This window comes from Larkinella fluvii (genome assembly GCF_051857545.1).
Taxonomy (GTDB): domain Bacteria; phylum Bacteroidota; class Bacteroidia; order Cytophagales; family Spirosomataceae; genus Larkinella.
The window spans coordinates 574,551-632,221 of record NZ_JBPZHB010000002.1; the positions used below are offsets into that span (position 1 = coordinate 574,551).

Annotated in this window: 38 protein-coding genes (2 of these 38 cut by a window edge); 26 read left to right on the forward strand and 12 right to left on the reverse strand. The window is 53.9% G+C overall.

What is annotated here, in order from left to right; genetic code table 11:
• Positions 1-267: the beginning of a Crp/Fnr family transcriptional regulator gene (locus tag ACS5NO_RS06420; protein WP_439414357.1), read on the reverse strand. 312 nt of this gene lie to the left of the window's left edge; 267 of the gene's 579 nt are visible here — the first part of the coding sequence; the start codon lies at positions 265-267; the stop codon falls past the left edge of the window.
• A gap of 454 nt (positions 268-721) precedes the next feature.
• Between ACS5NO_RS06420 and ACS5NO_RS06425 the strand changes: the two genes are divergently transcribed.
• From ACS5NO_RS06425 to ACS5NO_RS06445, 5 genes are all read left to right on the forward strand, one after another.
• The gene (locus tag ACS5NO_RS06425; RefSeq protein WP_439414358.1) at positions 722-1,327 is read left to right on the forward strand and encodes an RNA polymerase sigma factor; all 606 of its coding nucleotides are present in this window, start codon (positions 722-724) and stop codon (positions 1,325-1,327) included.
• A 5-nt stretch (positions 1,328-1,332) separates the two neighbouring features.
• A complete protein-coding gene (locus ACS5NO_RS06430; RefSeq protein WP_439414359.1) occupies positions 1,333-1,668 on the forward strand; it encodes a hypothetical protein in 336 nt (111 codons plus the stop codon).
• Positions 1,661-2,170: a Spy/CpxP family protein refolding chaperone gene (locus ACS5NO_RS06435; RefSeq protein ID WP_439414360.1), complete on the forward strand. Its 510-nt coding sequence runs from the start codon at positions 1,661-1,663 to the stop codon at positions 2,168-2,170. The genes ACS5NO_RS06430 and ACS5NO_RS06435 overlap by 8 nt, the downstream gene beginning before the upstream one ends.
• 76 nt (positions 2,171-2,246) lie before the next feature.
• Complete coding sequence (locus ACS5NO_RS06440; protein WP_114405631.1) at positions 2,247-2,567, forward strand: hypothetical protein; 321 nt, start codon at positions 2,247-2,249, stop codon at positions 2,565-2,567.
• A gap of 160 nt (positions 2,568-2,727) precedes the next feature.
• The gene (locus ACS5NO_RS06445; RefSeq protein ID WP_439414361.1) at positions 2,728-5,733 is read left to right on the forward strand and encodes an outer membrane beta-barrel protein; all 3,006 of its coding nucleotides are present in this window, start codon (positions 2,728-2,730) and stop codon (positions 5,731-5,733) included.
• Here the strand turns inward: ACS5NO_RS06445 and ACS5NO_RS06450 are convergent, their stop codons facing one another.
• On the reverse strand, positions 5,734-6,750 hold the full coding sequence (locus ACS5NO_RS06450) for a LacI family DNA-binding transcriptional regulator (RefSeq protein WP_439414362.1): 1,017 nt from the start codon (positions 6,748-6,750) through the stop codon (positions 5,734-5,736).
• Positions 6,751-7,048: 298 nt separating this feature from the next.
• On the opposite strand from ACS5NO_RS06450, the gene fbp reads away from it, so the two are divergent.
• The 4 genes from fbp (at position 7,049) to ACS5NO_RS06470 (ending at position 12,148) form a co-directional block, all read left to right on the forward strand.
• Positions 7,049-8,050: a class 1 fructose-bisphosphatase gene (gene fbp / locus ACS5NO_RS06455; protein ID WP_439414574.1), complete on the forward strand. Its 1,002-nt coding sequence runs from the start codon at positions 7,049-7,051 to the stop codon at positions 8,048-8,050.
• 117 nt (positions 8,051-8,167) lie between these two features.
• Positions 8,168-8,968 carry a 2Fe-2S iron-sulfur cluster-binding protein gene (locus ACS5NO_RS06460; protein WP_439414363.1) on the forward strand — a complete coding sequence of 267 codons (801 nt, stop codon included), beginning with the start codon at positions 8,168-8,170 and terminating at the stop codon, positions 8,966-8,968.
• 19 nt (positions 8,969-8,987) lie between these two features.
• The gene (locus ACS5NO_RS06465; protein ID WP_439414364.1) at positions 8,988-10,001 is read left to right on the forward strand and encodes an FAD binding domain-containing protein; all 1,014 of its coding nucleotides are present in this window, start codon (positions 8,988-8,990) and stop codon (positions 9,999-10,001) included.
• Between the two features lie 20 nt (positions 10,002-10,021).
• Positions 10,022-12,148: a xanthine dehydrogenase family protein molybdopterin-binding subunit gene (locus ACS5NO_RS06470; RefSeq protein ID WP_439414365.1), complete on the forward strand. Its 2,127-nt coding sequence runs from the start codon at positions 10,022-10,024 to the stop codon at positions 12,146-12,148.
• A gap of 28 nt (positions 12,149-12,176) precedes the next feature.
• Here the strand turns inward: ACS5NO_RS06470 and ACS5NO_RS06475 are convergent, their stop codons facing one another.
• A complete protein-coding gene (locus ACS5NO_RS06475) occupies positions 12,177-13,538 on the reverse strand; it encodes a sensor histidine kinase (protein ID WP_439414366.1) in 1,362 nt (453 codons plus the stop codon).
• A gap of 323 nt (positions 13,539-13,861) precedes the next feature.
• Here ACS5NO_RS06475 and ACS5NO_RS06480 point away from each other — a divergent pair, with 323 nt between their 5' ends.
• The 11 genes from ACS5NO_RS06480 to ACS5NO_RS06530 all read left to right on the forward strand — a co-directional run bounded on the left by ACS5NO_RS06480 (position 13,862) and on the right by ACS5NO_RS06530 (position 30,964).
• Positions 13,862-15,505: a pectate lyase family protein gene (locus ACS5NO_RS06480; RefSeq protein WP_439414367.1), complete on the forward strand. Its 1,644-nt coding sequence runs from the start codon at positions 13,862-13,864 to the stop codon at positions 15,503-15,505.
• An 87-nt stretch (positions 15,506-15,592) separates the two neighbouring features.
• Positions 15,593-18,745 carry a DUF6298 domain-containing protein gene (locus ACS5NO_RS06485; RefSeq protein WP_439414368.1) on the forward strand — a complete coding sequence of 1,051 codons (3,153 nt, stop codon included), beginning with the start codon at positions 15,593-15,595 and terminating at the stop codon, positions 18,743-18,745.
• Positions 18,742-20,646 carry a six-hairpin glycosidase gene (locus tag ACS5NO_RS06490; RefSeq protein ID WP_439414369.1) on the forward strand — a complete coding sequence of 635 codons (1,905 nt, stop codon included), beginning with the start codon at positions 18,742-18,744 and terminating at the stop codon, positions 20,644-20,646. The genes ACS5NO_RS06485 and ACS5NO_RS06490 overlap by 4 nt, the downstream gene beginning before the upstream one ends.
• A gap of 54 nt (positions 20,647-20,700) precedes the next feature.
• Complete coding sequence (locus ACS5NO_RS06495) at positions 20,701-21,396, forward strand: DUF3826 domain-containing protein (RefSeq protein WP_439414370.1); 696 nt, start codon at positions 20,701-20,703, stop codon at positions 21,394-21,396.
• 74 nt (positions 21,397-21,470) lie between these two features.
• Positions 21,471-22,604 carry a sialidase family protein gene (locus ACS5NO_RS06500; RefSeq protein ID WP_439414371.1) on the forward strand — a complete coding sequence of 378 codons (1,134 nt, stop codon included), beginning with the start codon at positions 21,471-21,473 and terminating at the stop codon, positions 22,602-22,604.
• 13 nt (positions 22,605-22,617) lie between these two features.
• Positions 22,618-23,766 (forward strand): iron-containing alcohol dehydrogenase, encoded by a 1,149-nt coding sequence (locus ACS5NO_RS06505; RefSeq protein ID WP_439414372.1) that lies wholly within the window; start codon positions 22,618-22,620, stop codon positions 23,764-23,766.
• A gap of 8 nt (positions 23,767-23,774) precedes the next feature.
• The gene (locus ACS5NO_RS06510) at positions 23,775-24,689 is read left to right on the forward strand and encodes a dihydrodipicolinate synthase family protein (RefSeq protein ID WP_439414373.1); all 915 of its coding nucleotides are present in this window, start codon (positions 23,775-23,777) and stop codon (positions 24,687-24,689) included.
• 137 nt (positions 24,690-24,826) lie between these two features.
• Positions 24,827-25,885 carry a 4-hydroxythreonine-4-phosphate dehydrogenase PdxA gene (gene pdxA, locus ACS5NO_RS06515; protein WP_439414374.1) on the forward strand — a complete coding sequence of 353 codons (1,059 nt, stop codon included), beginning with the start codon at positions 24,827-24,829 and terminating at the stop codon, positions 25,883-25,885.
• A gap of 90 nt (positions 25,886-25,975) precedes the next feature.
• Positions 25,976-27,121, forward strand: a complete 1,146-nt coding sequence (locus ACS5NO_RS06520) for a four-carbon acid sugar kinase family protein (protein ID WP_439414375.1) — start codon at positions 25,976-25,978, stop codon at positions 27,119-27,121.
• A 16-nt stretch (positions 27,122-27,137) separates the two neighbouring features.
• The gene (locus tag ACS5NO_RS06525) at positions 27,138-28,727 is read left to right on the forward strand and encodes a sodium:solute symporter family protein (protein ID WP_439414376.1); all 1,590 of its coding nucleotides are present in this window, start codon (positions 27,138-27,140) and stop codon (positions 28,725-28,727) included.
• Between the two features lie 206 nt (positions 28,728-28,933).
• Complete coding sequence (locus ACS5NO_RS06530; protein ID WP_439414377.1) at positions 28,934-30,964, forward strand: aceric acid hydrolase; 2,031 nt, start codon at positions 28,934-28,936, stop codon at positions 30,962-30,964.
• A 2-nt stretch (positions 30,965-30,966) separates the two neighbouring features.
• On the opposite strand, the gene ACS5NO_RS06535 is transcribed toward ACS5NO_RS06530, so the two are convergent.
• Positions 30,967-33,294, reverse strand: a complete 2,328-nt coding sequence (locus ACS5NO_RS06535; protein WP_439414378.1) for a DUF5703 domain-containing protein — start codon at positions 33,292-33,294, stop codon at positions 30,967-30,969.
• 118 nt (positions 33,295-33,412) lie between these two features.
• Here ACS5NO_RS06535 and ACS5NO_RS06540 point away from each other — a divergent pair, with 118 nt between their 5' ends.
• The gene (locus tag ACS5NO_RS06540) at positions 33,413-34,963 is read left to right on the forward strand and encodes an MGH1-like glycoside hydrolase domain-containing protein (protein WP_439414379.1); all 1,551 of its coding nucleotides are present in this window, start codon (positions 33,413-33,415) and stop codon (positions 34,961-34,963) included.
• A gap of 139 nt (positions 34,964-35,102) precedes the next feature.
• Here ACS5NO_RS06540 and ACS5NO_RS06545 read toward each other — a convergent pair whose 3' ends face one another.
• Complete coding sequence (locus tag ACS5NO_RS06545; protein WP_114405647.1) at positions 35,103-36,005, reverse strand: AraC family transcriptional regulator; 903 nt, start codon at positions 36,003-36,005, stop codon at positions 35,103-35,105.
• A gap of 460 nt (positions 36,006-36,465) precedes the next feature.
• Here ACS5NO_RS06545 and ACS5NO_RS06550 point away from each other — a divergent pair, with 460 nt between their 5' ends.
• From ACS5NO_RS06550 to ACS5NO_RS06565, 4 genes are all read left to right on the forward strand, one after another.
• Positions 36,466-37,146: a DUF3826 domain-containing protein gene (locus ACS5NO_RS06550; RefSeq protein ID WP_439414380.1), complete on the forward strand. Its 681-nt coding sequence runs from the start codon at positions 36,466-36,468 to the stop codon at positions 37,144-37,146.
• 61 nt (positions 37,147-37,207) lie between these two features.
• Positions 37,208-40,423, forward strand: a complete 3,216-nt coding sequence (locus ACS5NO_RS06555; protein WP_439414381.1) for a SusC/RagA family TonB-linked outer membrane protein — start codon at positions 37,208-37,210, stop codon at positions 40,421-40,423.
• A gap of 11 nt (positions 40,424-40,434) precedes the next feature.
• Positions 40,435-42,210, forward strand: coding sequence for a RagB/SusD family nutrient uptake outer membrane protein (locus ACS5NO_RS06560; protein WP_439414382.1), 1,776 nt, complete (start codon positions 40,435-40,437; stop codon positions 42,208-42,210).
• A 73-nt stretch (positions 42,211-42,283) separates the two neighbouring features.
• Positions 42,284-43,846, forward strand: coding sequence for a glycoside hydrolase family 28 protein (locus ACS5NO_RS06565; RefSeq protein WP_439414383.1), 1,563 nt, complete (start codon positions 42,284-42,286; stop codon positions 43,844-43,846).
• Between the two features lie 226 nt (positions 43,847-44,072).
• Here the strand turns inward: ACS5NO_RS06565 and ACS5NO_RS06570 are convergent, their stop codons facing one another.
• The gene (locus tag ACS5NO_RS06570) at positions 44,073-46,913 is read right to left on the reverse strand and encodes a glycoside hydrolase family 95 protein (protein ID WP_439414384.1); all 2,841 of its coding nucleotides are present in this window, start codon (positions 46,911-46,913) and stop codon (positions 44,073-44,075) included.
• An 18-nt stretch (positions 46,914-46,931) separates the two neighbouring features.
• Entirely contained in the window at positions 46,932-48,509 is a 1,578-nt protein-coding gene (locus tag ACS5NO_RS06575; RefSeq protein WP_439414385.1) for a sodium:solute symporter family transporter, read from the reverse strand.
• A 78-nt stretch (positions 48,510-48,587) separates the two neighbouring features.
• Between ACS5NO_RS06575 and ACS5NO_RS06580 the strand changes: the two genes are divergently transcribed.
• Positions 48,588-49,112 (forward strand): hypothetical protein, encoded by a 525-nt coding sequence (locus ACS5NO_RS06580; RefSeq protein WP_439414386.1) that lies wholly within the window; start codon positions 48,588-48,590, stop codon positions 49,110-49,112.
• A gap of 184 nt (positions 49,113-49,296) precedes the next feature.
• Here the strand turns inward: ACS5NO_RS06580 and ACS5NO_RS06585 are convergent, their stop codons facing one another.
• The 5 genes from ACS5NO_RS06585 to ACS5NO_RS06605 all read right to left on the reverse strand — a co-directional run.
• A complete protein-coding gene (locus tag ACS5NO_RS06585) occupies positions 49,297-50,358 on the reverse strand; it encodes a Gfo/Idh/MocA family protein (RefSeq protein ID WP_439414387.1) in 1,062 nt (353 codons plus the stop codon).
• 3 nt (positions 50,359-50,361) lie between these two features.
• On the reverse strand, positions 50,362-52,869 hold the full coding sequence (locus ACS5NO_RS06590; protein WP_439414388.1) for an L-rhamnose mutarotase: 2,508 nt from the start codon (positions 52,867-52,869) through the stop codon (positions 50,362-50,364).
• A 95-nt stretch (positions 52,870-52,964) separates the two neighbouring features.
• Positions 52,965-55,748 (reverse strand): glycoside hydrolase family 2 TIM barrel-domain containing protein, encoded by a 2,784-nt coding sequence (locus ACS5NO_RS06595; RefSeq protein ID WP_439414389.1) that lies wholly within the window; start codon positions 55,746-55,748, stop codon positions 52,965-52,967.
• 17 nt (positions 55,749-55,765) lie between these two features.
• Entirely contained in the window at positions 55,766-56,674 is a 909-nt protein-coding gene (locus ACS5NO_RS06600; RefSeq protein WP_439414390.1) for a glycoside hydrolase family 43 protein, read from the reverse strand.
• Between the two features lie 237 nt (positions 56,675-56,911).
• Positions 56,912-57,671, reverse strand: the 3' portion of a protein-coding gene (locus tag ACS5NO_RS06605) for a RagB/SusD family nutrient uptake outer membrane protein (protein WP_439414391.1). Its footprint extends 656 nt past the window's final position; only the last 760 of its 1,416 coding nucleotides appear in the window; its start codon lies off the right edge, out of view — the gene reads right to left on this strand; its stop codon occupies positions 56,912-56,914.

The window sequence follows — 57,671 nt, forward strand, 5'->3', positions numbered from 1 at the left end:
GGACGGCGTTTTACTTATTACACAATGGGGTGTCAAAGCTTCCATTTCTGTGTAGAAAGCGGTTGTTTTTTCGTCACCATCTATGATATAGTATTTCCGTATGCATCCTTTCAAAACAAAATAGAAATCTTGCGATTTCTGTCCTTCTTTGAGTAAAGTAGTTCCTTTCTTTACCGAGCGAAATAAGTCTAACGAAAGCAGCGCGTTTTTCTCGTCTTCTGTCAGAGAAACGTATTTTGATATAAAGTCAAATAGTATGTCTTTCATTGTTTTTATAGGTTGTTATGTTATTGCCTCCCGTTATACTTGCCACCAACTCGCCGATTGACGCACTTTCAATACCAAATACGCAATGCGTACTTGGTATTGGTGTAGAGCAAGCCTATTGAAAAATATACCCATACAGCCTACTTGGTCATCTCACCAATCACCCGTTTACTGAGACGACACCAATAGCCAGCGAGATCGGTTAAATATTGACTGAAAATCTCTCAAATTGACCTTTCACAAATCTAGGTTTTATCACCGTATTTTTGCCTGAGTTGGTGAGACAAATTAGGCTGATTGACTGCGTCCGCGTATCAACGCCAGACCAAAACGTACATCTGCAACGGGACGACCTTAAAAAAGCCGAGTGCCCCGGCGTGGTGGTATTTTGGGGTTAGCTAAAAAAAATACCGCATTCCCGCAGGTTTTTCCAATCTTTCGTACCTAATGCCATGTGTTCACTTTTAACGATACCGCCCGTTTGCAGGAGTCCGAACTGATTGCTGAGCTGAAAGCAGGCCGTGCGTCGGCTTTTCGGATGCTGGTCGAACGGCATCAGGACAAGGTCTACAACCTGGCGCTGGCGATCGTGCAGCATCCCGAAGAAGCGGAGGATATTGCCCAGGACGTATTTATTGAAGTGTACCAAACCATTCAGCATTTTCGGGAAGAGGCCAAACTGACGACCTGGCTGTATCGCATCACCACCACCAAAGCCCTGGCGCACCACCGGAAACGGAAGGCACAAAAGCGGTTTTCGGTCCTGACCAGTTTGTTTGGGCTGAACAACGAAGTGCTGCACGATCCGCCGGATTTCCACCATCCAGGGGTTTCGATGGAGCAGCAGGAGGAGATGCGCACCCTGTTTAAAGCCATTGACCAACTGGCTGATACGCAAAAAGTTGCCTTTATTTTGCATTACATCGACGAACAAAGCCACCGCGAAATTGCGGAGGTGATGCAGGTCAGTGTGTCGGCGGTCGAGTCGCTGCTGCACCGGGCCAAACAGAATCTTCGTAAACTGTTAGGCCCGTATTACAAAGAAAGAAATAACCCGTGACAATCATGAACACGAACGAAGAAGAGCAACAGTGGGAAGACCGGTTTCGGAAGTTGGGCCAGCTAAAGCCCGCCCAGCCCCGGCCTTTCTTTTATACCCGGCTGGAGGCCCGGCTGAAAAACCGAATGGACCAGTTGGAAGGATCGGTCCGTCTGCCGTGGTGGTTGCAACGCCCGGCCTACGCCTTCGGAACGCTCGGCATGCTGGTGGCACTCAACGTGTTGGTGGCACTCTGGCAGACCAGCTCCAGCCCACCCACGCCGGAACCCGATGCCGGAACCTACGAAGCGTTTGTACAGGATTATCAACTGGATCACCAAACCGTGTACGCCGATGAATGACCGGAATCGAGTTCGAATGCTGATCGGCATCATCATCGCGCTGGTGCTGCTCAACGCCGGTTTGCTGACCTGGATGTGGCTGGGTTCGCAGCGGCACCACCGGGAGGGCGACGGCCGGTCGTATCTTTCCAAAACCCTCGGTTTTTCGGAAGAGCAACGCACGAAATACCGGGCCATGCGGCAAAACCATTTCAAAACCATCCGGCCGTTGCTGGATTCGATGCGGCAGGAACGCCAGCGGTTTTTCCGGCAGGTCAACGATTCGACGCAGACCGATGCGCAGTTGACGCAACAGGCCCGGCAACTGGAAGAATACAGCGTTCGGCTGGACGTGCTGACCTTGCGGCATTTTCAGCAGGTGAGCGCCCTGTGTACGCCCGAACAACGGCAGAAATTACAGAAAGTCCTGGCCGATCGACCCGGTTTTGGCTCCTTCAGCGGATCGGGCTGGTCGGGAAAACACCGCTCGGATTCCAGCCGCCGGGACCGTTCCGAAAAATAAATTCTTTTTTGGTCCGCAGCCCGCAGGGTTTCCGGCCCATTGACATCTAAGCACTACAACTAAACAGCAATCGATCATGAAAAAAGGAATGTTCATTGCCCTGCTGCTGGCCGGGATGACGGTTTTCGAAAGTAACGCGCAGAACGGACAGGGGGGCGGACGCGGTCAGATGCAGGGAATGACGCAGGTGGAAGAAAGCGCACTACCCGCTCCGGTGATGGCGTATGTGAAAGATAAATACCCCGGCATGACGGTTCGGCGGATCATGAAAGACAAAGAAGACAACTATAATGTGGTCGTGGCGGCCGATACCACCCGGAAAATTGTGGTCTTCGACGCCAAGGGAACGTTCAAGGAAGAACGGGCCATGCGCGGTCGTCGGGGTGGAAACCGGTAAAATTCAAACAAACAGGCACAACAATGTGTCGTTGTCGTAATCCGGTTTCAGGATTACACTTCATCAAATTTTCAGTTCAGTCGTTCGCAGCGTTTGTCACCGCCCCGGGATTCCCGTGTGGTGACAAACCTGTGAAAATCCGCACTTACGCACTTGCACCATGAAGGTAAATTCTTTACGTTTTTTTCGTTTGCTTCCGGTTTTGGCTCTTTTGCTGATTTCGGGAACGTCGCTGTTCGCCCAGACCAACCAGTTGACCGGAAAATTTGCCGATGTCAACAACGGGGTTCTGATCGGTGTGCCGGTTATTCTGACGTCGCAGCAGGATACGACCCAGAAACAATATACCGTAACCGATACGAGTGGCGTCTTTACCTTCATGAACCTCAATCCGGCAGCCTATCGGCTGAAAGCCACCTACCTGGGGTTTACGGATTATGATAAAGTGATTACGGTTACTGAGTCTATCCAGAATCTGGGCACCATCACGCTGACCGAGGACGCCAAAACGCTCAAGGAAGTCGTGATCAAAGGGCAAATACCGCCCGCGCAGCAAAAAGGCGACACGCTTCAGTTGAATGCCGAAGCGTTTAAAGTCACCCGCGATGCCACCACGGAAGACCTGATCAAGAAAATGCCGGGGATTACGGTGGAAAACGGAACTGTAAAAGCCCAGGGCGAGGATGTGCAGCAGGTGCTGGTGGATGGCAAAATCTTTTTTGGCGACGATCCGAGCATTGCCCTCCGCAACCTCCCGGCCGAAGTAGTCGATAAAATCGAAATTTTCGACCGCATGAGCGACCAGTCGCAGTTTACCGGTTTTAACGACGGTCAAACGTCGAAAACCATCAACATCGTGACGCGGGGTGACCGGCAGAACGGCGTATTTGGTCGGGTGTATGCTGGCTACGGAACGGACGATACGTATTCGGCGGGCGGAAATGTCAACTTCTTCAACGGTGCCCGGCGGTTTTCCATCGTTGGGCTGAGCAACAACATCAACCAGCAAAACTTCTCCTCGCAGGATTTGACCGGCGTCGCCAGCAGCAACAGTGGAGGAGGTGGTGGCGGTGGCCGGGGTGGAAACCGGGGCGGTGGTGGAAACCGCGGTGGCGGAGGAGGAGGTGGTGGCAACGACAGCTTCCTGGTGGGTCAGCAGAGCGGGATCAACAAAACGAACTCCATCGGGCTCAATTTTTCCGACGACTGGGGCAAGCACGTCACCATTCGGGGAAGTTATTTTTTCAACAACAGCAACAATGCCAACTCCCAGACGGTTTTTCGCCGGTATACGCTGACCGAAAATGCCAGCCAGAATTACCTGGAAAACAGCAATACCCGCAGCGAAAACTATAACCACCGGCTGGATTTTCGGCTCGAATACACGATCAATTCCAACAACTCGCTGCTGATTACGCCCCGGCTGCGGTGGCAAAATAACAGTTCGTCGAGCAGCACGCAGGGGATTACGTACCTGGCTGGCGACAGCACCTCCCAAAACCAGACGCTGGGCAACAACTTCAACCCGGTTTTGCCCCCCGACAGCCTGTTGCTGAACCGGAGCAATACCGACAACATTAGCCGAACCAGGGCGTTCAACTTCAGCAACAACATTCTGTTCCGGCACCGGTTTGCCAAACGCGGACGGTCGCTGTCCCTGAATTTTGGCACCCAGATCAGCACGCAGGACCGGGACAATTCGCAGTTGTCGCTGAATGAATATTTTACGGGAGCAACGCCGGATCAGCGCATTGATCAGTTAACGACTAACCATACACCGAGTTATCAAAATTCGCTCAATGCGGCTTTTACGGAACCGCTGAGCAAGCTGAGTCAGTTGCAGATCAATTATACGACGACCTACCGCTATAGCGACGCGACCCGACGGACCAACCGCTACAATCCGGCCACGCAACGCTACGACCAGTTGGATTCGCTGTTGTCGAACACGTTTCAGAACGATTATTTTACGAACCAGGCGGGCGTGGGCTACAATTACCGGTCACCGAAAATGGGGCTGAACGTCAACCTGAACTACCAGCGGGCGGACCTGCTCAGCGACCAGACATTCCCGATCAACAACGACGTTCGGGCGCATTTCAACAACCTGCTGCCATCGGCGATGCTGGATCTGAAACTGTCGACCGACAGCCGCGTCCGGTTATTTTACCGCACCAACACGCAGGCACCGGGGGTCACGCAGCTCCAGAATGTGCTCGATAACTCCAATCCGCTGTTTCTGACCACCGGAAATCCGGATTTGAAGCAGTCGTATAGCCACAACGTGTCGGTTCGGTATCAACTCACCAAACCGGTCAAAGGCCGCAGCCTGTTTGTGTTTGTTAACATGGGTTCGACCAACGACTACATCGGAACATCCACCGTCATCAGCAACGGAGCCGCCACCTTGCCCGACGGCACGACGCTGGGGCAGGGCGTTCAGTTGACCCGCCCGGTTAACCTGAGCGGTTTGTGGAACCTTCGCACGTTTGTTACCTACAGCACCCCGCTCAAATTCATCAAGAGTAACATCAGCATCAACGCCGGAAACAGCTACGGAACGTCGCCGAGTCTGATCAACAACCAGATCAACAACGCTAGTACGACCACCTGGTCGCAGGGTGTCAATCTGAGCAGCAACATCAGCCAGAAGCTGGACTTTTCGTTTTCGTATTCGGGTAACTTCAACGATGTGAAATATTCGCTTCAGGAACAGAACAACAACAAATATTATTTTCAGGTGCTGAGTGGGCGCATCAACTGGATATTCGGGCCGGGTCTGGTGTTGCAGTCCGACATTTCGAATCAGAAGTACACCGGTTTCAACGGCAGTGTCAATCAGCAGTATACGCTCTGGAATGCCGCCGTTGGCAAGAAATTCCTGAAAGACCAGCGGGGCGAACTCCGGTTGTCGGTTTTCGACTTGCTGAAGCAGAACAATAGTTTGAATGTAACGCAAACCGATACGTATGTGGAAAACAGCCGGGCGCAGGTGTTGCAACGGTATTTTATGCTGACGTTCACCTACAACCTGCGCCAGTTTAAAGCTTCAGCCTCTCCGGCGCGCGGCACCGACCGGCCCGACGGCCAGAACTGGCGCAATGGTGGCGGAGGAGGGGGACGGTTCCCCGGCGGTGGCCGTCCGGGTGGTCCGGGGAATAATTGATTAGTTTGCCCCCGCTTTCGTTGACGCCCGGATCACCAGCCGGGTGGGAATTTTCACGGAGTCGGCCGTGAGGTGATGGGGTTTTCCTTCGATCAGGTCGATCAGTCGCCCGGCGGCCACCTGACCAATTTCCAGGGCCGGTTGCTCAACGGTTGTCATGGGCGGGTCCAGCAAATCGGCTACGGTGATGTTGGTAAAACCGATCAAGGCTATTTCTTTGGGAATCAGGATGCTTCGTGTCTTCAGAGCTGTCAGACAGCCGATGGCGAGCCGGTCACTGGCCGCAAAAAACGCGTCCGGTTTTTGATGCAGCAGATCATCGACAATCGGTTCTACCTCGTTCGGGCCGAAACCGGCGTGTCGCACCAGCTTCTCTTCATACGGAATGCCGTAGTGTTCCAGTGCCGCCCGATACCCCGCCAGCCGTTCCTGCGCAATGGAGATCGTGGCCGGAATGGCGACGTGCGCAATCCGCCGACGTCCCGACTGGATCAGGTGTTCCGTGGCGGCATAGGCTCCCGCAAAATTATCCGCCGTTACACTCGGCACCTCCAGGTCTTTCGACACGCGGTCGAACAACACAATGGGTAGTTTTTTCTCCTGAAGCTGACGCAGATAGGCGACGTTGCAGGTGTTGCTCGAGAGCGAAATGAGAAGGCCGTCGGCCTTGCGGGCCACCACCTGCTGCACCGTGGCCAGCTCCCGTTCGTAGGATTCGTGACTTTGAAAAATGCTAACGTGATAGCCCCGGTTGTAGGCAATGGCTTCGATGCCGTTGATGACCTGCGAGAAAAAGAGGTTGGCAATCTGGGGAACCACGACGCCGATGACCCGGCTGCGGTTTTCTTTCAGGCTCAGCGCAATGGGATTGGGGCGGTACTGAAGCCGCTCGGCATACTCGACAACCAGCCGCTTGGTTTCGGCGTTGATTTCGTAGCTGTCCCGCAGCGCCCGCGATACCGTCGAGGTCGAGAGATTCAAGGCGCGGGCAATATCTTTGATGGTTATGGTGTCCAAGGTAATTATTGGTAAAATTCAAAAAAACAACCCAGCACTTTTTCAAAGAAACCAACTTCCGGCAACGTTCCCGGTAACGATTGCGTGAATAAATATGCGGTAAAATTTTAAAATAAAAAACATCCTGCCTAACCTTAGTGTAATAATCCAACTATTCCGGCTATTTCCCCGTTTGCTTCCATTCTGCGAAAAAGCTAATTTTTAATAGTACGCTGGCTGCATCGGCCATCCGATTGATTTTCTCTGTAAACAAGCAATTCACCTATAACGATTCTCGACGATTATGAATGTTCAGCAGATGGAAATAACGGCCTCGCATCCCTTGGCGTTGCCCGTTGGCGTAACCCTGGATCGGTACATCATGCACCGGCAAACGGCGTTCCCGTACGCAACCGGTGAACTCTCGCAATTATTACGCGACATTGCGCTGGCGGGCAAAATCATTCATCGAGAAGTCAACCGGGCGGGTTTGATCGACCTCACCGGCGGTATGGGCATTCAGAACGTGCAGGGCGAAAGCCAGCAGAAACTCGACATGATTGCCAACATCCGGTTCAGCCGCGCCTTGAAAAACGGGGGTGAAGCCTGCGCGATCATTTCGGAAGAAGAGGAAGAAATTATTTATACCGGAAACAACCACGCCAAATACGTCGTGGCCATGGACCCCCTCGACGGCTCCTCCAACATCGACGTCAACGTGTCCATCGGCACCATCTTTTCCATTTACCGGCGCGTAACGCCCATCGGCACGCAGCCCACGATGGCGGATTTTTTGCAGGGCGGTCGCCGGCAGGTGGCGGCCGGCTACATTCTCTACGGTTCTTCAACAATTCTGGTCTACAGCACCGGACATAACGCCAACGGATTCACCTACGACGCGTCGCTGGGTGAGTTTATTCTGTCCCATCCCGACATACAAAGTCCGGCCGATGGGCAGATTTATTCCTGCAACGACGGCAATCTGGACGACTACGAATCGGGTGTGCAAGGCTATCTGACCGCGTGCCGCCGGAAAAAATACACCGCCCGCTACATCGGTTCGCTCGTCGCCGACTTCCACCGGAATCTGCTCAAAGGCGGTATTTACCTGTATCCGCCGACCCAAAAGAACCCCGATGGCAAACTTCGGCTGTTGTATGAAGCTTTCCCGCTGGCTTTTCTGGCCGAAATGACGGGCTGCGTCGCCACCACCGGCCAGCAATCCATTCTCGATATTAAACCGGATAGTTTTCACCAGCGTACCCCGCTCTACATCGGGTCGCCGGTGATGGTGGAAAATCTGGTCGGATTTCTGGCATAAACCGCTCCTGCCCGGCTGGTTTGGAACGTTCAGCGTTTTCCGGGATTCCCTATAAACTTTCAACCGGATTCCGGGTTAGGAGTGTATAGGGACTCTTTATTTCCAGAACGTTGCATGATGGAAGACCACAACTCCTCTGAATTGACCGAGGACGAAAAGAAACTGTTCGAAGATCTGATGCCGGAAGATCTGGACGAAATCCTCGATACGGGCGTCAACCGGCGTCATTTTTTGAAATTGATGGGGCTGGCCGGTGGCGGCATTCTGGCCTGGCAGTCTGCCGCTGCCGAGCAGGTTTTTACCCGATCTCCGAGCGGGCCACTGTCGGATGAACTTTCGTCGGTAACCATCGAAAACGGCGTTGCGGTCTCGTTCAAAGTCAACGGGACGGCCCGAAAGCTGACGGTTGATTCCCGCATGACGTTGCTCGATACGCTCCGCGAACGACTGGAACTCACCGGGTCTAAAAAAGGCTGTGACCACGGCCAATGCGGTGCCTGCACGGTTATCGTGGACGGACGCCGGGTGTTGTCCTGCCTGACCCTGGCCGCAACCTGCGAAGGCCGGTCGGTTCAAACCATCGAAGGCCTGGCCAGCGGAAACCCCGGAGTGCCGGATCGTCTCCACCCGATGCAGACTGCTTTTCTCAAACACGACGGTTTTCAGTGCGGTTTCTGTACGCCCGGGCAGATTTGCTCGGCGGTGGCCCTGCTCGATGAAGCCAAAAAGGGAGACGCCAGTTACGTCACGGAATCGATTCGCTCCAAACCGGAGCCGGTTCAGCTTTCCAACGAAGAAATCCGGGAGCGGATGTCGGGGAATCTGTGCCGCTGTGGGGCGTACCCCAACATTGTGGCTGCGATTCAGGAAGTGCACAGCGGAAAACCGGTGGAACAAACCTGGCAGTTGATCGGCTAATCGGACAAACCCCGCACCCATGAGACCTTTTAAATTTACGACCGTTTCTGATATTTCTTCGGCAACCAAAAGTGTGGCCGGAAAACCCAACGCCCGGTTTCTGGCGGGTGGAACCAACCTGCTGGACCTGATGAAGGAAGATGTGGAGCGGCCCGAAGAGCTGATCGACATCACCCGGCTCAACCTTACCCAGATCAAACCGCTCACCGATGGCGCCAATAAAGGCGGTGTTTCCATCGGGGCGTTGGGGAAAAATACCGACGCAGCCAATCATCCGCTGATCCGTCAACACTATCCGCTGCTCGCACAGGCGATTCTGGCGGGGGCGTCCGGGCAGATTCGGAACATGGCCACCAACGGCGGCAATCTTCTGCAACGAACCCGTTGTCCATATTTCTACGATGTGGCCATGCCCTGCAACAAACGCGAACCGGGCGAACAGCCAGGGTGTGGTGCCCTTGAAGGCATCAACCGGATGCACGCCATCTTCGGCTGGTCCGAAAAATGCGTTGCCGTTCATCCATCGGATATGGCCGTTGCGCTGGCGGCACTGGATGCCGTGGTTAAAGTTCGGAGTGCCAGCGGACCGGAGCGGATCATTGCGTTGGCGGATTTTCACCGCCTGCCGGAAGACCGCCCCGAGATCGACACGAACCTCCGGCCGGGCGAGCTGATCACGGCCATTGAACTGCCCAAAAACCGTTTTGCCGAAAAATCCTACTACCTGAAAGTCCGCGACCGGTCTTCGTATGCCTTCGCCCTGATTTCAGTCGCGGCCGCACTGGAACTGGACGGCAACCGGATCGTGCAGGCCCGGATCGCCCTGGGCGGGGTGGCCCACAAGCCCTGGCGGGCGTTGAAAGCCGAACAACTCCTGGTGGGTCAGGAAGCTACTGAAGCGAATTTTAAACGGGCCGCCGATGCCGAAATGGCGGATGCCAAACCGCTGGAACACAATGCGTTTAAGGTGGAACTCGGCAAGCGGAGTATGGTCCGGGCGTTGCAAGTGGCCTTCACCGGAAACCGGTCCTGATCGTATACTGAATTAATTTCATGCAGGAGAAAAACAAAGTGACCGGTACGCCGGTCAGTCGCATCGACGGAATTCTGAAAGTGACGGGAAAAGCCGCCTATGCGACTGATTATCCGGTGAAGAACATCGCCTACGCCGTCCTTTTTAAAAGCACGATTGCTGCCGGAACAATTCGCTCGCTCGACACCGGCCCGGCGGAAAAGTCGCCCGGTGTGTTGGCAGTGATTACCCATAAAAATGCGCCGAAACTCAAAACCGATGGCGGTATTCGGGGCGGAGCGTTACTGCAAAGCCCGAAAATCGAGTTTCATGGACAGCACATCGGACTGGTGGTGGCGGAAACCTACGAACAGGCCCGGCACGCGGCCCGTCTGGTAAAGGTGGAGTACGACAAAAGCGAAGCAAAGGTTGATTTTGAGAAGCTTTCGAAGGAAGCCGTGTTGCCAAAAGACAAAGAGAAGGCCGACGCGAAGCGGGGCGACGCCAAAGCGGCTTTGCAGAACGCGGAATTCAAAGTGGAAGCGGTCTATGGAACGCCCATCGAACACCACCACCCGCTGGAACCCCATTCCACCATTGCCGAATGGCAGGGTGAGAACGTGGTTCTCTACAACAGTTCGCAGATCGTAAACGGCGCGCAAATGGCGGCTGCGGCTACCCTCAACATCAAACCGGAAAATGTCCGAATCGTTTCGCCGTACATCGGCGGGGGTTTTGGGTCGAAGGGCGGCCAATGGGCCAATCTGGTGCTGACGGCGGTGGCGGCCAAAGTGGTAAACCGTCCGGTCAAACTCGCGCTGACCCGCCAGCAGATGGTGAACTCGGTGGGCTTGCGGCAACAAAACCACCAGAAAGTAAGTCTGGCGGCCACCAAAGACGGGAAGCTGACGGCACTCGCCCACGAAACCACCACCCATTGCGCCATCGAAAACGAATTTGTGGAACCGTGTGGCGACTGCTCGAAAATCATGTACGAGGTTCCCAACTCGCTGATTACCTACCGGGTGGTTCCGATGAATCTGATTCTGCCGACCTATACGCGCGGTCCGGGGAAATCCACGGGTAGTTTTGCGTTGGAGTCGGCCATGGACGAACTGGCGTATCAGCTCAAAATGGACCCCATTGAATTTCGGCTGAAAAACGAGCCGACGCGCGATCCATCCAATGGCAAGCCCTGGTCGTCGCGCACGACGGTGCAGTGTTTGCAGGAAGGAGCCAAAGCGTTTGGCTGGGAAAAACGCAAGGCCGAACCGCGTCAGAATCAGCAGGGTAATTTTCTCATCGGACACGGCGTCGCCTGCGGAACCTACCCGGCCCACCAACGGCCGAGTTCGGCGCGGGTATCACTCAACCGCAAAGGCAATGCCATCATGGCCCGCGTTGAACTGGCCGCTGCGGATCTGGGAACGGGAACGCATACGATTCTGGCCCAAACGGCGGCCGATGCGCTGGGTCTGCCGCTGAATCAAATTACCGTAAAGCTGGGCGACTCGGATTTGCCGCCTGCCGCCGGTTCGGTGGGCTCGGTGGGCGCGTCCAGTTATGCCAATGCCGTGCATGATGCCTGCGTAAAACTAACGGACGAACTGATGGCCAAATCCGGGAAACAGTTTTTGGTCCGCCCGACGGCTGCGCAATTGATGGTGTCTGAAAACGTAGCTGATTATCAGACCCGGGTCGATGCCAAACCGCCCGCCAATGCCGATCAATACTCGTCCCACAGCTTCAATGCCAATTTTGCCGAAGTGCGGGTCGACATTGCCACCGGCATGGTGCGGGTGACGCGTTTTCTGGCCGTAACCGGTGCCGGTAAAATCCTGAATCCCAAAACCGCCCGCTCCCAGATCATTGGCGGCAATGTCTGGGGCATCGGGATGGCATTAACCGAAGAGTCGGTGGTCGATCCACGCTGGGGGAATTTTGTCACCCGCTCGTTCGGGGATTATCACGTTCCGGCTAACCTGGATATCGGAGCGATGGAAGCGATCTTTATCCGGGAAGACGACCGGGCTTCCAATGCACTGGGCGTGAAGGGAATTGGCGAGGTCGGTATTGTTGGCGTGGCTGCGGCCGTGGCCAATGCGGTTTTCAACGCTACTGGTAAGCGCGTCCGGGAACTGCCGATTACGCCGGATAAACTCCTGTAAACTTCGTTGTTTCCAGAAACCGCGAAGCTCAGGGCCTAACCGGCTGAACGGGTTCCGTAATGGGGTTAATCAGGGGAATCCGAACGGTAAATGTGTTTTCGGCGTCACTGACCTCCGGCGTAGGCTGGTTGAGTTTCTGGTACTGCGCCAGAATGGTCGAAAGGCCGACCCCGTTGGAAAGAACCGACGTCCGTTTGCGTTGGAGGTTGTTTTTCAGCACCAGATACCCCGACTCATCCGTGAGAATGTCGATTCGCAACGGTTTCGTGACCAGAATCACGTTGTGCTTGACGGCGTTTTCGACCAGCAACTGAAGCGTCAGCGAGGGCAGCAGCCACGAGGAGTAGGCCGGATCAATCTGCACAGCTACCGTCAAGCCCGCGCCGTACCGGGTTTTGAGCAAGTGGGCATACGACTGAATGAAACCGAGTTCACTTTCCAGCGTCGTCAGGGATTGCTCATTGGCTTTCAGCAGATACCGGTACACCTGACTCAACTGGTCGACAAACTGGCTGGCCCGCTGCGGTTGCTCGTCGATAAGCGACGACAGCGAGTTGAGGCTGTTGAACAGAAAATGGGGATTTACCTGCGCCTGCAACGCCCGAAGCTGAACGTCAGTTTTTTCCTGCTCCAGTCGCCGAACGGCCAGTTCAGTTTCCAGCCTTTGCTGAATCAGTTGCTCCGCCCGGCGCGTTTGTTCAACGGCTTCGGCTACGGCAAGCTGCCGCTGGCGAAATACGAGACACAGCGAAAAGCAAAGCAGTTGCAGGATGCGGCTGGCCCCCAGAATCCGGATGTGGACCTGAACATCGGCGGGATCGGTTGACAGCGGCAAGGGATAACCGGTGTAATAAAACAGGTTGTTGCCCTCATTGACCAGCAGCAACACACTACCAAAGACGAAAAGACCGCCTACCGCATCGCGCCGGCGAGACGCAATCCAGGCACCCACCAGGCTGGTGCTCATTAGCAACCCAAAGTAAATGATCGTCATAAACCGCCCCGGTGGCGACATGTGCCAGTGTTCCTTCAGCAGCATCATACCGACTTCCGCCACCAGAAATAACCCCAGCCCGAATTGTGCCCACCGCAGCCAGCGTGTTAGCCGGAGCGGAGCCTGCGCCAAATTGAAAAGACCATACACCAGCCCCAGATAAAGGATGCGGCTCAGGCCATACTCGGCTACATAAACCGCCATGTTTTGCGATTCGCTCAGGGGAATGTCCTCGCCGGAGAGTCGGTTAAAGACCGAATGGGAGAACCAGATCAGGGTTTGCAGGGTAAACAAACCGTAGACCCAGTCCCGGAAAAAACTCCACTGAACGGCATTCAGGACCAGGATGGACCCCACCGAGCCCAGATAAATAAACAGCACTGCCTCGCCGGACATACAAAAACGAAGACGGAATGACGCTCGTCGTCACGAAGATACGGATTGATTCAACTCAACCGAACGTTCACGGATTGTTTCCAAACGGGTCGAGTAGGGGTGAGACCGGTTTTATTTGGATTCAATGGCGGTACTGATAAGGAGCCGTCCGGTCTTTTTGGGGAATGATAATATCCTATACATTGCCGAGAAAATGATATAGGGATGGCTGGTTTTTTTAGCCTTATTTTGAGATTAGGTATAGCATATAGCCATAGTGTACTCAAATTTCAGTCAATGTTCTGTTTTTGAATACGATAACGACCTGAAAGAAACCCTTTTCCATGAAAAAGCGACTGATTCCGGTATTTGTTTTAGGGGCTCTGTTTTTCGGACAGCCACTGGTTTTTGCCCAATATCCCACCATTCCGGCGGATGTTCAAAAGCAAAGTGACGAATTACTCAGGGAAGCCAACCGGCAATCCAACATCGCCTGGCAAAAAGCCCTGCCGATTATTGAGAAAGAAGCCAAAGAGGGAAAACCGTACATTCCCTGGGCCGCCCGACCCGTCGATTTGCCCCAGGCCAGCATCCCGGCTTTTCCGGGTGCCGAGGGCGGAGGAGCTTTCACGTTTGGTGGACGGGGCGGCAAGGTGTATGTGGTGACCAGTTTGGAAGATCAGGGGCCCGGCACGCTGCGGGACGCCTGTGAGCAGGGGGGGGCGCGAACCATCGTTTTCAACGTTGCCGGAATTATTAAACTGAAAACACCCCTGATTATCAGGGCACCGTATATTACGATTGCGGGCCAGACGGCACCGGGCGACGGGATTTGCGTGGCCGGCGAATCGGTCTGGATCAACACGCACGATGTCGTGATTCGGTACATGCGCTTCCGGCGGGGCGAAACCTACGTGGGGCGTCGCGACGATTCCATTGGCGGCAACCCGATTGGCAACATCATGATTGACCACGTTTCGGCGAGCTGGGGGCTGGACGAAAACATGTCTATGTACCGCCATATGTACAACGACAGCACCGGGAAGGCGGCCGAAGACAAGTTGCCGACGGTCAACATCACCATTCAGAACTCGATTTTCTCCGAAGCACTGGACACCTGGAACCACTCGTTTGGCAGCACGCTCGGGGGCGAAAATTGTACGTTCATGCGCAACCTCTGGGCCGATAATGCGGGGCGGAATCCGTCGATTGGCTGGTATGGAATCTTCAACTTTGCCAACAACGTGATCTTCAACTGGGTGCATCGGTCCACCGACGGGGGCGACTACCGCGCGATGTACAACATGATCAACAACTACTACAAACCCGGTCCGCAAACGCCGAAGGATTCGCCCATTGCCCACCGGATTTTGAAACCCGAAGCGGGGCGGAGCAAGCTGGGGTATCTGACCTTTGGCCGGGCGTATGTCAACGGGAACATTGTGGAAGGAAACGACAAAGTCACGAAAGACAACTGGGACGGCGGGGTTCAGGTGGAAGATCTGGCGAATGCCGGAAAATACACGGCCAGTATGAAATGGGACAAACCGCTTCCCATGCCCGAAATCACCCTGTTGCCGACGGCGAAAGCCTATGACTACGTGCTGGCCAACGCCGGAGCAACGCTGCCCAAACGCGACCCCGTCGATGTTCGGGTGGTGGAACAGGTCAGAACCGGCAAAATTACGTACAAAGAAGGCGTGAAACTGCCCGAAACGCAGTTCAAACACCGGCGTCTGCCCATCGATTCCTACAAAAATGGTATCATTACCGACATCAGCCAAGTGGGCGGTTATCCCGAATACACCGGAAAACCGTACCTTGATACGGATAAAGACGGTATGCCGGACGAGTGGGAAACCAAAAACGGCCTGAACCCGAAAGACGCGTCGGATGCCAGCCTGGACAAAAACAAGGATGGCTACACGAGCATCGAAGACTATTTGAATAGCGTCGTTCCGGTGCAGCAGGTACGGCCAAGAACGTAAAGAATGCCCCCAACCCCCTAAAGGGGGCTTTGAGAATCCGGATTTATATAGCCCCCTTTAGGGGGTTGGGGGCAAAATTCCAATACCGTGTATAAACCCAGCCTTTTCATCGCTCTTTTTTCCCTTCTCTTCGCCTTTGGGCGAATCGGAGCGGTGTGCGCGCAGGGGTCGAAACCGGTTAAAAAACAGCCGGTTTCACTGGGACCACAAGGGCGGTTGGTTTACGAGGCTGACGAACGCGGAAACCGCCTTCCTGATTTTTCGTATTGCGGATATCAGGCTGGTGAACAGGCTATTCCAAACGTTGAAACAAAAGTCGTCGTACCGTTCCGAAAAGACGATGCCACCCGGCGAATCCAGGCTGCCATTGATTATGTAAGCAGATTGCCGGTCAATGCGACCGGTTTTCGCGGGGCGGTTTTGCTCGAAAAAGGCGTCCATGAAGTGTCGGGCCATTTGAAAATAACCGCTTCGGGCGTCGTGCTGCGGGGGAGCGGCATGGGAACCGGTGGAACGACGATTTTGGGAACGAGTTTCAGTCGCGATAACCTGCTGACGATTTCCGGGAAAAACGATCGCAAAACCGCCGAAACCGTTGCTCTTTCCGATGGGTACGTTCCGGTCAACGCACAGAAAATGCGCGTTGAAAAACCGGCGGCTTTTAAGGTCGGCGACTTCGTACAGATTCGACGGCCCTCCACTAAAGAATGGATTCAGCAACTGGGAACGGATCATTTCGGGGGGGGCATCACGTCGCTGGGCTGGAAACCGGGTCAACGCGATCTGGTTTGGGACCGGCAGATTACGGCAGTCAACGGTTCCGAAATTACCCTCGATGCGCCCCTGACTACGGCACTGGATTCGGCTTTTGGCGGAGGAACGATAGCTCGCTACACCTGGCCCGGACGGATTGCGCAGACGGGCGTCGAAAACCTGCAATTCGTCTCCTCGTACGACAAAGCCAATCCGAAAGACGAGGACCACCGCTGGATGGCGATTGTCATCGAAAATGTACAGGATGCCTGGGTGCGGCAGGTGGTTTTTCGGCATTTCGCCGGTTCCGCCGTCTTCGTTCACGAAACCGCCAAACGCATTACGGTGGAAGATTGCCAGTCGCTGGAACCGGTTTCGGAAATCGGGGGCGAACGGCGGAATACGATTCTGGTTCGGGGCCAACAGGTTCTGTGCCAGCGGCTTTATTCCGAACACGGCTACCATGATTTTGCGGTCGGCTATTGCAGTGCCGGGCCGAATGCGTTTGTGCAATGTGAGTCGCATTTGCCCTTCAGTTTTAGCGGCAGCGTCGATAGCTGGGCGTCGGGCGTGTTGTTCGACCTTGTCAATATTGACGGGAACGCGTTACGGTTTTCCAATCTGGGGCAGGACGGACAAGGCGCGGGCTGGAATGCCGCCAACAGCGTTTTCTGGCAATGCACAGCCGCGCGGGTCGATTGTTACCAGCCGCCCACGGCCCAAAACTGGGCGTTTGGCACCTGGGCGCAGTTTGCCGGAGACGGTTTTTGGGACATGTCGAACGAGCACATTCAGCCCCGGAGTCTATATTACGCCCAACTCAAAGACCGGCTGGGTGACGGCATTTTGGCCCGAATCATTCTGCTGCCGGTCGAATCCGAAGCGTCCAGCAGCCCAAAGGTGGAAGTGGCCGCAACCCTAACCAAACAAGCCGTGAATCCGGCTCCGACATTGTACGATTTTATCACGGCAGCCAGCCAACGGCAACCCATTCCGACGGCTACGAAAGCAAAGTCAATCGACGCCATTGGCCTATCGAAAGAAACCGCGATTGCCAAAGCCGAGCCGATGCAGATTCAGCAGGGAAAACTGGTTCGCGGAAGTACGTTGGTCGCTGGTCGGCGGCAGGAAGTGCCCTGGTGGAACGGTAGCGCGCGGCCCCACGGACTGGCGAATGCCAAACCGCACATCACCCGCTTCGTGCCGGGCATGACGGGCCGTGGCCTGACGGATGATCTGGCGATTATGACGGATTCCATGAAGGCCGAAAATACCGTGGCCATCGACCACAATTACGGACTTTGGTACGACCGTCGGCGCGACGATCACGAACGCATTCGGCGGATGGACGGCGAGGTGTGGCCGCCTTTCTACGAACTGCCGTTTGCCCGCAGCGGCAAAGAAACCGCCTGGGATGGACTCAGTAAATACGATTTGACGAAATACAACCACTGGTACTGGAGCCGACTGAAGCAGTTTGCCGATCTGGCCGATCAGAAAGGGCTGACGCTGATACACGAGAACTATTTCCAGCACAACATCATCGAAGCGGGTGCCCACTACGCCGATTTTCCCTGGCGACCTGTCAACAACATCAACCAGACCGGTTTTCCGGAACCAGCTCCTTATGCGGGTGACAAGCGGATTTTTATGGCCGAACAGTTTTACGACGTCTCACACCCCGTTCGACGGGCCTTGCACCGGGCCTACATTCGCCAATGCCTGAACAATTTCGCGGGCCATTCGGGGGTCATTCAGCTCATCGGGGCCGAATTTACCGGGCCGTTGCCGTTTGTGCAGTTCTGGATCGATACCATCAGCGAATGGGAAAAGGAAACCGGCCAGAAAGCCGTTGTCGGTTTGAGCACGACCAAAGACGTTCAGGACGCGATTCTGGCGGATACCAAACGAGCGTCGGTGATTGATCTGGTGGACATCCGGTACTGGCATTACCAGGCCGACGGCACGGTTTACGCCCCCGCTGGCGGTCAGAATCTGGCCCCCCGGCAACACGCCCGCTTGCTGCATCCGAAAAAAAGTTCGTTCGAACAGGTCTACCGGGCGGTTCGGGACTACCGCCGGAAATTTCCAGACAAGGCCGTCACCTATGCGGCAGACAATGCCGATGCCCTGGCCTGGGCGGTTTTGCTGGCGGGCGGCTCCATGCCGAATCTTCCGGTGGTGGCCGACCCGCAGTTTTTGGCGGATGTCGCTCAGATGCAACCTGTTGACGTACCGCAGAAACCGGCCGGTCAGTGGGCGATGGGCAACGAAAAAACCGGCTATATCCTCTATACCGAATCGGCGGGGGCGGTTCAGCTCGACCTGACCAAAGCCGCCGGTTCTTTTTCAGTACATTCCATACACCCGAAAACCGGTCAGATCGTGAAATCAAAAGAAGGAATCAAGGGGGGAAGTGTGGTCAGTCTGAGCAAAGCGACAGAAGGCGCGGAAGTGATCTGGGTTAAAAAGAACAAGGGATTATGAAAAGTAAAATAGCCCCCAACCCCCTAAAGGGGGCTTTAAAAGCCGACTTTTTTAAAGTCCCCTTTAGGGGGTTGGGGGCTATTTTACTTTTCCTCACCCACGTTCACGCGCAGGACACGGTGCGCTACGTGGGGCAAACGCTTTCCAACGTCGATTACCACCACGGGCAGTTGAGTCCGGCGGTGGGTGTGCATAACATGCAGGTGTTTCGTGCGAACCGCGAGCACCCGGAGTTGGCCGGGGGCACCCACTGGACGTACAACCACGCGCCCATGCTGGCCTACTGGAATAGCACGTTTTACCTGCAATACCTCAGCAATCCGGTGGGCGAACACGAACCGCCGGGCCAAACGCTGCTGCTGACCTCGAAAGACGGTTATAACTGGACGAAACCCACGATTCTTTTTCCGCCGTATAAACTGCCGGATGGCTGGAAAAAACCGGGTCGTCCCGAGGTGGCGAAAGATCTGTACGCGGTGATGCACCAACGCATGGGCTTCTTCGTGGCGAAAAACAAAAGGCTGCTGACCCTGGCTTTTTACGGCATTGTGATGGGGCCGAAAGACGATCCGAACGATGGCAACGGCATTGGCCGCGTGGTTCGGGAAATCTACGCCGATGGGAAATTTGGACCGATTTATTTCATCCGGAATAATGCGTCATGGGACAAAACCAAATCGGCCTACCCGTTCTATACCAGCTCGAAAGACAAAGGGTTTGTGGAAGCCTGTAACGAACTGCTGGCCAACACGCTGATGATGCAGCAATGGGTTGAAGAAGCCGACCGCAACGACCCGCTGGTTACGCTCAAAAAAGAAGTGAAAGCCTTCAGTTATTACCATTTGCCGGACAAGCGCGTCGTGGGATTGTGGAAACACGCACTGACCACCATCAGCCCGGACGAGGGGCAAACCTGGTTGTATAATCCGCTGCGGGCACCCGGTTTTGTGAACAGCAACGCCAAAATCTGGGGGCAGAAAACGACGGATGGGCAATACGCGACGGTCTACAATCCCTCGGAATTTCGCTGGCCGCTGGCGGTTTCGACCAGCAAAGACGGGCTGAATTACACCAATCTGCTGCTGGTGAACGGCGAAATCACGACCATGCGCTACGGTGGAGCCTACAAGTCGTACGGGCCGCAGTACGTTCGGGGCATCGAGGAAGGCAACGGCACTCCGCCCGACGGCCATCTGTGGGTGACCTACAGCATGAACAAGGAAGACATCTGGGTGTCGAAAATACCGGTGCCAATCACCGACCAGGTGACAACGCACCCCAATGAAATCTTCGCCCAATTGCCGGCCGGGGATGAACTGAAATTCTGGAATCTCTACAGCCCGGTTTTCGCTTCGGCTAAAATAGAGTCCGTGGACGGAAGTAAAGCGCTGGTTTTTAGGGATAAAGATCCGTTCGATTACGCCAAAGCCGAGCGTGTGATTCCCGAATCGACGAAGCTGGCGGTCGAGTTTACGGTGGTGCCGCAGCAGGCTGACAAAGGCAGTTTGCAGATTGAATTTCAGGATGCCAAAGGCAATTCCGCCGTTCGTTTGCTGTTCGATGCCGACGGTTTTTTCAAAGCCAAAGTCGGCTACCGCGATTCGCAGATTCAGAAATACGAAGCCGGGAAACCGGTGGCGGTGCGCATTGAACTGGACCGCGACAAGCGGATGTTCGTGGCCTTTGTCAACGGGCAGCCGAAAGGAAACCGCCTGTTTTTTGCACCGGTCGCTTCGTTTCAGCGGGTCGTTTTCCGAACCGGCGGGGTGCGTCGTTTCCCGGATGTCGACACGCCGACTGATCAGAATTTCGATGTACCCAAAGCGGGCGAGCTGGAATCGGAAGCTGTTTTTATACTCAAAACCTTTAAAACGAGTGTATTGCAAAGCCGGAGTGAATGATCGAATAATACCGTTTTAACGGTTTCTACCGCCGGGACATAACCAAAAAACAAAATGAATAAAATGCTAAAACGCTTTTTTCTGGCCGTTGCTGTTATCGCCACAGTCCAAGCGTTCGGCCAGGAACAACCCGCCAAACCAGCGGTTTCTGTGGCCGAAGCAAAGGTAAAATCGGACGCCGAGTACGAAAAGAAAGCTGTCGACTGGGTTGCGTCCCTGAACCTGAACGATGCGGAAAAGGAAAACCGGCTGACCAAGGTCGTGGCAACTCATTTAAAAGCCGTTCGCGACTGGCACAATGAGCATCCGTTCAGCACGGTTCCGGCGGGCATTAATCCGGTAACCGGAAATCCGCTCTCCGAACTTGACCGACAGCTTATCGCCGATTCGGCCATGCCCGAAACCGTTCACCAGAACCTGATGATCGGTTTGCAAAAGGAGCTGGATAAGAATCAGGTAGCGGCTATTCTGGATAAATACACGATTGGAAAAGTAGCTTTCACGATGAATGGCTACCGGGCCATCGTGCCAAACATCACCGAAAAGGAAGAGGCAACGCTGCTGGGATTCATGGAACAGGCCCGCGAACAGGCCGTCGATTACAAAAGCATGAAGGAAATCTCGGCCATTTTCGAGATCTACAAAACCAAATCCGAGCAGTATCTCAACGCCAACGGCCGAAACTGGCGGGAAATGTATAACAACTATACTGCCATATTGAAGGCCCAAAAAGCCGCCGGGAAGAAGTAAACGTTTGCTGGAGTGCTGGTCGGGATTTGCAATCCCGACCCCATCTGTCAAGGATTTGTAATCCGAATAAAATCATGATAAAGAGACGATTATATATAGTTTTTTTTGCCATTCTGTGTTTATTCACGAAAGCTTCAGCGCAACTCACGAAATGGCAATCGGGGCTGGTGGTCGATGAATTTGTGGTTGAAAAACCGCCTTTCCCGGAGAGCCACGCGGCCACCATCGCCGAAACCCCGACCGGTTTGGTGTCGGCCTGGTTTGGCGGCACCAAAGAGCGGAATCCGGATGTGTGCATCTGGGTGAGTCGGCAGGAAAAAGGCAAGTGGTTGGCTCCGCAGAACGTGGCCAACGGCATTGTAAACGACTCGCTCCGGTATGCCTGCTGGAACCCGGTTTTGTACCAGATCCCGAAAGGCGATCTGATGCTGTTTTACAAAATCGGTCCCAGCCCGTCCAAGTGGAAAGGCTGGCTGAAAACCTCGTCCGACGGCGGGCGTACGTGGTCAGCCGCAAAACCGCTGCCCGACGGCTTCATCGGGCCGGTCAAAAACAAGCCGGTTTTGCTCGCCAACGGCAATTTGTTTTGCCCGACCAGCACCGAAGGCGACGGCTGGAAACTCCATTTCGAAGTCACCCCGGATTTTGGCAAAACCTGGCGAAAGATTGGGCCGATCAGCGATGGCCGAACCCTGAACGCGATTCAGCCCAGCATTTTGACCTACGGCAACGGCAAACTCCAGATTCTGGCGCGCAGCAAAGACCGCGCCCTGGTGGAATCCTGGTCGACCGATAACGGCGAAACCTGGTCACCTTTGGCCAAAACGGCCCTGCCCAACAACAACTCGGGCACCGACGCCGTCACGCTGAAAGACGGTCGGCAGGTGCTGGTGTATAACCACGTCCTTCCACCCGGCGATCTGGCGAAAGGCCCCCGGACGCCATTGAATCTGGCGGTTTCAAACGACGGCAAAAGCTGGTCGGCCGCCGTAATTCTGGAAGATTCACCCATCAGCCAGTATTCGTATCCGTCGGTGATTCAGACGAGCGACGGGCTGATTCACGTGATTTACACCTGGCGTCGGCAGAAGATCAAACACGCGGTGATCGATCCGGCCAAAATGAAAGCAATACCGATTGAAAATGGCGTCTGGCCCGCGCTGGAGGGATATGCCGCACCCGTCGCAAAAGAGAATACGAAAGAGTAGCAACCTGAAAGGAATGACGCAGGAATTAATCATACATTTTCCCGGAAAACTGGTTTTTGGCAGAGGTTCGCTGGGGAATCTGGCCGGTGAGGTAATTCAGTTATCACCCCGCAACGTATTGCTGATCACGATCAGTCCGCTGTTGGGGGCGCTGAAAAATCTGGTGGAAGCGTTGGAATCCAGTCAGATAGTCGTAAAAATTGATACGAGTATTGTACAGGAACCGTCGTTTGCGGATTTCGGGATGCTGATGAAAACCGCATCGCCGTTCAATCCCGATGTGGTGCTGGGCATTGGTGGCGGCAGCGTGCTGGATGTGGCCAAACTGGTGGCGGCTCAACTGGAAAATGACCAGACGCTCCGGGACATGCTTGGCATCGGCAACCTGAGCGGGCGACGGAAGAAGTTGATCTGCGTTCCGGCCACTTCGGGAACGGGCAGTGAGGTTTCTCCCAACGCGATTTTGGTTGACGACACCGATAACCAGAAAAAAGGCATCATCAGCCCGTTTCTGGTGCCGGACATCGTGTACGTCGATCCGTTGCTGACGCTGAGTGTTCCCCCGGCCATCACGGCGGCCACCGGCATCGATGCGTTGACGCATTGTCTGGAAGCCTATACGAATCGATTTGCCCAGCCGTTCATCGACCTCTACGCGTTTGAAGGGATGCGCCTGATTGCCGCCAACATCGTTCAGGCCGTGAAAAACGGCGCGGACGAAGAAGCCCGGACGCAGGTGGCGATGGGCAGTTTGCTGGGCGGTTTTTGCCTGGGACCGGTGAATACGGCGGGTGTTCATGCGCTGAGTTATCCGCTGGGGAGTCAGTTCCATTTGGCTCACGGTCTTTCCAACGCGCTTTTGTTGCCTTACGTCATGGAATTCAATACGCCCGCTGCGGTTTCGCGGTACGCGCAGGTGGCCGTGGCGCTGGGGTGTGAGCGGGGGCGGGATGAAGCCGAAACGGCCGCGAACGGGGTTCAGAAAATAAAAGAATTGATTCAGGAATGCGGGATTCCGGCCCGGTTGCGGGATGTTGGGATTCCCGAAGAAGCCCTTCCGCAACTGGCGGATGATGCATTGAAAATTACCCGCTTACTGAAAAATAACCCGCGGGAGATCACCCGCGCGGATGCGATGGCCATCTATACAGCCGCTTACTAGCTATGAGCATGAAAAAGAAATACCGGGGTGTAGTGGTTCCGCTGGTGACGCCCCTGACCGAAGCCTATCGACTGGATGAAGCGGCTGTCGAGAAAATGCTGGCGAACCTGCGGGCCAATGCCTCCATGCCGTTTGTGCTGGGAACCACGGGTGAAGCGACTTCCCTACCGGCGTCGGTGAAAAAAGCCTACATCAAGGCTGCGGCCCGGCTGAAGATGTCCGATACGGTTTTGTACGCGGGCATTTCGTCCAATTGCCTGGAGGAATCGGTCGACTTTGCCAACTATTGTTTCGATCTGGGCGTCGATGCAGTGGCCGCCACGCTGCCCTGTTATTACACCTTGACCGACGACCAGATGAAACGGTATTTTGAGCAGTTGGCCGATCAGCTCAACGGGCCGCTCATCATGTATAACATTCTGGCGACCACCCGCATGTCGATTCCGGTTGCGGTCATTGATGAATTGAGCTACCACCCGAATATCGTCGGGATCAAGGATTCAGAACGAAACGCCGACCGCCTGGCCGAATCCCTGGCGTTGTGGGCTGGTCGTCCGGATTTTAGCCATTTTATGGGCTGGGCGGCCCGGTCGGCGGACGCTTTGCTGGCGGGCAGTGATGGACTGGTGCCGAGTACGGGCAATCTGTTGCCGGGCATTTACCGCGACATGCTAAAAGCCGTTCAGGCAGGCGATGCGGTAAAAGCCTACTATCACCAGAACCAATCCGACGTGTTCGGCCATCTTTACCAGGGTGGTCGCACGCTGGGCGAGTCGTTGTGGGCACTGAAAGTGCTGATGCAGGAATACGGCTTGTGCGGAACCACCGTCATGCCGCCGTTGCAAGCCCTTTCCGAAGCTGAGGAAAACCGGCTGAAAGTGGCGTTGGCCGAGGTGTTGGTGAAAGAGGAGATACAGCTTTAACGGATTACGGTTTTCCGTTTACGGTATTCGGTTTACAGTGGCTGACGCAAGAATGCCAATGCGTCAGCCACCGTAAACCGTAAACTGAAAACCGAATACCGTAAACCTACTACCGCAAACCCCCAAAAATAGAACCAATGAGCACAGACTCCAAACCGATCATCGGCATTACGATGGGCGATCCGGCGAGTATTGGCCCCGAAATCGCGGTCAAGGCGCTATTGAACCCGGTTATTTACGACATCTGCCGTCCGATTCTGGTGGGTGACGCCCGGGTTTTTGAAGATATTTCTTACCGGTTGAACCTAAAGGCGGTTATTCACCCGGTTGCCTCCGTTCAGGACGCCACGTTCCGGTTGGGAACGATCGATGTCTATGACCTGGCGAACGTGGAGCTGGCGAACCTGCGATTCGGCGAAATCTCGGCGATGGCGGGGGAAGCGGCCTTTGCTTCGGTAAAAACCGTGATCGATCTGGCACTGGCGGAGGAAATCGACGCGACGGTGACCGGTCCGATCAACAAAAAGTCGATTAACGAAGCCGGGCACCACTTTGCGGGTCATACCGAAATCTACGCCCACTTTACCCATACGAAGAAATACGGCATGTTGCTGGTCGAAGACAACCTGAAAGTGATTCACGTCTCGACGCACGTGTCGTTGCGGCAGGCTTGCGATCTGGTCAAAAAAGACCGGATCCTGGAAGTCATCGAACTGCTGCACAACGGGTTGATTTCGCTGGGCGAAACCAACCTGAAACTGGGCGTTGCCGGTCTGAACCCCCACGCCGGTGATTCGGGCCTGTTCGGAACGGAGGACGACGAGGAGATTTTGCCCGCCGTTGAGGAAGCCAGACGACGCGGTTTCGACGTGGAAGGGCCGGTTCCGGCCGACACGCTGTTTTCCAAAGCCGCCACGGGCTATTACGGGGGCGTCGTGGCGATGTACCACGATCAGGGCCACATTCCGTTCAAACTGACCGGTTTTCAGTGGAACGCGGCTAAAAAGCAGATGGATAGCGTCAAAGGTGTGAACATTACGATGGGATTGCCCATTATTCGTACCTCGGTGGATCACGGAACGGCGTTTGAAATTGCCGGAAAGGGCGTGGCGAGTCCGGATGCGATGGTGTTGGCGATTGAGTCGGCGGTGCAACTGGCGAAAAACCGGCGCAAGAACTTGCTGCCAGTGGAATAAACGCCCCTAAATCCCCTAAAGGGGACTTTCAAATCCGGATGCTTTAAGTCCCCTTTAGGGGATTTAGGGGCGTTTGCCTACTGTAAAACTATGATCGCCGTCATTGCCGATGATTTAACGGGGGCCGCCGAACTGGGTGGAATTGGTCTGGCGTACGGCCTGGAGGTCGAGCTTTCGATGTCGGTCAATCTGCAATCGAAAGCCGATTTGCTCGTTATTTCTACCGACGCCCGCTCGGTTTCGGAGCCGGAAGCGGTACGGGAAATGACTGAAGTCAGCCGGGCTTTGCAGGAATTGAAACCGCTACTGATTTATAAAAAGATCGATTCGGTGCTGCGCGGGCATATTCTGGCGGAAACTCGCGCACAGTTGACCGTGCTGGGTTTGGCGAAGGCGCTGCTCGTTCCGGCCAATCCGGCGCTGGGACGAACGCTGGTTCATGGATGCTATTACGTTGATGGAAAACCGCTCCACCAGACGCATTTCGCCCATGATCCGGAATTTCCGGTGACGGATTCCGACGTTCTGAAGCGGTTCAAGATCACGACTGAACCGGTTTTTGTTCGCAATCCTTCGGATGCATTACCGAACCGGGGCGTTGTTTTTGGCAACGTTGAAAAATGGACGGATCTACAAGCCTGGGTCGAACGGATTGACCACCAGACTCTACCGGGGGGCGGTTCCGGTTTTTTTACGGCCATTCTGGATTCGCGGTTTCTGCCGAAACGGGAAACTGCAACGCCGGTTGCGCTGGGTAACGCTCGCCTTTACGTCTGCGGCAGTGCGTTTAAAGAGAGCGTGGATTGGGTGAAGAAAGCCGTACATTCCGGGCATTTCGTGCAGTATATGCCCAAAGCACTACTGCAACCCGGCACGTTGGATGAATCGAGCCGAACTACGTGGGCAACCGAAGTGGCGACGAGCCTTCAACAGCGAAAGCCGGTTGTGATGGCCATCGACCCCGCCTGGGTAGAGAATTCATCGGCAGTTCAGTTGCGAACCGACCTAGCAAAAACCGTCCGGGACGTGCTGAACCGGACGCACATTGACGAACTGATCATCGAGGGCGGTTCCACGGCGTCGGCGGTTTTGCGGGAAATCGGCATTACGCGGCTGGCCCCGGTTCAGGAACTGGCGACGGGTGTGGTTCGCAGCAAAGCCATTGAAATACCACAGTTGCATGTTACCGTAAAACCGGGAAGCTATCGCTGGCCCCCGGAATTGGGATCATTTTGAAAAATTCCTGAACCGAATGCCAAATCCGACCCTGAGCCTAATCGATTACCTGATCATCATTTCAGTATTGCTGATCAACCTGTATTTCGGACTGCGGTATGCCCGGAATCAGCGCACCACGGAAACGTATTTTGCCGCCAAGGGCCGGGTTCCCGCCTGGGCCATCGGCATGTCGTTGCTGGCGACGCTCATCAGCAGCGTGACGTTTCTGGGTTACCCGAGTGAAGGCTTTTCGTCGAACTGGATTTTGCTGGTGCAGGGCCTGATGGTGCCCATCGTGTTGCTCGGAACCATCTGGTTTATCGTGCCGCTGTACCGCAAAGTGATTGGCCTCAGCACCTACGAATACTTCGAAAAACGCTTCGGTACCTTTGCCCGCTATTACAGTTCCACCGCCTTCGTTCTCCGGCAGTTTTCATCGATGGGAACGGTTTTTTTCCTGCTGGCGGTCGCGCTGACCAACATGACCGGCGTCGACACGTTCTACATTATCATCGTCGTCGGGCTGATCATCATCGCCGTCAACCTGCTGGGTGGCATCGAAGCCGTGATCTGGCTGGATGTGTTTCAGGGCTTTATGCTGTTTGCCAGCGGTATTCTCTGTGTCACTGTCATCCTGTTTTCCGTCAAAGGCGGTTTTTACGAAGTTATCGAGGTGGCCTCCGCCAACGGCCGAACCGGTTTTGGGCCGTATGATCTGGATCTGACGAAGCTGACGTTTTTTGTCATGGTCATCAACGGCATGTTCTACGCGATCCAGAAATACGGCACTGACCAAACCGTTGTGCAGCGTTACCTGACCGCCAAAACCGACAAAGCGGCCATCAAAGCGTCGATTCTGGGCATCTCGCTCACGGTGCCGGTCTGGGCGCTGTTCATGTTCATCGGAACCGCCCTGTTTGTGTATTATAAACAACAGCCATTGCCCGCGTCCATCCGCCCCGATGCGGTTTTTCCGTATTTCATCATGACCCAATTTCCGACGGGCGTGGTCGGCTTCATTCTGGCCGCCATGATTTCAGCCGCTATTTGTAGCCTCAGCGCCGATCTGAACTCGCTGGCGGCTGTCGGCTTGGAAGATTTCTACAAAAAATCACGCCCGGCTCGGCCCGATGCCGAATACCTGACCGTTAGCAAAGCCATTGTGGTGGCTTCAGGCCTGACCGCCATTCTGATCGGTGCCTTCTATCTGCGGGCTGGGAATGAGGGCGTTCTGGGGATTGTCTTCACGCTGTACGCCATTTTTTCGGGCGGCATTGTCGGTATTTTTCTGCTGGGAATTTTCAGTGCGCGCGCCAACCGGCAGGGCGTCAACATTGCCATTGTGGTGTGTATTCTGTTCACGGCGTATGCCTTTCTGACCTCCACCAAAATTGGTTATGGCGACGACAAAACGCTTTTACTCGACTTGGGTCAATACAATTTTACGCACCACAAACTGATGCTGGGCGTCTATAGTCATCTGGTTGTGGTTGGCGTCGGGTACATTGCCAGCCTGTTTTTTCCAAAACCGACCCTGGATAAAAACCTTTTGTACAGCGGCTGGCGGGATTCGAAAACGGCGACCGTCAACGAGAGGTCGACGGGAAAGACGGTTTTGTTTTGAATGTCCGAAATGACGAAAAAACGCAATGCCGGGCACGAGCCGATTTGAAATAGCCCACGGTTTTAACCGTGGGGAAATAATACTGGGGCCGTTGTTGAAACCGTTTTAACGGTTTTCAGGATCTCAAAACCGTTAAAACGGTTTCAACAACGGCCCGGTTTTCCCGCGATCCCACGGTTGAAACCGTGGGCTAAATTTTAAACCTGATGAATCCGAAGAGACTTTTTTTGATCAAAATTGCCTTCCTGTTACTCCTTTCACTGACCGCCCACGCCCAGCCGAACGCCCTGGTCAATACCGCACAAAGCAAATTTGTGCGCTTGCAGGGCGTCAACCTGAACGAAGTGAGCTGGACAACGGGCTTCTGGGCCGACCGCTTTCAGGTGTGCCGCGACGCGATGGTGCCTCAACTCTGGAAAACCTATACCGATCCGAACCTCAGCCATTCCTACGAGAACTTTCGGATTGCCGCCGGACTGGCCTCGGGAAATTTCAAGGGGCCGTCGTTTCACGATGGAGATTTCTACAAAACGCTGGAGTCGCTGGCTGGGATGTACGCGATGACCAGGGACAAAAAGCTCGATGCGCTGATGGATGAGGCCATTTCCGTGATTGGCAAGGCCCAAACAGCCGATGGATATATTTACACCAAAGCCATTATCCAGCAGAAAAAAAACGGTGAGAAAAAGATGTTCGAAGATAAGCTGAGTTTTGAAGCTTACAACTTCGGACACCTGATGACGGCGGCCTGTGTGCATTACCGCGCCACGGGAAAAACCGCCTTGCTCGACATCGCCAAAAAAGCGACAAATTTCCTGATCAGTTTTTACAACAACGCCAGCCCCGAGCAGGCCCGGAACGCCATTTGCCCGTCGCATTACATGGGCATCATCGAGATGTACCGAACAACCCGCGAACCTTCCTATCTCGCTTTGGCCCAGAAACTCATCGACATTCGTGGCCTATCGGAAGGAACGGATGACAACTCCGACCGCGTGCCGTTCCGAAAAATGACCAAGGTGATCGGTCACGCCGTTCGGGCCAATTACCTCTTTGCCGGAGCCGCCGACGTTTTTGCCGAAACCGGCGACAGCACGCTGTTGTCGACCCTGGATCTGATGTGGGACGACGTGGTCAACCACAAAATGTACGTCACCGGTGGCTGCGGGGCCTTGTACGACGGCGTGTCGCCCGAAGGCACGGCGTACAAACCCGATACCGTTCAGAAAGTCCACCAATCCTACGGCAAAGCGTATCAGTTGCCGAACCATTCGGCCCACAACGAAACCTGCGCCAACATTGGCAATTTGCTCTGGAATTACCGGATGCTGCAAATTACCGGACAGGCCAAGTACGCCGACGTGATGGAACTGGAATTGTACAACGGCATCCTGTCGGGCATCAGCCTGGACGGCAACACGTTTTTCTATACCAACCCCTTGAGCGCGTCCGACGATTATCCGTATGCCCTGCGGTGGATGGGTGGCCGCCAGCGGTACATCAGCAAGTCGAACTGTTGCCCGCCCAATACCGTTCGGACGCTGGCCGAAGTGAGCAGCTATGCGTATAGCGTGTCGGATAAAGGCTTGTGGCTGAATTTGTTCGGGGCCAATCAACTGGCAACGACGCTGAAAGATGGCTCGGCGATTCGGCTGACGCAGGAAACCGCTTATCCGTGGGACGGCCTGATCAAACTCCGGTTGCAACAGGCTCCGGCGAAACCGTTTTCGGTCTTTGTTCGCATTCCGGGCTGGTGTCAGGGCGCGACGATCAAGGTAAATGGCGTGGCGGTTTCGGCTGTGATTCGATCCGGCGAATACGCCGAACTGAACCGCACCTGGAAAACGGGCGACAAGGTCGAAATCAATCTGCCGATGCCGGTGAAACTGATGGAAGCAAACCCGCTGGTGGAGGAAACCCGCAACCAGGTAGCCGTGAAACGCGGACCGGTGGTGTATTGTCTGGAATCGGTCGATAATCCGGGTACCAAACTGACCACCCTGGCCCTTTCCGCCAAAAACAACCTGAAACCGAAGCTGATGACCCTTGAAAATACCGAACTGATGGCGTTGGAAGGTACGGCACAACAGACGGAAAACCGGTCCTGGACGAACCAGTTATACCGGGAAGTGTCGGAAAAAGCACCGGTTGCCAAAACCATTCGCCTGATTCCGTATTATGCCTGGAGCAACCGGGGCCGTTCCGAAATGGCCGTCTGGATTCCGTTGATTCGGTAGGGTTAGTGCAACAGATTCACCACATCGCTCCGGCGCGATTCCGGCGTCACAATCAACGATTCCAGTTTCCCATTTTTCAAAACCGCTTCGACCGTTGTGTTATACGGCGCGTGCAGTTTAACGTGAACATTCCAGGTTTTGGGCCAGGCCGGAAACAGGTAGATTTTCCGGCCGTCGGCTTGCAGCAGCATTTCCTGAAGGCCAATCATCCCCGAACCGCCCCAGTTGTGGTCGGGCGTCCAGTCGAAGCCGGGACCCCAGAACGCCGGAAACCGCCGACCGGAACTGGCTAATTTCAGGAGCGTCAGATGGGCGGCTTCGTCGGTCAGACCCAGCCGGGCGGCAAAAATATTGTCCTGCTTCCAGCCCACAGCACTGCGAAATTTCAGGGCGTCTTTGTCATAGCGGTAGGTGTTGATGGCCGTATCCAGGCCCGGTTTCCCGATCCCGTAGATTCCCCACGGAAAAACCGGGTAGAGTTGGGGCGTTTCGACGTTATTGATTCGCTCCCACAATTTGGCAGGCGCAATCGTCGGGTGGCCGTCAAATTCCCGGAAACTAATCGGCGGAATCCGGTCGAGCATCTGCTTCCAGACCGTCCTTTTTTCGGCGGTCAAATTCTCCCCCGGCAATTCCAGCAAACGCGTCAAAACCGTTCGCAAGGCCGAAACGGTCGAGGTGGCATTGTACGCCATTTTGTAGGTTTCGGCGGCTGATCCCGGATACAGTACCAGCTTGTTTTCGCCGTCGAAGGCCTTGCTGCCCCGCCGTTTCGCCAGATACGGGTAGTGTTCGTTGAAGAACGTCAGGCAGCTTTCGATGAACGGAATATCGCCGGTTATATCCTTTCCGGCGTAGCGTTCGGTTTCCAGCATCATCAGGCAAAACTCCAGAACCGTGTCCCACTCATATTCCAGCCAGGCATTGTATTCCATGCCTTTATCGTAGCCAGCGGGCCGTTTCCAGCCGTACTCGGCGGAGTTGGGCAGACCGAAATTTTCAATCTGTTCCGTAAAGCTTGCGCCTTTGTGCTGCCAATAAACGGCGGTTCGCAACTCGGCGGTTTTCAGCAGGTTTCGGTAAAAATCAAACTGCGGCTTCATCAAGTCCCAGTCGCCACTTTTCAGCATGGGCCAGTAGACCAGCCGCTGGTTTTGGGCCGTGTGAATACCGCCCCCCCAATTGCGGAAGTCGGGCGTAAAGGCCATCGTGGAGTCGGTAAGTGCAGGGTCGTAGGTGAACAGTCCGCCGTTGAATTTGGTCGGGTACTTTCCGAACGCATTGCAACCCAACATGTAGCGAAACAGATGGTAATTCCGGGCAACTTGCCATTCGGGCGAATCAACCGGGGCATTCAGGTAAATGTAGCTTTTTTGCCAGTAGTCGTCCCACCAGTTTTCGGTCTGTCGTTGAGCGGTTTTGGTCGCGGCAGCGGCTTCTTTTATTCCAGCCTCAAGACCCTGGTGCCAGTCTGCCATACTGACGGCTTGATCCGTATGCAGGTGCAGAACCAGTTCGTGTTGGCGGGAAGCGGTTTGACTCACCAGCTTCCAGCCCTGAAAATCCGTAGCGAGGTACTTGCCCCGGTAGGTCCCGGCGGGTTTTAAGGCTTTTCCCGAAAAGCGCCCGCCGAACGTCAGGTTCGTTAATGGGTTAAACAATTGATTTTTAACGCTGTCCAGCCCCTGTTGCTGCACCGTTACGTCGAACGCCGAACGTTCGGCACCATTTCGATGATAAAATTCGACCGCATCTCCGCTGAATCGAACCGAGTCCTTCAACGTTTTGACTTCGCCCTGGGGTGCCCATTTGTACGAATTAGCGTTGTTTTCCTTGCCTTTCGTGATGCGATCGGTATACCGCCAGCTTTCGAAAGCCGCTTCGGCTTTGACGGCCTGGTTACTGGAAACCGCCACGTGAATAACCGGCCGGAACACATCGACCCAAACCGTGATTTTCGCCGACAGTCTGGCTCGGGTGCCGGTGATCTCCACGTGTCCTTTGTTCAGCACCAGTTCCTGTTTAAAGGTTGTTCCGGCGTCGAAGGGATTGGGGGCCAGTTTCAGGCGGATTCGACCCAGTTTCAACACCGTATTGTTGTGGTCGAAGGTCCCGCTTCGGGCCACATAAAAGAGGAGATCACCGTTTTCCACCCAGATATTCAGTCCAATGTCGCCCCCGCCACACGGCATCGATTCCGAAGAATTTTTGCTTGGACTGTTCCAGACGACAGGGTATGGATTCAGAGCCGCCGACTGCGCAGAAACTGTATGTAAAGAATTTAAAATCAATATAATAACCGCCGGGAACAAGGTCGCAAGTCGATCCATTTTGAGTCGGTGAATGAAGCGTCGCAAAGCTAATATGGTATAATTATGGGAGAAAATGGTACAGATACCGAGCAAATTTACAGACTATATTTGTGAAGCAACGGGCATAAAACGGCGAATGATACAATACAGAAAAACGGTTGGCGTGGTGTGGTTGATCGGGTTGTTGCAGACTACGGTTTGTCTGGCTCAATCGGCAAAAATACTGTCGACGGAGAAGTTGAAAAACTACGTAACTTTCTTTAATTCCATCGATGACGAAGCGGTTAAAAACCACGTTCCGAATGCGCAGTCGTTCGACTGGCTTTCCCGGAACATTCCGCTTTTTGACTGCCCGGATTCGACGCTTCAAACTGTGTATTATTATCGCTGGTGGTCGTTTCGGAAACACCTAAAGCAAACGCCGGAAGGCTATATTTTTACCGAGTTCATCACGAAAATGAACCACGCCGGCAAATACAACGCCATCAGCAGCGCGTTGGGCCATCACATTTACGAGGGGCGCTGGCTGCATGATCCACAGTACATCGATGACTACATTTCGTTCTGGCTCTACGTCGATCCGAAACACACCGCCCCCCGGTTTCACGCGTTCAGTAGCTGGGTCGATGACGCCGTTTACAACCGCTATCTGGTCAATCTGGATAAACCCTTTATTCAAAAGAACCTGCTGGCGCTGGATGAAGATTACCGCAAGTGGCAACAGGAGAAGCAGTTAGCCAGCGGTTTGTTCTGGCAGTTTGACGTCCGGGACGCCATGGAAGAATCGATCAGTGGCTCGCGGAAAGATAAAAACCGGCGTCCGACCATCAACAGTTACATGTATGGCAATGCCAAAGCCTTGGCCGACCTGGCGGCTCTGGTCCACAACGATACGCTCCAAAACCGCTACCGGCAACTGGCCGCGTCGCTGAAAAAACTGACCCTGGATAGTCTCTGGAACGCGGAGGATCGGTTTTTTGAAGTGAAATCCCCCAAAGGTAGTTTTGCCAACGCCCGTGAAGCCATCGGTTTCATTCCCTGGTATTTTGACCTGCCCGACGACAGCCCGACATATGCCCGGCAGTGGGACCAGTTGACCGACACGACCGGTTTTTCAGCACCCTGGGGGTTGACCACGGCGGAACGTCGCCACCCGCTTTTCCGAACCCACGGTTCCGGCCACGGTTGTGAATGGGATGGCCCCGTCTGGCCATTTGCCACGACGCAAACGCTGAAAGGGTTGTCGAATCTACTGACGAAATACAAAAATCAGGGGCGCATGACGAAGGCGGTTTTTTACGATGAGTTGCAGAAATACGCCCGGTCGCACACCATGAACGGAACCATTTATCTGGGTGAATACCAGGATGAAAAAACCGGTGAATGGCTGAAAGGCGATAATCCCCGCAGCAAATTTTATAACCACTCCGGGTTCGCGGATCTGATCATCAGCGACCTGGTCGGGCTGAAACCGCGCGCTGATGATGTGCTGGAAATTTATCCGCTGATTCCCGACCACTGGGACTGGTTTTGTCTGGATAATGTAAAATACCACGGAAAAATCCTGACGATTTTGTACGACAAAACCGGAAAACGCTACGGAAAAGGCAAAGGATTTCGGGTGTTTGCGAATGGAAAGGAAGTGATCCGGGCGGGAAAAGTAGGGCTGGTGAGAGGGAAGTTTTAATCTTGGAAAATATCGAATATCGAATAACGAAGTGTTGCCCCTAAATCCCCTAAAGGGGACTTTTTGCATCCGGAAGATTCGCGTCCAAGTCCCCTTTAGGGGATTTAGGGGCAACACTTCGATATTCCAATTTAATTTTTCAAACAGTCGCCTTGCTCAGCAGCGATTTCGACTTGTTGAGATACTGGCGTTTGTATTCCAGAGGGGTGACGCCGGTGACTTTTTTGAAGTGGCGGTAAAAATTCGATACGTTGTTAAAACCGCAGTCGAAGCAGATCACTTCGGTGAGGGTTTTGCCTTCGATCAACGCCCGACAGGCGTGGCTGATCCGGATCTCGATCAGAAAATCGTAGTAGGTTTTGTTGGTCATCAGTTTAAAATACCGGCAGAACGAGGTCACGCTCAGGTTGCTGATGGCCGAAATTTCTTCCAGCGAAATCTCCTTTTTGTAGTTCGCGAGCGTGTAGTTGCAAACCGTATTCAGCCGCTGGGTATCGGTTTCGTCGGATTGGTAAAAAACCGCCCGGCCATTGACAATCAGCTCATATTCTTCCGTTTCCGCGAGGGTTTGCAGGATGGAGAGCAGGATGATGATTTTGTCGAGATTGGTGGCGTCGAGCGCCCGGTGCATCAGGTTCGCGAGTCTGGCATTGGCCTGACCGGTGATGACCATACCACTTTTTGCTTTTTCGAACAGCCGGGGAATTAAATACGCTTCCGGTAGTTTTAAAAGATCATCGCCCAGGCAATCGGGCAGAAACTGGATGACAATAACTTCGATGGTTAAATCCGGGTCGTTGCTGTAATATTCTTTCCCACTTCGCCAGGTATGCGGCAAGTTTTCGCCCACTAATACAATCTCTCCCGGCGAAAAGTTAGCGATTTTGTCGCCAATAAACCGTACCCCTTCTCCTTTAATAATATAATGCAGTTCAAGCTCGGGATGATAGTGCCAGATGTTCTTGAAATGCGGCAGAATATCGTGCCGGACAATGTAGGAGTTTTCCAGCTTATCCGTCACTTTTCGAAATAATGGCTTCATACGTATCGCGTACTAACGAGTCTACTGAATTCGGAACAGGTCGGTAAGCTGACCCCTCTTCTTTATAAAGAACAATCCCGGCTGATCTACTGAATTGGCGCGGGTCTGTTATCCCACCGGAGCAGGATGGAAACCGTTCAGGCCACACCGTTCATTTCCGGCTCATTTTGTTTTCACTTCGTGGGTTTCGGTAACCGATATACAAAAATAAACGAAATAACTCCAATTGTTTATATTTATTCGATGATAACTTCCTATAATAATTTGGCAAAAAAATGCAGCTATGCCCCTGAAATGTACTATATTTTTGTAATCAGTTGTAGAATAGTATTGTAAAATCCTGATTTAGTCTTCTTTTAGCGCCTGGTTATGAAGAAAATCGCAGGCACAAGCCAACCAGACGAGAATCAGCGAATCCGAGTCCGTAATCATCCTGTTGCGTTGTTAATTTCCGACTACCATGACACCAAAAACCTTTCTTTTCAGTGGCCTGATTGTGCTAATTGGCGCTTTTTCGGCGTTGGGACAATCCTCGGCAACGGCCAATTCCGACACCGCGTATAACCGGGTCGTTATCGACCGGGCTGCGAAGATTGTGGCCACGCTGGACCTGAGCGAACCTGCAAAATCGCTCCGGGTTCGGGAGCATATCGCGCAGCAATACCGGGATCTGAACACCATTCATGAACGGCGGAAAGAAGCGATAAAAAATCGGATTGAAACGGCACCGACAGCGACTAAACTTGCCGAAAAAGAAGAGCTGGAAGGTGAAATAACCGGCGAATTAAAAATACTGCACACGGAATTTCTGACCCGTTTAGCCGCTGATTTAAACAGCCAGCAAATCGATCAGGTAAAAGACGGTATGACGTACAGTGTCCTGCCGATAACTTTCAAAGGATATCAGGCTATGCTGCCTGATTTAACGGAAGCGCAGAAAAAGCAAATTCTGGCCTGGTTGACCGAAGCCCGGGAGCGGGCGATGGATGAAGGAACCTCGAAAGAGAAACACGCCATGTTTGGCAAATACAAAGGGCGGATCAACAACTACCTGTCGGCGGCCGGAATCGACCTGAAACAGGCGGGCAAAGCCTGGGAAGAACGCATTGCGAGCGAGGCCGAAAAGGCCCGGAAACAGTAACCAAGTCAATCCTTTCCAACCAACCGGGAGGTTCTCTGCACCTTCCCATCCTTTCAACCCTATGACATCGGTTTTACGAACGAAAACAATCCTCCTGCGCACCGGCAGGTTGCTCTGCGTACTGACGCTGGGATGGCTCTCTGATGCGGTTTGCTATGCCGCAAACACCGGCGGGAAGGTTGCGCTGGCGGCTTTTAAACCGGCGTCTCCCCTGGAAAACATTACGGGTGTTGTGAAAGATGCCAAAGGCGAACCGCTGCCGGGCGTGAACGTTCTGATCAAAGGCACCAAAACCGGTACGGTTTCGGACATCAAAGGAACGTTTCGGCTGAATCTGCCGAAGGGCGACGAAACATTAATTTTCAGTTACATCGGTTTCAAAACCCAGGAAGTTCCGGTCAGAGGACGCACGACGTTTGCGGTGCAACTGGAAGAAGACGCGGCTGCATTGAGCGAAGTTGTGGTGGTGGGCTACGGCGTTCAGAAGAAGGTCAGTCTGACGGGAGCCGTTGCCACCATCGATATGAAAAGCGTTCAGGATCTGCCCGTTAACAGTTTGTCGGCCGCGCTGGTGGGCCAATTGCCGGGCGTTGGCGTTTCGGGTGGAACCAGCCGACCGGGTGAAAATGCGCAGATTACCGTTCGGAATCCCATCGTTTTATCAAAAGACGGCGGAACGCTGCGGCCCTTGTATGTCATCGACAACGTGGTGCGCTCGGAAGATGATTTCAACGCCCTGGATGTGTCGGAGGTGGAGGCCATTTCGGTGCTGAAAGACGCGGCTGCCGCCATTTACGGGGCTCGGTCCAATCAGGGCGTGGTGGTGGTGTCGACGAAGCGCGGAAAAGCCGGAACGCCCAAATTCAGTTACAGCGGTTCGACCGGTATTTCGGATGCCCAACTGCCAACCATGATGAATGGGTTTGAGCACGCGACCTACCTGAACGACGTCAATTATGCCGCCGGCCGACTCCCGACCGACCCGCTCATTTATACGCCCGACGAACTGGCGCATTTCAAAAGCAACAACACCGACTGGCTGCGGCAGGCCTGGAAACCGTCGACCGTTCAGCGCCACGCCCTGAACGTGAGTGGTGGCAACGAGAAAGCGACGTATTTCGCGGGGGCTTCCTACAACGCCCAGAATGCCAATTTCGACAACATCAACTCGGGCAAGTGGACGTTCCGGGCCAGCGCGGACATGCAGGTGACGAAAAACCTGAAAGCCGCTCTGTCGTTGAGCGGGGATCTGTCGGACAAGAAAATGTATTACCTGAAACAGGGGGGCGAAAACGCGGAAAACGACATGCGCAGCCTGTTGTATACGCCCCAGTTTGCTCCGCCGTATGTGAACGGCCTGCCGGTTTTGCTGTCGAATGGCGGTTCCAACGATTTTGGCGCTTTTCACTTTTTCGAGATTCAGAAATCCAACAATTATACCCAAACCCGCAGCAGCGGCCTGAACATTACTGCCAACCTAGATTATTCCATTCCGTTTGTACCCGGGCTGAAGGCTCGGGTGCTGTATAGCCGAACCGTCGATAACAGCTTCGGAAAGCAATACGGAACAAAATACAATGTCTACAACTTCTCGATGCTGGGCGACCACAAGCACATTTACGGGGGTGATGTCCTCAAAATCGTTACGCTGAACAACGGCGACCGTGTGCGGGCCAATCCCGGTTATACGGATACCTACCAGCTCAACGGGTATCTGAATTACGACCGGCAATTCGGGAAACACCAGGTGTCGGCCATTGCCTTCTTCGAGCAGTCGGAAACCCACGCCGACAACATTGCGGCCATGGCCGAGGGCGTCATCATCGGCGGGCTGGACAACATGCGCTACGCCACCGGCACACAGACCACGACAGAAACGCAGTCGGAAGTCGGTTTTCTGTCCTACGCCGGTCGGATCAACTACAATTACGCCAATAAATACCTGTTTGAAACCGCCATCCGGTACGATGCTTCCACCAAGTTTGCGCCCGAATACCGCTGGGGACTTTTCCCGTCGTTCTCGGCAGGCTGGGTGATTTCGGAGGAGCCTTTCTTTCGAAATGGCGTTCGCTGGGTCGATTTTCTGAAACTGCGCGGCTCGCTGGGTTTTCTGGGCGGAGATGCCACCAAACCATATAACTGGCTGACCAGCTACGCCATCCAGACGGGAAAAGGGGCGGTTTTTGGCGGGAATGCCGACCGTCCGCTGATCGTATCACCCAACAACGCGATGGCCAACCGCATGGCGCGTTGGGACGATAACACGAAATACAACATCGGGATCGATGCGCAGTTCCTGAAAAACCGCCTGTCGCTCGGTCTGGATGCGTTCTACGACCACCGCTATAACATGCTGACGTCGCTGACCTCGTCAGTTCCGCTATTGGTCGGGGCCACGTTGCCGTCTGAAAACTACGCGACCGTCGACGGTTTCGGGACGGAGATTTCACTGGGCTGGAGTGATAAAATTGGCAGCGACTGGTCCTATAAAGTCAATGGTTTTTTCACCTGGAGCGATAATAAACAGATCAAAATCGATGTCGATAAAGGCAAAATTGGCACCTTCGAAGATCCCCTCGGCAAGTCGTCGGACATGGGCTTCAAGGGCTATAAATACCTGGGGATGTTCCGAACCCAGCAGGATGTGGACTCGCATTTGGAAAAATACCCGGGCTATACCATTTTCGGCGCAGTTCCCAGACCGGGGATGTTGTATTACGAAGATGTGCGTGGCCCCAAAGATGCGTCGGGGCAGTTCACGGCACCCGATGGAAAAATCACCGATGCCGACATGCAGTTTCTGACGAAAAAAGCCAATAACCACTACGGTTTCGGGTTCAATTTCAGCACTTCGTACAAAGGGCTGTCGGTGGCGGCTGTCATCAGCGGCTCGTTTGGCGGCCAGAGTTCGGTCGAATCGTCGGCCCGTTCGCAGGCCACGCCCACCGCCAACCGTCCGCAGTTCTGGGCAAACCACTGGACGCCTGAAAATCCGAATGCCGCCTATCCAAGTCCCTATTATCGGGATAATTACAACGTTGAGTCCGACTTCTGGTTCCGGAGTTCCACGCAGGTTTCGGTGCGTAACGTCAATATTTCGTATGGCTTGCCGACCGGTTTTACCAGTCGGCTGGGTCTGAGCAATGTCCGGGTCTATCTGGTGGCGACCAACCCGCTCAATCTGTACAATCCGTTCGATTACAAAACGTATGCGGGCAATTACGACGCCTATCCGGTGCTGCGCTCTTTCTCACTCGGTCTTAATCTTGGCTTGTAACCTTCGACACCATGAAACTCATTCCTAAAATTGTTGCCGTATGCTGTTCGTCGCTGGTGCTGACCAGTTGCATGGAGGTGCTCGATAAAACCGACCTGGGTTCGACCAGCGGGGCGTTGATCTTCAACGATTCGACGCTCACCCAGATGAACCTCGATTTCGTCTATGACCAGAATTTACCCACCGGTATTGCGACCCTGGGGCCGGGGAATCCGAGCGTTACGACCCTGTCGGATGAGTCGTTTGGCGAAAGCAAACTGCTGGAAGGCTCGCTGCTTATCAATGAAGTGGGGGATTTTGGAACGGCGCTGAGTGCAAGCAACAACTATGGCAAAATCCGGGTCATCAACATGTTTCTGAGCGATGTCAACGCCGGAAGTTTGCCGCAATACACAAAAAACAAACTCCGGGCGCAGGCGCAATTTTTCCGGGCCTGGCGGTATTTCGACCTGGTGCGGTTGTACGGCGGTGTTCCGCTGGTGCTGACGCCCCTGGCGGCTGTGGGCGTCGAAGCCCGGGACAAAGCGTTTTTACCCCGCAATAGCACGACCGAATCCTTTGCGTCCATTGTGAAAGACCTGGATTCTACCATCGCATCGGTGCCGGGGCGCTGGAGTTCGTCGGCCGACTGGGGCCGCATTACGAAAGGAACAGCAGCAGCTCTGAAGGGGCGCGTGTTGCTGACGGCCGCCAGCCCGCAGTTCAATCCGGGCGATGCGGTGGCGAAATGGCAGACGGCGTATGACGCCAACAAACAGGCATTTGATCTGCTGACGGCCAACGGCTACGGCCTGCACGCGTCGTTCGATCAGTTGTGGTTTCAGGAAGTCAACAACCCCGAAGCGGTATTTGTGACGGGTTTCAATACGTCTACGGGCGACCAGACTCGCAAGAACAATGGCTATGACAACGCGACGCGCCCGTCCTACACTGGCACGAGTGGCGGATCTAACCAGCCGTCGTGGGAGATGGTAAAAGCCTTCCCGATGCTGGACGGCAAAAAACCGGGTGAATCGACGAAATATACGTATACGGATCAGTTGTTCTACAAAAACAGGGACCCGCGGTTCAACAAAACCATTGCTTACAACGGGGTCAACTGGCCCCTGAACGGCAACAATTCGTACAAGCTCTGGACGTATTTTGCGGGCGGAAAAACCGTGGAGCCGAAAGCAACAAACACCGGTTTTTACACCCGGAAAGCCGTCAACCCCACCCCGGCGATTGGCGACGTGCAGTTTTCGGGCACCGACTGGATCGAAATCCGGTTTGCGGAGGTGTTGCTGAATCTGGCCGAAAGTGCCGTTGGTATTAATAAACTGGACGAAGCCTATACGAAGTTGATAGCCATCCGGAAACGGGCGGGGATCGAAGCCGGTACCGACGGTTTATACGGGTTGAAAGCCAACATGACCCGGGCCGAGTTGTTCAGTGCGATTCTGGACGAACGGCAGATCGAGTTTGCTTTTGAAGGCAAGCGGTTCTGGGATTTGCGTCGCTGGAAACTGATCGAGAAAACCCTGAACGGAACCCGGAGGACGGGCGTGACGATCAGCCTGAAAACGACGGGCGTTCCGGCGGATTTTGCCACTACCCGCGACAACATCAACCTGGACCTGGCCTATACGAACTATTTCACGCTGGAATTCAAGCCGTTGGATACGAAATATGCCATCAACTGGAAACCGGCATATTACTTCTTCGCCATTCCACAGTCGGCCATCGACAACAACCCCAAACTGATTCAGAACACCACCTGGGGCGGGGCGTTTGATCCGTTGAAGTAACAACCGCCGACCGGGGCCGAAGCCCCAGTCGGCGGTGATCGTAAAGCAGGAAAATGAGTTTGATGAAATTTCAATGAGAAAAAAACGCCTGTTCCTAAGCATTTGTCTGACGGTTTTCACCGCCATCGGTACGTTGGCTGAGTCAGGAATTTACCACAATGTGATGGCCTACGGCGCGAAAAATGACAGCAGCCAACTCGCGACAACGGCCATTAAGAAAGCCATCGATACGGCGGTGAAAGGGGGAGGAGGGACGATTTATTTCCCGCCCGGCAAATACAAAACAGGTCCGATTCATCTCAAAAGCAACATCACCATTTTGATCGATGCCGGGGCCGAACTCCATTTCAGCGACAATTTCGATGACTACCTGCCGATGGTTTCTTCACGTTGGGAAGGGACGGATGTGACCAATTTCTCCCCGCTTTTCTACGCCTATAAAGCCGAGAATATTGCCATCCGGGGGCGGGGGCTTATCGACGGACACGGCAAAAAATGGTGGAAGTATTCGGAAGTGACGGTGAAAACCTCGCCGGGGTCGAAATGGCAGGACGAATTTCATCGACTGAACAAAGACATTCTGCGTCCCGACTTGCCGGGTTGGGTGGAACGCGGTTTTCTGCGGCCCCCGTTCATTCAGCCCATGCACTGCAAAAATGTACTGATCGAAGGCATTACCATTCGGAATTCACCGTTCTGGACCGTTAACCCCGAGTTTTGCGAAAACGTGACGGTCACCGGAGTCACGATTACCAACCCGCCTTCACCCAATACCGACGGCATCAACCCCGAATCCTGCCGGTACGTACACATTTCCAACTGCCACATCAGCGTGGGCGACGACTGCATCACCATCAAGTCAGGGAAGGACCGGGCCGGCCGGAAAATGAATGTGCCAGCCGAAAACTACACCATTACAAATTGCACCATGCTCTCCGGACACGGGGGTGTGGTCATCGGCAGCGAAATGTCAGGAGGTGTTCGCAAAATCAGCATTTCCAACTGCATTTTCGACGGTACGGATCGCGGCATTCGCATCAAAACCGCCAGGGGACGCGGGGGTGTAGTCGAAGAAATCCGCGTCGATAACGTCATCATGAAGAACATTCGGGAGCAGGCCATCGTTCTCGACATGCACTACGCCAAAACGCAACCGGAACCCGTTTCCGAACGGACACCCGCTTTTCGAAACATCCATTTCAGTAACATCACCGCCGAAGCCAAACAGGCGGGGTATCTGAGTGGCCTGGAAGAAATGCCGATCGACAACATTACGTTTACCGATCTCAATGTGACATCAGAAACCGGTTTTTTGATCAGGGAAGCCCGCAATATCGAATTTCATAACGTCTCCGTCAGCACGAAGAGTGGCTCCGCAATGATTGCCGAGAAGGTAAAAACGCTTGAACTGGATGGGCTAAAAACCGCTAATCCGCATCCCGGTACGCCGGTGGTGGAACTGATCAATGTGGAAGATGCTTTCGTCCATAGCTGCTTCCCGAAAGCGGGTGCCGAGGTGTTTCTGAAATTGACCGGTACACAAAACCGGGACATCACCGTCAGCGGCAACAACTTCCGGCATGTGAAAACGCCGGTGTTGAAGGAAGGAAAACCGGAGAGTTTGAAGATTGATTAAACCGGTTTTTCCGAACATTTATCGTGGAAGAAAACAAGGATAGAATGAAAATAGCAGCCCACGGTTGAAACCGTGGGTTCAAAGCAATTTTCCAATTTTCACAAACTGTTTCAACGGTTTTGGCATCCTGAAACCGTTGAAACGGTTCTCACCAATTTTAGGATGTTTTCCCGTTTTCCCGGATTAAAATCCGGGGCTATTTTTTCAATCGTCTGATTTTTTTGTTTCAAATTATCTTCAACTCGCCATTCAGCCGATACGTTTTCCCTTTTTCGGTGGTCAATTGCACCTGTTTATCGCCATATCGAAGCACACAGGGCTGTCCGGCTTTCGACATCACCTCAACCCCGCTCAGTTGCCCATTTTGCCAGCGGATGTTCAGCACAAAACCGCCGTGGGCACAAATCCCGTTAATATGACCCGTTGGTAATTCAGACGGCAGGGCCGGGAGCAGATCGATCGTTTTACCCTGACTTTGCAGGATCATTTCGCCAATGCCGCTGGCACCCCCAAAATTTCCGTCGATCTGAAACGGCGGATGCGCGTCGAACAGGTTGGGGTAGGAGCCGCCACCCGTAATCCCTTCGGGCGAAATGGCGGGGCGAAACAGCAGTTTGAGCATGGAATAGGCGTGGTTGCCATCGCGGAACCGCGCCCAGAAATTGACTTTCCAGGCCAGACTCCAGCCCGTTCCTTCGTCGCCCCGTTCCAGCAGCGACTGCCGGGCGGCTTTCATCAGCTCGGGCGTTTCGTCCCAGGTGATGTCGGTGCCGGGGTGAACGCCCCAGAGGTGCGACACGTGCCGGTGGTGGTCGTTCGGGTCGTCGATGTCCGGCAGCCATTCCTGCAACTGGCCCCGTTTGCCAATCTGGTTGGGCGCAATCTGGCCATATAGGGTTCTGAGCGTGTCGCGGAACGCGGCATCGGTGCCGAGAACTTCGCTGGCGGCAATGCAGTTTTTGAACAAATCCCGGATAATCTGGTGGTCCATCGTCGGCCCGGCCACCAGGCCGAGGTGTTCGGGCGAGTTGGAAGGTGTGCTGATGAGCCAGCCGGTTTTGGGGTCTTTGACGAGGAAATCGACAAAAAACTGAGCCGCTTCTTTTAAGATCGGATAAGCCCGGTTTTGCAGAAAATCCCGGTCCTGCGTGTAGCGGTAATGTTCCCAGAGATGCCGCGACACCCAGGCCCCACCGCTCACCCAGATGCCGTGGTTCGACGCATTGATGGGGGCCGTTCCGCGCCAGAGGTCGGTGTTGTGGTGGAGCACCCAGCCCCGGGCGTTGTAGTGTGCTTTGGCGGTTTTGCGACCCGATTCCACCAGCTCGTCAATGGCCGCAAACATCGGTTCGTGGCAGGCCGACAGGTTCAGCATTTCGGCGGGCCAGTAGTTCATCTCGAAGTTGATGTTTGTCGTGTATTTGCTGCCCCAGGGCGGGGTGAGCAAATCGTTCCAGATGCCCTGCAAATTGGCCGGCCGCGTTCCAGGTCTCGAACTTGAAATCAGCAAATACCGCCCGTATTGTACGTAAAGCGCGATCAGCGCCGGATCGGCGGCTTTCTCGAAGCGTTGCAATCGTTCGTCGGTCGGGAGTTGTTCATTGGCGGTGTGACCCAGATCCAGTGAGAGGGTGTTGAAATAGGATTGGTAGTCCTGGATATGAGCGGTTTTCAGCGCGGAGAATGACTTGGCGCGGGCGGTTTGCAGCGGTTTCTGGCTTAGTGTGGCCGGGTCGCCGGAAACATCTTTGAAGTTCTTGAAGTTAGTCCCCGCCGTCAGGAACAGCGTGGCTTCGTCGGCCCCCGAAATGACGATTCTTCCATTCGAAACGGTGATTTGACCTTTTTGCGTCCGGATATGCAATCGACTTTCGCCTTGCAAAGCCCCATTTTGCACCTGAACCGACAACGCAAGGGTCTGGTTATCCATCCTGCGAACCGATGCGCCTTTGTGCGGACTGGTTAGCGCGGCTTCAAAACTGATTTTCCCCGGCTGGCTGGCGGTCAACTGAATGGCAATGATCTGATCGGGGGCGCTGGCGAGGTATTCACGGGTAAACGTTACGCCGTTGGACGAATAGGTAACGCGGGAGAGAGCGGTTTTTAGATCCAGTTCCCGGCGGTAGTTGACCGGTTTTTCTGAGCCTTTAAAATGGAGCCACAGGTCGCCAAAGGGTTGATAATCGGCCTGATAGCGGGGTGATGCCGGGGGCGCGTCATCCTGAACCCAGTATTTGAATGGTCTGGAAAGGGCAACACCGTCGGCCGGTTGCGAACCTTCGGGGTAAACGACAAACGTGGGCTGAGCGGTTTTGACCCCAATAAAACCGCCTTTGTCGAACCAGTTGATGACCTGAATCGCCAGATGATTTTTCCCCGCCCGCAGTTTTGCCGCCGGAATTGTATACCGCCGGTTTCTGGCAATGCCTTCGTCGGAACCGACCAGTTCGCCGTTCAAATACGTAAAATCCTGATCACGGATGCGGCCCAGATCCAGAATCACGTCCTTACCCGCCCAGGCGTCGGGCAAATCGAACGAGGTACGAAACCAGACCGCGCCATCCAGGCCCTCCAGTCCGGCCCGTTCCCAGCCTTCCGGAGTGGGAACGGACATGGTTTTCCAGGAACGGTCATCGAACGAAACCGCTGCCGGATTTGATTTCTCCAGCTTGCGGACACCCGCAAACCAGGCGGTTTTCTTCGGCGTATAATCCGATTCGTTGCTTTGCCGCCCCATGAACTGTTCCTGCGCCAGTTTTTCGGCTTCGGCCTGTTTGCCGACAGCGAGTAGCTGGCGAATTTGGGGCAAGTACTGAGCCGCGCCTTCGCGCTGGTACTCACGCGGTTCGCCGGTCCAGAGCGTTTCTTCGTTGAACTGAATGTGGTCCGTTTGAACGCCCCCGAACACCATGCCACCCAATCGCCCGTTACCGATGGGCAGCGCTTCCACCCACTGACTGGCGGGTTGTTTATACCAGAGCGTAAGCGGTTGTGGACTAGATTGTTGAGCCTGGGTTGTTCGTGAAAAACAAGTGGCTAAAAGGAATAAGAAGGCGGTTTTTTTCATAACAGGAACGGTTGACCGCTAGTGAAAAGCAAGATACAGAATCCCCATCGTGATCATCAGCGAAATCCAGGCAATCCAGACGCGTCGGGTCGGTTTGATGCGGATCTCGGACGCAAGGGGTACGTAGATGGACGGATTTTTATCGAATATTGAAATCAGAGTGGCTGTGAGCAGTAATACCGCAAAAATAGAAAAGGAAACCAACAAATAGTGGGGCCAGAAAGGGTATTGGTCGGGCGGTAACACCCACAAATACAGAACACCAACGCCCAGACTGAACGCCGAACCCACGGATAAAATGGCGTTAACGGCGGTGCGCGTGGTGCGTTTCCAGAAAACCGTTAGCAGAAAAACCACCGACAGGGGCGGGGCAATAAACCCCAGCACCGACTGAAACACGTCGAACAGATTCAGCCCCTTGATGCTGTCAATCGCCAGGGCCATCAGCACGGCAAAACCGCAACCCACCACCACGGTCAGCCGCCCGACTTTGATCAATTGCTCCGTACTGGCGTCAGGATTGATTTTCTTGCGGTATACATCCATCGTGAAAACCGTACTCAGCGAATTGAGCGACGAGCCAATCGTGCCGACCAGAACCGCAATCAGCACCACAATCACCAGCCCGTTCAGGCCGGGCGGGAACAGGTGTGTAACCATCGTCATGTAGGCTTCGGCGGGGTCTTTCAGGTTCGGAAACAGAATGAAACAGAGAATGCCGGGCAGAATAAACAGCGGTAAGGAGAGGATTTTGAGCCAGCCGATGAAGTTGACACCCAACTGCCCCTGCTCCAGATTTTTGGCTCCCAACACCGATTGCACCATCGCCTGATCGGTGCAGAAAAAGGCGATGGCGGCCACCGGATACCCCAGCAAAATAGCGGGCCAGGGATAGCTCGGATCGCTGGCTGGGTGAATCAAACTCCAGTACGAAGCGGGTGCTTTCTGAAAAACCGCAGCGAGTCCGCCGACTTTGTTGACGCCGAGAATCGTGAGCGTCAACGACACGCCAATGAGCAGAAGCATCTGGAAGACATTCACGCGGGCAATGGCTTTCAGGCCACCCGAATAGGCGAAAAGTCCCGCAAACAGCACCAGCACTGTAACCGACTGCACCATGGGAATGCCCAGAATCTGCCGCACCAGAAAACCGCCCGCGAACAGGCCCAGCGATAGCCACGAAATCAGGATTTTGATCAGGGCATACCACGCCAGAATGGTCTGCGTCGATTCGCCGTAGCGTTTCCCCATAAACTCGGGCATGGTCGAGACGTTGGCGCCCAGGTACTTCGGGGCAAAAACGATGGCGAGCAGGAATAAAAACACAAAGGCGTACCAATCGAAATTGATGGCGACAATGCCCGTGCTGTAGCCGATGCTTGCAAACGCCAGCAGCATCGAAGGCCCCACGTTGGTCCCCCACATGTTGAAGCCAATACTGGCCCAGCCCAGCGATTTGTTCGCCAGAAACAGCGTCTCGTCTTCGCCTTTGTTTTTCGGCACACTGGCGCGGTACCCAATCACCGCCAGAATAGTTAGGTAGGCCAAAACGATGCAATAATCCAGGACGGTCAGGCGGTCGATGAGGGAGGTCATGGGGAGGAAAGATGTTAGGAAAGTCCAAACGGTACCAATACATTTGAAAAGACCTTTGGAATTCTTAAATTCGTATAAGTGAAAAAGCAACGCAGATCAGGCCTTGATTTTGAAATAGACAGACTAACAAATTCGATTGAAAACACCCTGACTGGCGAGGTTTTCGATACAGAAATTAGTAGGCTGACTGACAAGGATACAAGACAGATTAAGCGGGCTGACTGGCTTTTTAATTGGCATAAAGAGCTTAGGGATAAGGCTAAAGAAGTTTATAAACTAACGACCGTAAATAATCCTACCATCATTCAGGGGCTTGTTAGTATTGAAGACAAGCAAGACCATGTTTTTATGCATTTGATTGAGAGTTCCAAATTCAATAAAGGGAAAAACAAAGTTTATTTTGGGGTTCCGGGAAATCTCGTTGCTTATGCCTGTAAAGTTTCAGTTGACAAAGGCTATGAAGGCTTTATTGCTTTTGATGCGAAGTCCGCTTTAATCAAACACTATCAGGAATCGCTTCTGGCTACTCATTTTCGTGGATTACGAATGTTCATAGAAACTAGCGCAGCCTTGAGACTTATTGCACACTATTTTAAAAGTTAAGACGATGGGACTGATAAAAGAACCAATAGATATTGATCTGTCAACCAAGTCTGAACCGTGGACGGAGCAGGAACTTGTGGAATTTCGGGAAATCATGCAACAGATTAAGACTCGAAATGCCAAGCGAAAAAAACGAGTGTTACAGCTTAAAAACACGGGTAGACAAACTGCCTAAATAGCAGACCTACAACCCATATTCGCTCAAAATGTCCCGTATTTTCACCGGTTTTCCGGTTTGCAACGATTTGTCCATGGCCTGAAGCAGGGACACCGTGCCGATGCCTTCGCGGATGTCGGGATAGGCCGTTTGCCCGGATTCGAGGCAGGTCGCGAAATAATCGAGGTAATTCTGGTACTCACCCGCGTGGTGGCTTTTGCCCTCAAACCGGAAATAGTGTTTCAGCTTGTGTTCCCAGGTCTGCACGATTTCGTCGCCGGTGTTGGTCGTGATCGCGTAGCGCAAATCCATGTAGTCGGCCTGACTACAGCCTTCCGTACCGCGCAGAATGCAACTCATTTCGGAATCACGAACAACGGGTTGAACGGGTCCGGTGTAGGCCCCGCTGACGCGGGCGATGCGTCCGTCGGTGGCTTTGAAAATGAAGTGCATGGTGTCGTCGTTTTTCAAACCGCCTTTCCGCCCGTTGGCACTGAGCATACCGTAGCCCATCACTTCCTCAATGTCGGGCAAATACCAGCGGATGAAATCGACCGGATGGCTGAGACCGCCATACAGCCATTTGAAGGTATTTTCGAGCGACCAGCCTTTGGCCAGAAACCAGCGGTGGTCGGCGTGGTAATAGCCTTCGATGGTGATTAATTCGCCGATCAAACCCGCTTCAAAATCCGCCCGCTGCTTTTTCATCGGTTCGAAAAACCGGGAACTTTGCCCAACGAACACTTTTTTGCCGGTTTGCTCACTGAGGTCGATCAACTCTTTGGCTTTCGACAAATCATCGATGAACGGTTTGGTGCAGACCACGTGCTTGCCGTGCAGGAGTGCCTGTTTGGTGTGTTCGGCGTGGAACTTATCGGGCGTGTAAATCGCGATGACGTCAATCGTCGGATCGTCGAGTAAATCCTGATAGTTGGTCGTATAGTGCTGAAAATCAAATTCTTTGGCCCGTTGCTGGCACAGTTCCAGTTTCTGATCGCAGACGTTTACCAGTTCGTAGTTCGGGCTCGATAAAGCCGCCGACATGGTGCTGCGTCCTTCGCCTAATCCTAAAATTCCTAATCGTAGCATGGTTTACGGTTTCTGAAAATTGACCCAGACTTCGCCCGGTTTTGTGCCGGGAATGCCTTCCTGATAGCGTTTCATGCGGACGTTCCAGGCATCGACGCGCGGGTTGTTTTCGGTGGTTTTGGGGTTGAGTTTGTCGAGACTTTCGCCTTTGGGAATGCTGATGACCAGCATCAGTTGCCGCCCGTTTTTAAACACCAGCAGTTGCTGAAAACCGGCGTTACAGAAGCCTTTCGCCACTTCCGGCCACTTCTCAAACTGCGTGGCATGGTCGGCGATGTATTCCTTCTGAAGGTTTTCATCGGCCACCAGATTGGCCGTCAGAATCGTATGATCCCACTCGCCAGCCGTCGGGCCGGCATCGCAACGGGTTCGGTTGAACTCGTAGACCAGCTCGTAGTAGGTCTTGATCGTCGCCGTTGGAAATGCCGACTTGAGCCGTCCGGTCAACACCGAAACATCCTGCACTTTGTCAAAAATGGCGGAGCGGTTTTGCCATTGATACAGCGCGTCCGGCCGGATTTTCGTCCGAATCAAAATCTCCCTCAGACGTTGCGCATCGACGGGTTCGTTTTCGTTGCTGATCACCTCGACAATGACTGGCATTTCTCTGTCAATCAACCATTTGGCGTCGGGCTGGACTTTGTAGTTGAGTAGATACTGATACGGTTTTTGAATTCCGGCTTTCGTTCGAATGCTGTCCGAAACTTGCGGCCCGTTGTGTTCCCAGACGTTGTTCGGCCCGTTGGCATTTTGCAGAAATTTTTCGGACGGCGTCCAGTTGTTTTTGATCGTGAAATACGACGAGCCTTCGTCGGTATAGAGGTAAAACCAGTGATGCGGGAGGTGCGCGTAGGGCGCTTTGTACACACTGTCGATGTTATTTTCGGTGATCACCGAACCCGGTTGCGCCGACAGGGTATAAATGGCGGCCGCATCATACAGGTGCTTGGCAAAATGGTGAATCTTGTTCGCAACCACCGCATTATTCCGCATCGCGTTGATCGTTGGCGTCCAGCCCCAACCCAGGCTGATGCCGCTGTACGATACTTCGCTGATTTCGTTGTGCTCGATTCGGATGCCCCGAACGTAGCCCGCCCCGATGCCTACACATCCCCAGTCTTCGTTCGTGACGTTGGTGATCAGGTTGTTGGTAATGAGCAGGTTCGTGCAAACTTCGCGTTCATCGGCGGGGTTGTAGGGTAAATGAATTTCGGTGCCTTCGTCGGCAAAAACACCTGCCAGAATGCCCGTTCCGCCGATGTCTTTGAACAGATTGCCCCGGATCACATTGTCACGCCCGCCTTTGTGGTAATCCAGCCCGGTAGCCGCCAGATGCTCAAACCGGCAGTTTGCAAAACCAGTCTGCCGGGCAAACGACACCTCCACAGCCGCAGCCGGACGACCGACCCACGCCTGATTTTCGAGTGTTTTTTTGTCGGGCGTCCCCGGTATTTTCAGTTTGTAGGCATCGAGCATAAACAACCCGGCCTGGTGCGGCACGTGACCCTGCTGCGACGGGCGGAGCCAACCCGTATGCTGGAACGAAATCTCCTTGAACAGGACGTTTGAAACCGGGCTGTCGGCGGTTCCGATCATTCGTACCAGCGTTTCGAGCGATGGCGCGATGACCTGTGCCGTGGCCAGATTTTCGGTCGGGCGGGGGAGGTAGTAGATTTTTTCGGCTTTGGTATCCAGAAACCACTCGCCGGGTTGATTCAGGAACTGAACGGCGTTGGTCAGGTAAAATGCCGAGTTGCCGGTTTCTTTCGAAATCCAGGGTGCGGGCCAGGGATGTTCCGATTGAATGCGGCTTTCGGGCTGGTGAAAGGCTAGTTTGGCACTATCGCCCTGTACATCAATGTGTTTTACGCGTAGATTGGCAATCGCCCACCACTGGTGAATCAGCATTTCCAGACCGGCGACTTTTGATAAATCACCAAACTTTGGGGCCGGAATCCAGCAGGTTTGCTCGGTTTTGTTCCACGACAGAATCCGGTTCATCAGCGGATACGGCGTATCTTTGGCGCGGGTCGCTTTTTCGCCGTTCACCCATAATTGCCGGAATTCAGCCAGCCGCCCACCGACTTTCGGCGCATCGGCCACCCAGACTTTTCCAATGGCTTCTTTCGGCAAACCGGCAACGCTATTCTTCAACTTCTGCCAACCGCTTATCGAAATCCCTCCGCTCAAAACCGGCTTCGCATTCGGAGCCGCTTCAATCACCGTCGGACTCGCTGGCGTCCCCGAATCCTCCGGGCGAATAAAAACCGGCTCGTTTAACGCATAAACGCCATTTTTCAAATAAATATGCGCGCCATTTGCTACGCTCGGGTCCGATAACCGACGCAACTCCCGCACCTTCCGAAGCGCCAGTTGCAAACTGGCTACCGGTTTTTCGTTCGTTCCCGCATTCAAGTCCGATCCGTCCGGCGACACCCAGATTTCGGCTTGCTGCGCGAAAGTGAGGTTTGGTAGCAGGGAGAGGATGAATAGGTTTATGAGTCGTTTCATAAAGCCAATTGCCCCTAAATCCCCTAAAGGGGACTTGGACGCCGAAACATCCAGATGCTTGAAGTCCCCTTTAGGGGATTTAGGGGCGTTCTTTTTCATTTCCCGGAAAAATCAAAATACAACGTCAGCTCTTTGGCGCGTGCGGGTTCCTTTTCGTAGTCATAAAAAATATGCTTCATGCCCATTGGCCCTGTCGTTTCGTTGCGCTGTGTTTTGCTGCCAATGCTGCTGATGCCCTGCAGGAACGACAGGTCGCCCGTCGGAAAAATCGGCTCGTAATTGTGCCACTGATCGGTTTTCCAGGCCGGGGTGAACAGCCGGAAAAAAACATCTTCGTTTTCCGTCGCCACCGTAAAAGGCTGGCCTGTAGTTTCAAACCGACACCAGTACAGGTTGGCGTGGTAGCCTTTGAATTCTGGGTAAACAACCGGCGTTTCACCGGTTTCGGTGTTGTTATACGCCTTGTTCCAGACGTCCAATGTGCCACCTTTCATCCGGTTTTTCCAGACGCGGTATGGTCCTTTACCCATCCATTTGACGGCTTTCATTTCGCTTTCGGGGAACGAGAAATTGACCCCGACCAGCGTCGTGAAATAGCCATCGGGAAAATACCGCACCCGCATTTTAACCCAGCCCGACGGGAAAATGGTCCATTGCAGCGTGTTGTAGCTGCTTTTTCGGTCAAAGGTCGATTCGATGACGACGGTTTTGCCGTCCATGCGGTGGGTGAAATTTTTGAAATTGTTGACACCTTCCTGCAACACCGGGCCGTTGGTGAACGGGATCGTTCCGTTCCGGTTGGTCACTTGTTTCAAGACACCGGTTTGCTTGCTGAACACCAACTGAATGCCGTTGGCCGAAACCGTATACAGCGAATCGGTTTCGGCTAGGTTTACCGCAGCAGAACCGTCGGTTTTGACGAGCGACGAAGCGATTTTATTGGGTAATGAAATCGGAAAACTCCAGGTAAACAGCTCGCGTCGGTGCGGATCGGTGGCGGTGATGTACAGAAAGTCGTAGTCTTTCCAGTCGCTGGGTAACTGAGCCTTTAGTACGCCTTTTTCGAGCGGTTTCAGGTTCGGTGCTGCAACGGGAAATGACTTTTCAGACGGTTTTACGCCATCGAATGGGCCACCCACTTTGACTAGTTTTCCGGTAAACGAACAGTGGCTTGTATTGGTAAAGTGATACCGGTTTTCGATCGGAAACGTGCCGTCGAAGGTTGGCGTCATCTCCCGGCGTTCCAGCCGGATCGGTGACCAGACTTCCCTGATCGTAAAAAAGCTGCCTTCTTTTTCACGGTACGGCCCGACGATTCCGTCGGCGCCCCGGTTTCCGTCGGTGTCGATGAGGCCGTTCTGATCCGTTCGCACGACGCCCTGATCGGCAAAATCCCAGAGAAAACCGCCAGCCGCCAGCGGATCGTGCCACATCGCTTCCCAGTAATCTTCCAGCCCCGCACCGTGGCCGCCATCGTACATGCCGTGCAGAAATTCGGTGGGAAGCGTGATCGAATGACCGTGGTTGTAGTTGCCGATGCCGTAGTTAAATTCCCGGTAATGCTGCGTGTCGAAACCGCCAAAATCCTCCCAGGCATGGAGGACCGGCCGTTTCTGAAGGTCTTCTTTGGCGAACAGCGCATCCAGTTCGGCATTGTGACCGCCTTCGTTCCCGTTGATCCAGAAAATAACCGACGGGTGGTTGACGTCGTGCGTAACCAGTTCATGGAGCAGTTTAGTGCCCGTCGGTGTGTCGTAGTGGCCGTGCCAGCCCGCCAGTTCGTCGAACACGAAAAGTCCCAGCGAATCGCAGACGTCCAAAAAATGATCGTCGGGCGGGTAGTGCGACGTCCGGACGGCGTTCATGTTCATGTCCTTCATCAGATTGACGTCCAGAATGCTCAGTTTTTTGCTTAACGCCCGGCCCGACGACGGCCAGAACGAATGCCGGTTGACGCCCTTGAGTTTAACTTTCGTACCGTTGACGTAAATACCGTCGCGCGGTTTCACGTCGACGGTGCGGAAACCGAAGAATTTCGTCAGTGTATGCACCGGTTTTCCAGCCTCCAACAACCTGAATTCTACTTTGTAGCGATGGGGTGTTTCCGACGTCCACAAGAGCGGTTTCAGGACGGTTTTTGTCAGGGCAACGGTATGGGTTTCGGTACCGATTTTTGCGCTGAACGGTTCGCCTACTTTTTGTCCGGAAACCGTATAAATCTGTCCGGAAATTTCAGAGGCTTTGCGGTTTGTTTTCAATTGAAGTTGGGCCGTAAAAGAGCCGTTGGCTTTGGCGTCGATGGCAACGTGTTCGATGTGTTCGGCGGGGAGAATTTCCAGGTAAACCGGTCGGAAAATACCGCCGAAGATCCAGAAATCGCCCTTGCGTTCGGCTTCGTTGACGGACGGGTTCGCCGAGTGTTTCGAGACGGTAATTTCCAGCAAATTGCCCGAACCGTACTGGAGTAAATTCGATACATCGTATTTGAATGCGTAGTAGGAACCTTCGTGGGTTGGCCCGGCCGATTTGCCGTTCAGCTTGACTTCGGTGTCGGTCATGACGCCTTCAAAAACCAGGTTGATCTGTTTGCCTTTCCACGACGCCGGAGCCTGAAAATGATGCTTGTAAAGTCCCTGTTCTTTGCCGCGCGAACTGTCCTTGGCAAAACCGTAATTATACTTCCCGAATCCCTGCAACTCCCAGTTCGACGGCACCGGAATGGTGGTCCACTTTCCCGAATTTCGACCGGCGGTGCAGTAAAACTCCCAGTTCACGGTCTGGTCGTTTCCCGTGCCGGACAAATACCGTTTTTCGGTTTGCTGGGCGGTGGCAACCTGTGCAATCAGAAGGAGAAAAACCGGTATCAATCGGTGCGTCATGGGTCGGATTTGGGCGGTTATTTACTTTTTACTAATTCGTTTAAGATGCGCTTTTTTACCTTGAAAATCGTCCCGTGTTTGTGGCCTTCCGGAACCGCGATTTGGGCAGAAACATCCGTAAACGTTTTGAAGTCGCGGGTCTTCACGGCTCCGTAATTTTTGTCCTGATAGGAGTCGAAATAAATCAGCCAATCATCACCAATTTTGGCAACGGAGGGGCCTTCGGTGAATTTTTTGGTAAATGGTGTGGATACGTCGGTGTAGGGTCCGGTGGCGTCTTTTCCAAACGCGACTTTGAGGTTACGTTCCGGGCGGGTGTTGTCTTTCAGAATCAGCACGTAATCAGCGGGTTTGCGCTTGACGATTACCGCATCGATCACGCTGAATTTCGGGTCGAGAAACAGTTGGGTGGGCGCGAAAGTTTGGAAGTCTTTTGTGGTGGTGACATACATCCGGTGGTTGTTTTTCTCCTCTTCTACCCCGCGCTCAAACCGGTTCGGAATGGTGGAAGCCCAGATGATGATAAACCGGTTGGTTTCGTCGTCGTAAAACAGTTCGGGCGCCCAGACATTGACCGTCGTCGGTTCGTGTTCCATCACCGGAATAAACCGCTCCGCCGACCAGTGGATGAGATCTTTGGAACTCGCATAACCGAAGCCTTTGTCGTCCTTCCAGCTACTCGTCCAGACGAGGTGAAACGTGCCGTCTTTGCCCTGCGCAATCGACGGATCGCGCATCACTTTCTGATTGCCAATTTCGGGTTTAAGAAACGTGCGGTTCTGATCTGTCCATTGATAACCGTCCGTGCTATACAAAAACCGCAGCCCTTCGTTGGCCGGTTCATGAAACGAACTGAACAGGTAGACGCTCTTCGAACACGAACTGAGCAGGAGCAGAATACTGAACAGGTAAGAAATACGCTTCATGGTTTAGGGGTCGATCCGTTCGGCTGAAGAGCCGTTTTTTGCCTCTACAAAGGATCAATTTTATGGAGTGTGGGATATGTATCATTTTAGCGGGGATGTGTAGCATTTTGTCAATCCGGGATTTTGGTGTTCGGTTTACGGTTTTCAGTTTACGGTTTACGGTTTACGGTGGCTGACGCGCATAATTGGAACGCGTCAGCCACCGTAAACCGTAAACCGCAAACCGTAAACCGCAGACTAATACCCCGGATTTTGCGTAATGGCCGGATTTTGGGTGCGGACGATTTGGGGAATTGGCCAGAGCAGTTTCGTGGCAGTAATGGCTTTCCCTTTGGCGGTCAGAACCGGGACGGCGCGGTTGGTGCGCTTCAGATCGAACCAGCGCTGAAATTCGATGGCTAATTCCGTCCGGCGTTCGTGTTCGATGGCCAGATCGAGCGTCGGGTATTTGGCGGTTGGATACGTTGCCTCGCCAAACTTGGGCAATTTCGCCCGGGTTCGGACCAGATTGAGGTACAGCGGATCGCCCGTCGCTTCGGACAGCAACAGCAGTGCGTCGGCGTAGCGCAGCACCATGAAGTTGTTGTTCGACAAGGGGTTGCCGCCCACCTGCGTTGCTTTGGTGTCCGTCCATTTGATCGGGTATTTCTGGGCGATGAACGTTCCGGCGTTGTTATACCCCAGCGCAATCGAGGCATCCCGGCGCGGGTCACCGGTTTCGTATTCATTGTACAGGTCGTCGGTTACCTGGTTCATGCCACCGCCGTAGAAACCGAGGAAGTTGTTGTTCGGGTAGAACGTCTGATAAAAGCGGCTGAATGGAGCCGAGGCATTTCCGCCCAGATACTGAATTTCAAAGATTGACTCTTTGGTGTTTTTGACGCTCGGTCCCCACAAATCGGTATAATTGGCGAGCAACGAATACTGATTGCTATTGTACACTTCCTTCAGAACCGTGGCCGCTGCGGCTTTATCGCCCAGGGTCAGATACACTTTC

What these genes read in the sequence shown, in the direction of transcription:
- ACS5NO_RS06535 (WP_439414378.1), bottom strand. Translation starts at nt 33,294, where the DNA reads ATGGATCGACTTGCGACCTTGTTCCCGGCGGTTATTATATTGATTTTA.
- ACS5NO_RS06500 (WP_439414371.1), top strand. Translation starts at nt 21,471, where the DNA reads ATGATAAAGAGACGATTATATATAGTTTTTTTTGCCATTCTGTGTTTA.
- ACS5NO_RS06475 (WP_439414366.1), bottom strand. Translation starts at nt 13,538, where the DNA reads ATGTCCGGCGAGGCAGTGCTGTTTATTTATCTGGGCTCGGTGGGGTCC.
- ACS5NO_RS06560 (WP_439414382.1), top strand. Translation starts at nt 40,435, where the DNA reads ATGAAACTCATTCCTAAAATTGTTGCCGTATGCTGTTCGTCGCTGGTG.
- ACS5NO_RS06595 (WP_439414389.1), bottom strand. Translation starts at nt 55,748, where the DNA reads ATGACGCACCGATTGATACCGGTTTTTCTCCTTCTGATTGCACAGGTT.
- pdxA (WP_439414374.1), top strand. Translation starts at nt 24,827, where the DNA reads ATGAGCACAGACTCCAAACCGATCATCGGCATTACGATGGGCGATCCG.
- ACS5NO_RS06490 (WP_439414369.1), top strand. Translation starts at nt 18,742, where the DNA reads ATGAAAAGTAAAATAGCCCCCAACCCCCTAAAGGGGGCTTTAAAAGCC.
- ACS5NO_RS06570 (WP_439414384.1), bottom strand. Translation starts at nt 46,913, where the DNA reads ATGAAAAAAACCGCCTTCTTATTCCTTTTAGCCACTTGTTTTTCACGA.
- ACS5NO_RS06585 (WP_439414387.1), bottom strand. Translation starts at nt 50,358, where the DNA reads ATGCTACGATTAGGAATTTTAGGATTAGGCGAAGGACGCAGCACCATG.
- ACS5NO_RS06480 (WP_439414367.1), top strand. Translation starts at nt 13,862, where the DNA reads ATGAAAAAGCGACTGATTCCGGTATTTGTTTTAGGGGCTCTGTTTTTC.
- ACS5NO_RS06460 (WP_439414363.1), top strand. Translation starts at nt 8,168, where the DNA reads ATGGAAGACCACAACTCCTCTGAATTGACCGAGGACGAAAAGAAACTG.
- ACS5NO_RS06430 (WP_439414359.1), top strand. Translation starts at nt 1,333, where the DNA reads ATGAACACGAACGAAGAAGAGCAACAGTGGGAAGACCGGTTTCGGAAG.
- ACS5NO_RS06550 (WP_439414380.1), top strand. Translation starts at nt 36,466, where the DNA reads ATGACACCAAAAACCTTTCTTTTCAGTGGCCTGATTGTGCTAATTGGC.
- fbp (WP_439414574.1), top strand. Translation starts at nt 7,049, where the DNA reads ATGGAAATAACGGCCTCGCATCCCTTGGCGTTGCCCGTTGGCGTAACC.
- ACS5NO_RS06440 (WP_114405631.1), top strand. Translation starts at nt 2,247, where the DNA reads ATGAAAAAAGGAATGTTCATTGCCCTGCTGCTGGCCGGGATGACGGTT.
- ACS5NO_RS06520 (WP_439414375.1), top strand. Translation starts at nt 25,976, where the DNA reads ATGATCGCCGTCATTGCCGATGATTTAACGGGGGCCGCCGAACTGGGT.
- ACS5NO_RS06525 (WP_439414376.1), top strand. Translation starts at nt 27,138, where the DNA reads ATGCCAAATCCGACCCTGAGCCTAATCGATTACCTGATCATCATTTCA.
- ACS5NO_RS06505 (WP_439414372.1), top strand. Translation starts at nt 22,618, where the DNA reads ATGACGCAGGAATTAATCATACATTTTCCCGGAAAACTGGTTTTTGGC.
- ACS5NO_RS06465 (WP_439414364.1), top strand. Translation starts at nt 8,988, where the DNA reads ATGAGACCTTTTAAATTTACGACCGTTTCTGATATTTCTTCGGCAACC.
- ACS5NO_RS06495 (WP_439414370.1), top strand. Translation starts at nt 20,701, where the DNA reads ATGAATAAAATGCTAAAACGCTTTTTTCTGGCCGTTGCTGTTATCGCC.
- ACS5NO_RS06555 (WP_439414381.1), top strand. Translation starts at nt 37,208, where the DNA reads ATGACATCGGTTTTACGAACGAAAACAATCCTCCTGCGCACCGGCAGG.
- ACS5NO_RS06470 (WP_439414365.1), top strand. Translation starts at nt 10,022, where the DNA reads ATGCAGGAGAAAAACAAAGTGACCGGTACGCCGGTCAGTCGCATCGAC.
- ACS5NO_RS06575 (WP_439414385.1), bottom strand. Translation starts at nt 48,509, where the DNA reads ATGACCTCCCTCATCGACCGCCTGACCGTCCTGGATTATTGCATCGTT.
- ACS5NO_RS06565 (WP_439414383.1), top strand. Translation starts at nt 42,284, where the DNA reads ATGAGAAAAAAACGCCTGTTCCTAAGCATTTGTCTGACGGTTTTCACC.
- ACS5NO_RS06435 (WP_439414360.1), top strand. Translation starts at nt 1,661, where the DNA reads ATGAATGACCGGAATCGAGTTCGAATGCTGATCGGCATCATCATCGCG.
- ACS5NO_RS06600 (WP_439414390.1), bottom strand. Translation starts at nt 56,674, where the DNA reads ATGAAGCGTATTTCTTACCTGTTCAGTATTCTGCTCCTGCTCAGTTCG.
- ACS5NO_RS06530 (WP_439414377.1), top strand. Translation starts at nt 28,934, where the DNA reads ATGAATCCGAAGAGACTTTTTTTGATCAAAATTGCCTTCCTGTTACTC.
- ACS5NO_RS06590 (WP_439414388.1), bottom strand. Translation starts at nt 52,869, where the DNA reads ATGAAACGACTCATAAACCTATTCATCCTCTCCCTGCTACCAAACCTC.
- ACS5NO_RS06545 (WP_114405647.1), bottom strand. Translation starts at nt 36,005, where the DNA reads ATGAAGCCATTATTTCGAAAAGTGACGGATAAGCTGGAAAACTCCTAC.
- ACS5NO_RS06445 (WP_439414361.1), top strand. Translation starts at nt 2,728, where the DNA reads ATGAAGGTAAATTCTTTACGTTTTTTTCGTTTGCTTCCGGTTTTGGCT.
- ACS5NO_RS06510 (WP_439414373.1), top strand. Translation starts at nt 23,775, where the DNA reads ATGAAAAAGAAATACCGGGGTGTAGTGGTTCCGCTGGTGACGCCCCTG.
- ACS5NO_RS06540 (WP_439414379.1), top strand. Translation starts at nt 33,413, where the DNA reads ATGATACAATACAGAAAAACGGTTGGCGTGGTGTGGTTGATCGGGTTG.